This is a genomic window from Marinilactibacillus sp. GCM10026970, from assembly GCF_042660675.1.
GTDB lineage: Bacteria > Bacillota > Bacilli > Lactobacillales > Carnobacteriaceae_A > Marinilactibacillus.
The window spans coordinates 57,672-115,342 of the sequence record NZ_JBHSUL010000012.1; the positions used below are offsets into that span (position 1 = coordinate 57,672).

General features: G+C 37.3%; 54 protein-coding genes, 1 tRNA gene and 1 riboswitch (1 of these 56 only partly in view). Of the genes, 10 read left to right on the forward strand and 45 right to left on the reverse strand.

Annotation, left to right across the window (positions count from 1 at the left end; translation table 11 throughout):
* Positions 1 to 384, reverse strand: a complete 384-nt coding sequence (locus ACFP65_RS04580) for a VOC family protein (RefSeq protein ID WP_379916325.1) — start codon at positions 382 to 384, stop codon at positions 1 to 3.
* 104 nt (positions 385 to 488) lie between these two features.
* The gene (locus ACFP65_RS04585) at positions 489 to 869 is read right to left on the reverse strand and encodes a VOC family protein (protein ID WP_379916327.1); all 381 of its coding nucleotides are present in this window, start codon (positions 867 to 869) and stop codon (positions 489 to 491) included.
* Between the two features lie 145 nt (positions 870 to 1,014).
* On the opposite strand from ACFP65_RS04585, the gene ACFP65_RS04590 reads away from it, so the two are divergent.
* Together ACFP65_RS04590 and ACFP65_RS04595 are read left to right on the forward strand one after the other, a co-directional pair.
* Positions 1,015 to 1,152, forward strand: coding sequence for a hypothetical protein (locus tag ACFP65_RS04590; RefSeq protein ID WP_379916329.1), 138 nt, complete (start codon positions 1,015 to 1,017; stop codon positions 1,150 to 1,152).
* 112 nt (positions 1,153 to 1,264) lie between these two features.
* Positions 1,265 to 1,636, forward strand: coding sequence for an iron chaperone (locus tag ACFP65_RS04595; protein ID WP_379916331.1), 372 nt, complete (start codon positions 1,265 to 1,267; stop codon positions 1,634 to 1,636).
* A 70-nt stretch (positions 1,637 to 1,706) separates the two neighbouring features.
* Here ACFP65_RS04595 and ACFP65_RS04600 read toward each other — a convergent pair whose 3' ends face one another.
* The 6 genes from ACFP65_RS04600 to ACFP65_RS04625 form a co-directional block, all read right to left on the reverse strand.
* Positions 1,707 to 2,192 (reverse strand): GNAT family N-acetyltransferase, encoded by a 486-nt coding sequence (locus ACFP65_RS04600; protein ID WP_379916333.1) that lies wholly within the window; start codon positions 2,190 to 2,192, stop codon positions 1,707 to 1,709.
* A 137-nt stretch (positions 2,193 to 2,329) separates the two neighbouring features.
* A tRNA-Leu gene (locus tag ACFP65_RS04605) sits at positions 2,330 to 2,413 on the reverse strand.
* A gap of 60 nt (positions 2,414 to 2,473) precedes the next feature.
* Positions 2,474 to 2,947, reverse strand: a complete 474-nt coding sequence (locus ACFP65_RS04610) for a SprT family protein (RefSeq protein ID WP_379916335.1) — start codon at positions 2,945 to 2,947, stop codon at positions 2,474 to 2,476.
* 59 nt (positions 2,948 to 3,006) lie between these two features.
* The gene (locus ACFP65_RS04615) at positions 3,007 to 5,184 is read right to left on the reverse strand and encodes a Tex family protein (protein ID WP_417498544.1); all 2,178 of its coding nucleotides are present in this window, start codon (positions 5,182 to 5,184) and stop codon (positions 3,007 to 3,009) included.
* 151 nt (positions 5,185 to 5,335) lie between these two features.
* A complete protein-coding gene (locus ACFP65_RS04620) occupies positions 5,336 to 6,160 on the reverse strand; it encodes a metallophosphoesterase (protein WP_379916337.1) in 825 nt (274 codons plus the stop codon).
* A gap of 8 nt (positions 6,161 to 6,168) precedes the next feature.
* Positions 6,169 to 6,912: a metallophosphoesterase family protein gene (locus tag ACFP65_RS04625; protein ID WP_379916339.1), complete on the reverse strand. Its 744-nt coding sequence runs from the start codon at positions 6,910 to 6,912 to the stop codon at positions 6,169 to 6,171.
* Positions 6,913 to 7,162: 250 nt separating this feature from the next.
* On the opposite strand from ACFP65_RS04625, the gene ACFP65_RS04630 reads away from it, so the two are divergent.
* From ACFP65_RS04630 to ACFP65_RS04640, 3 genes are read left to right on the forward strand one after another with little or no spacing between them, the layout of a single operon-like run.
* Positions 7,163 to 8,026: an efflux RND transporter periplasmic adaptor subunit gene (locus ACFP65_RS04630; RefSeq protein ID WP_379916340.1), complete on the forward strand. Its 864-nt coding sequence runs from the start codon at positions 7,163 to 7,165 to the stop codon at positions 8,024 to 8,026.
* Between the two features lie 14 nt (positions 8,027 to 8,040).
* Positions 8,041 to 8,760: an ABC transporter ATP-binding protein gene (locus tag ACFP65_RS04635; protein ID WP_379916342.1), complete on the forward strand. Its 720-nt coding sequence runs from the start codon at positions 8,041 to 8,043 to the stop codon at positions 8,758 to 8,760.
* Complete coding sequence (locus ACFP65_RS04640) at positions 8,750 to 9,970, forward strand: ABC transporter permease (protein ID WP_379916344.1); 1,221 nt, start codon at positions 8,750 to 8,752, stop codon at positions 9,968 to 9,970. Before ACFP65_RS04635 ends, ACFP65_RS04640 begins: the two co-directional genes overlap by 11 nt.
* A gap of 64 nt (positions 9,971 to 10,034) precedes the next feature.
* Here the strand turns inward: ACFP65_RS04640 and ACFP65_RS04645 are convergent, their stop codons facing one another.
* The 4 genes from ACFP65_RS04645 to rsxC all read right to left on the reverse strand — a co-directional run bounded on the left by ACFP65_RS04645 (position 10,035) and on the right by rsxC (position 15,905).
* Complete coding sequence (locus ACFP65_RS04645) at positions 10,035 to 11,498, reverse strand: NCS2 family permease (protein ID WP_379916467.1); 1,464 nt, start codon at positions 11,496 to 11,498, stop codon at positions 10,035 to 10,037.
* 191 nt (positions 11,499 to 11,689) lie between these two features.
* Positions 11,690 to 11,787: riboswitch (purine riboswitch) on the reverse strand.
* A gap of 194 nt (positions 11,788 to 11,981) precedes the next feature.
* Entirely contained in the window at positions 11,982 to 13,352 is a 1,371-nt protein-coding gene (gor, locus tag ACFP65_RS04650) for a glutathione-disulfide reductase (RefSeq protein WP_379916346.1), read from the reverse strand.
* Between the two features lie 204 nt (positions 13,353 to 13,556).
* Positions 13,557 to 14,573, reverse strand: coding sequence for an RnfABCDGE type electron transport complex subunit D (locus ACFP65_RS04655; RefSeq protein ID WP_379916348.1), 1,017 nt, complete (start codon positions 14,571 to 14,573; stop codon positions 13,557 to 13,559).
* A 6-nt stretch (positions 14,574 to 14,579) separates the two neighbouring features.
* A complete protein-coding gene (rsxC, locus tag ACFP65_RS04660; protein WP_379916350.1) occupies positions 14,580 to 15,905 on the reverse strand; it encodes an electron transport complex subunit RsxC in 1,326 nt (441 codons plus the stop codon).
* A 276-nt stretch (positions 15,906 to 16,181) separates the two neighbouring features.
* Between rsxC and ACFP65_RS04665 the strand changes: the two genes are divergently transcribed.
* Positions 16,182 to 16,895: an MgtC/SapB family protein gene (locus ACFP65_RS04665; RefSeq protein WP_379916352.1), complete on the forward strand. Its 714-nt coding sequence runs from the start codon at positions 16,182 to 16,184 to the stop codon at positions 16,893 to 16,895.
* A gap of 83 nt (positions 16,896 to 16,978) precedes the next feature.
* Here the strand turns inward: ACFP65_RS04665 and ACFP65_RS04670 are convergent, their stop codons facing one another.
* The 3 genes from ACFP65_RS04670 to ACFP65_RS04680 all read right to left on the reverse strand — a co-directional run bounded on the left by ACFP65_RS04670 (position 16,979) and on the right by ACFP65_RS04680 (position 21,503).
* Positions 16,979 to 18,730, reverse strand: a complete 1,752-nt coding sequence (locus ACFP65_RS04670; RefSeq protein ID WP_379916354.1) for an ABC transporter ATP-binding protein — start codon at positions 18,728 to 18,730, stop codon at positions 16,979 to 16,981.
* A complete protein-coding gene (locus ACFP65_RS04675; protein ID WP_379916356.1) occupies positions 18,727 to 20,484 on the reverse strand; it encodes an ABC transporter ATP-binding protein in 1,758 nt (585 codons plus the stop codon). Before ACFP65_RS04675 ends, ACFP65_RS04670 begins: the two co-directional genes overlap by 4 nt.
* A 137-nt stretch (positions 20,485 to 20,621) precedes the next feature.
* On the reverse strand, positions 20,622 to 21,503 hold the full coding sequence (locus tag ACFP65_RS04680; RefSeq protein WP_379916359.1) for a LysR family transcriptional regulator: 882 nt from the start codon (positions 21,501 to 21,503) through the stop codon (positions 20,622 to 20,624).
* Between the two features lie 199 nt (positions 21,504 to 21,702).
* Here ACFP65_RS04680 and ACFP65_RS04685 point away from each other — a divergent pair, with 199 nt between their 5' ends.
* The gene (locus ACFP65_RS04685; RefSeq protein ID WP_379916361.1) at positions 21,703 to 21,957 is read left to right on the forward strand and encodes a hypothetical protein; all 255 of its coding nucleotides are present in this window, start codon (positions 21,703 to 21,705) and stop codon (positions 21,955 to 21,957) included.
* Between the two features lie 113 nt (positions 21,958 to 22,070).
* On the opposite strand, the gene ACFP65_RS04690 is transcribed toward ACFP65_RS04685, so the two are convergent.
* From ACFP65_RS04690 to ACFP65_RS04725, 8 genes are all read right to left on the reverse strand, one after another.
* The gene (locus ACFP65_RS04690; protein ID WP_379916363.1) at positions 22,071 to 22,706 is read right to left on the reverse strand and encodes a DUF2812 domain-containing protein; all 636 of its coding nucleotides are present in this window, start codon (positions 22,704 to 22,706) and stop codon (positions 22,071 to 22,073) included.
* Positions 22,706 to 23,026: a PadR family transcriptional regulator gene (locus tag ACFP65_RS04695; protein ID WP_379916365.1), complete on the reverse strand. Its 321-nt coding sequence runs from the start codon at positions 23,024 to 23,026 to the stop codon at positions 22,706 to 22,708. The genes ACFP65_RS04690 and ACFP65_RS04695 overlap by 1 nt, the downstream gene beginning before the upstream one ends.
* 177 nt (positions 23,027 to 23,203) lie before the next feature.
* Positions 23,204 to 24,175, reverse strand: coding sequence for a Gfo/Idh/MocA family protein (locus ACFP65_RS04700; protein WP_379916367.1), 972 nt, complete (start codon positions 24,173 to 24,175; stop codon positions 23,204 to 23,206).
* Between the two features lie 445 nt (positions 24,176 to 24,620).
* Positions 24,621 to 25,556: a DNA-binding protein WhiA gene (gene whiA, locus ACFP65_RS04705; protein WP_379916369.1), complete on the reverse strand. Its 936-nt coding sequence runs from the start codon at positions 25,554 to 25,556 to the stop codon at positions 24,621 to 24,623.
* 39 nt (positions 25,557 to 25,595) lie between these two features.
* Entirely contained in the window at positions 25,596 to 26,606 is a 1,011-nt protein-coding gene (locus tag ACFP65_RS04710) for a gluconeogenesis factor YvcK family protein (protein WP_379916469.1), read from the reverse strand.
* Entirely contained in the window at positions 26,606 to 27,493 is an 888-nt protein-coding gene (gene rapZ, locus ACFP65_RS04715; protein WP_379916371.1) for an RNase adapter RapZ, read from the reverse strand. Before rapZ ends, ACFP65_RS04710 begins: the two co-directional genes overlap by 1 nt.
* Before the next feature lie 180 nt (positions 27,494 to 27,673).
* A complete protein-coding gene (fghA, locus tag ACFP65_RS04720; RefSeq protein WP_379916373.1) occupies positions 27,674 to 28,507 on the reverse strand; it encodes an S-formylglutathione hydrolase in 834 nt (277 codons plus the stop codon).
* Positions 28,508 to 28,511: 4 nt separating this feature from the next.
* Positions 28,512 to 29,627: an S-(hydroxymethyl)glutathione dehydrogenase/class III alcohol dehydrogenase gene (locus ACFP65_RS04725; protein WP_379916375.1), complete on the reverse strand. Its 1,116-nt coding sequence runs from the start codon at positions 29,625 to 29,627 to the stop codon at positions 28,512 to 28,514.
* A 128-nt stretch (positions 29,628 to 29,755) separates the two neighbouring features.
* Here ACFP65_RS04725 and ACFP65_RS04730 point away from each other — a divergent pair, with 128 nt between their 5' ends.
* Positions 29,756 to 30,124 carry a winged helix-turn-helix transcriptional regulator gene (locus tag ACFP65_RS04730; RefSeq protein ID WP_379916377.1) on the forward strand — a complete coding sequence of 123 codons (369 nt, stop codon included), beginning with the start codon at positions 29,756 to 29,758 and terminating at the stop codon, positions 30,122 to 30,124.
* Positions 30,125 to 30,189: 65 nt separating this feature from the next.
* Here the strand turns inward: ACFP65_RS04730 and ACFP65_RS04735 are convergent, their stop codons facing one another.
* The 17 genes from ACFP65_RS04735 to ACFP65_RS04815 all read right to left on the reverse strand — a co-directional run bounded on the left by ACFP65_RS04735 (position 30,190) and on the right by ACFP65_RS04815 (position 49,436).
* Entirely contained in the window at positions 30,190 to 30,384 is a 195-nt protein-coding gene (locus ACFP65_RS04735) for a YgaP family membrane protein (RefSeq protein WP_379916379.1), read from the reverse strand.
* Between the two features lie 200 nt (positions 30,385 to 30,584).
* Positions 30,585 to 32,318 carry a phospho-sugar mutase gene (locus ACFP65_RS04740; RefSeq protein ID WP_379916381.1) on the reverse strand — a complete coding sequence of 578 codons (1,734 nt, stop codon included), beginning with the start codon at positions 32,316 to 32,318 and terminating at the stop codon, positions 30,585 to 30,587.
* 235 nt (positions 32,319 to 32,553) lie between these two features.
* Positions 32,554 to 33,507: a thioredoxin-disulfide reductase gene (gene trxB, locus ACFP65_RS04745; RefSeq protein WP_379916383.1), complete on the reverse strand. Its 954-nt coding sequence runs from the start codon at positions 33,505 to 33,507 to the stop codon at positions 32,554 to 32,556.
* Positions 33,508 to 33,594: 87 nt separating this feature from the next.
* The gene (locus tag ACFP65_RS04750; RefSeq protein WP_379916385.1) at positions 33,595 to 34,032 is read right to left on the reverse strand and encodes a tetratricopeptide repeat protein; all 438 of its coding nucleotides are present in this window, start codon (positions 34,030 to 34,032) and stop codon (positions 33,595 to 33,597) included.
* 209 nt (positions 34,033 to 34,241) lie between these two features.
* A complete protein-coding gene (gene galU / locus ACFP65_RS04755) occupies positions 34,242 to 35,180 on the reverse strand; it encodes a UTP--glucose-1-phosphate uridylyltransferase GalU (protein WP_379916387.1) in 939 nt (312 codons plus the stop codon).
* Between the two features lie 146 nt (positions 35,181 to 35,326).
* A complete protein-coding gene (locus ACFP65_RS04760; RefSeq protein ID WP_379916389.1) occupies positions 35,327 to 36,328 on the reverse strand; it encodes an NAD(P)H-dependent glycerol-3-phosphate dehydrogenase in 1,002 nt (333 codons plus the stop codon).
* Positions 36,325 to 37,017 carry an HAD-IA family hydrolase gene (locus ACFP65_RS04765; protein WP_379916391.1) on the reverse strand — a complete coding sequence of 231 codons (693 nt, stop codon included), beginning with the start codon at positions 37,015 to 37,017 and terminating at the stop codon, positions 36,325 to 36,327. Before ACFP65_RS04765 ends, ACFP65_RS04760 begins: the two co-directional genes overlap by 4 nt.
* A gap of 29 nt (positions 37,018 to 37,046) precedes the next feature.
* On the reverse strand, positions 37,047 to 37,919 hold the full coding sequence (gene lgt, locus ACFP65_RS04770) for a prolipoprotein diacylglyceryl transferase (RefSeq protein ID WP_379916393.1): 873 nt from the start codon (positions 37,917 to 37,919) through the stop codon (positions 37,047 to 37,049).
* Between the two features lie 18 nt (positions 37,920 to 37,937).
* A complete protein-coding gene (gene hprK / locus ACFP65_RS04775; protein ID WP_379916395.1) occupies positions 37,938 to 38,876 on the reverse strand; it encodes an HPr(Ser) kinase/phosphatase in 939 nt (312 codons plus the stop codon).
* 271 nt (positions 38,877 to 39,147) lie between these two features.
* Entirely contained in the window at positions 39,148 to 39,483 is a 336-nt protein-coding gene (locus ACFP65_RS04780) for a phage holin family protein (RefSeq protein WP_327757546.1), read from the reverse strand.
* Between the two features lie 2 nt (positions 39,484 to 39,485).
* Positions 39,486 to 39,791 (reverse strand): PspC domain-containing protein, encoded by a 306-nt coding sequence (locus tag ACFP65_RS04785; RefSeq protein ID WP_379916397.1) that lies wholly within the window; start codon positions 39,789 to 39,791, stop codon positions 39,486 to 39,488.
* Between the two features lie 30 nt (positions 39,792 to 39,821).
* Positions 39,822 to 41,570 (reverse strand): daptomycin-sensing surface protein LiaX, encoded by a 1,749-nt coding sequence (liaX, locus tag ACFP65_RS04790; RefSeq protein WP_379916399.1) that lies wholly within the window; start codon positions 41,568 to 41,570, stop codon positions 39,822 to 39,824.
* 242 nt (positions 41,571 to 41,812) lie between these two features.
* On the reverse strand, positions 41,813 to 44,671 hold the full coding sequence (uvrA, locus tag ACFP65_RS04795) for an excinuclease ABC subunit UvrA (RefSeq protein ID WP_379916401.1): 2,859 nt from the start codon (positions 44,669 to 44,671) through the stop codon (positions 41,813 to 41,815).
* Between the two features lie 156 nt (positions 44,672 to 44,827).
* The gene (locus tag ACFP65_RS04800; protein ID WP_379916403.1) at positions 44,828 to 45,487 is read right to left on the reverse strand and encodes an HD domain-containing protein; all 660 of its coding nucleotides are present in this window, start codon (positions 45,485 to 45,487) and stop codon (positions 44,828 to 44,830) included.
* Between the two features lie 170 nt (positions 45,488 to 45,657).
* A complete protein-coding gene (gene pnpS, locus ACFP65_RS04805; RefSeq protein WP_379916405.1) occupies positions 45,658 to 47,454 on the reverse strand; it encodes a two-component system histidine kinase PnpS in 1,797 nt (598 codons plus the stop codon).
* The gene (locus ACFP65_RS04810; RefSeq protein ID WP_379916407.1) at positions 47,451 to 48,161 is read right to left on the reverse strand and encodes a response regulator transcription factor; all 711 of its coding nucleotides are present in this window, start codon (positions 48,159 to 48,161) and stop codon (positions 47,451 to 47,453) included. The genes pnpS and ACFP65_RS04810 overlap by 4 nt, the downstream gene beginning before the upstream one ends.
* A gap of 72 nt (positions 48,162 to 48,233) precedes the next feature.
* The gene (locus tag ACFP65_RS04815) at positions 48,234 to 49,436 is read right to left on the reverse strand and encodes a PDZ domain-containing protein (RefSeq protein WP_379916409.1); all 1,203 of its coding nucleotides are present in this window, start codon (positions 49,434 to 49,436) and stop codon (positions 48,234 to 48,236) included.
* A 188-nt stretch (positions 49,437 to 49,624) separates the two neighbouring features.
* On the opposite strand from ACFP65_RS04815, the gene ACFP65_RS04820 reads away from it, so the two are divergent.
* Positions 49,625 to 50,002, forward strand: a complete 378-nt coding sequence (locus ACFP65_RS04820) for a CidA/LrgA family protein (RefSeq protein ID WP_379916411.1) — start codon at positions 49,625 to 49,627, stop codon at positions 50,000 to 50,002.
* The gene (locus tag ACFP65_RS04825) at positions 50,002 to 50,706 is read left to right on the forward strand and encodes an LrgB family protein (RefSeq protein WP_379916413.1); all 705 of its coding nucleotides are present in this window, start codon (positions 50,002 to 50,004) and stop codon (positions 50,704 to 50,706) included. The genes ACFP65_RS04820 and ACFP65_RS04825 overlap by 1 nt, the downstream gene beginning before the upstream one ends.
* A 131-nt stretch (positions 50,707 to 50,837) precedes the next feature.
* Here the strand turns inward: ACFP65_RS04825 and ACFP65_RS04830 are convergent, their stop codons facing one another.
* The 5 genes from ACFP65_RS04830 to secA form a co-directional block, all read right to left on the reverse strand.
* Positions 50,838 to 52,064, reverse strand: coding sequence for an NlpC/P60 family protein (locus ACFP65_RS04830; RefSeq protein WP_379916415.1), 1,227 nt, complete (start codon positions 52,062 to 52,064; stop codon positions 50,838 to 50,840).
* An 85-nt stretch (positions 52,065 to 52,149) separates the two neighbouring features.
* Positions 52,150 to 53,037, reverse strand: coding sequence for a permease-like cell division protein FtsX (ftsX, locus tag ACFP65_RS04835; protein ID WP_379916417.1), 888 nt, complete (start codon positions 53,035 to 53,037; stop codon positions 52,150 to 52,152).
* Complete coding sequence (ftsE, locus tag ACFP65_RS04840; protein ID WP_379916419.1) at positions 53,027 to 53,713, reverse strand: cell division ATP-binding protein FtsE; 687 nt, start codon at positions 53,711 to 53,713, stop codon at positions 53,027 to 53,029. Before ftsE ends, ftsX begins: the two co-directional genes overlap by 11 nt.
* Positions 53,714 to 54,147: 434 nt before the next feature.
* Positions 54,148 to 55,258, reverse strand: a protein-coding gene (gene prfB, locus ACFP65_RS04845; protein ID WP_379916421.1) for a peptide chain release factor 2 whose coding sequence is annotated in 2 segments (ribosomal slippage) — positions 54,148 to 55,185 and positions 55,187 to 55,258 — 1,110 coding nt in all. Because the reading frame shifts where the segments join, the coding sequence is not laid out codon by codon here.
* Positions 55,259 to 55,433: 175 nt separating this feature from the next.
* Positions 55,434 to 57,671, reverse strand: the 3' portion of a protein-coding gene (gene secA, locus ACFP65_RS04850; RefSeq protein ID WP_379916423.1) for a preprotein translocase subunit SecA. The gene runs 219 nt beyond the window's last position; only the last 2,238 of its 2,457 coding nucleotides appear in the window; its start codon lies off the right edge, out of view; it ends in the stop codon at positions 55,434 to 55,436.

Sequence of the window (57,671 nt, forward strand, 5' to 3'; positions counted from 1 at the left end):
TTATTTATCTTGAATAACTTCGATTTTGTAACCGTCTGGATCTTTAATGAAGAAGTAGTTAGCTGCTCCGTCGGATAATCCTTTTAAGCCAGTTACTTCGTAATCTGTTTTACTGTATTCTTCGTGTGTAGCTTGTAAATCGTCTACACTAATGGCAATGTGTCCATAACCATTTCCGATTTCGTAAGGTTCTTCTTGGTCATAATTATAAGTTAATTCTACTTCGTAAGTGTCTCCAGGTAAAGCCAGATAAACTAATGTAAATTTGTCATCTGGATAATCTAATTTTGTAGTGATTTCCATACCCAGTATATTTGTATAAAAATCAACTGATTTATCAAGATCTTTAACTCTAACACATGTGTGCAATGCTTTTTTAGCCAAGTTCATTCCTCCTATAGTTTAAGTGATACGTTTATTTTGCCTTATATTTCAAAATGGGTCAAGTGAATGAAAAGGCATCTACTGGTTACTCTTATCTAATCCCATTATCTTTCGTATAATTCTAGTGGTAAGTGATCAGGATCTTTAAAAAAGGTAAACCGTTTATTTGTAATAGGATCTACTCTAATTGGTTCAACTTCTACACCTTTGTTTTCAAGCCAGTTAACAGCTTTCTCAATGTCCTTAACCTCAAAACACAGATGCCTCAATCCTTGTGCTTCCGGTGTACTCGGTCTTTTAGGAGGATCAGGAAATGAAAACAACTCAATTTGAGCATCCCCGATTGTAAGATCCAACTTATATGAATGGCGTTCTTCTCTATAAACTTCATTGATGATTTCAAGTTCAAGAATTTCTGTGTAAAATTTCTTTGATTCTTCATAATTTGACGCGATAATAGCAGTATGATGAATACGTTCTAACATAGAAAGCTCCTTTAAGTTTTATTTTTAGTATACAATAAAAATTGGATTAAATGGTTCATTTGAATTGAATAAATTGTCTATTTGACGCATACTATAGATGTACATTTGGAGTGTTATTAGTATGGGACTTGGAAGGATGATCATAATGAATACAATCATTTTAATGACTTTAACAGGATTAATGACTCTTGTACCGACTGCGTTGCTTATGTCTACTCTAAATAGCCACACACCAGAAAAAGTGCGCGTTCGTGTAGATGACAATCAAGATTATTATAGATAAAAATCAAACGGCTCCTTTACTGGTAGCCGTTTTTTTGTTCACAGTAAATTTTTCTTTAACATATATTTATGGTATATATTTACTAAGACTATATAACTAAGGGGACGATTGTATGGAAACATTTGAAGATTATCTCAGTACAATTGACAATATCGAACAACGTGACAGAATGACAGAGATTTTAAGTAGACTACAAAAAACTTTTCCTGAACTGGTTCCTCGAATCGCTTGGAATCAGCCGAATTTTACTGATCATGGAACTTTTATTATGGGCTTCAGTATAGCAAAGCAGCACATCTCCATTGCCCCAGAGAAAAAAGCTATTCTGCAATTTGAAGCGGAAATAAAGCAGGACGGTTACGCAATGACAAAAGAACTCTTTAAAATAAAAAACAGCCAGGATATTGACTTCGAGTTACTTGAAAAAATCACCCAATACAATATAGAAGATAAAAAAAATTGCGAAACCTATTGGAGAAAATAAAGAAAAAGCAGAGTATCAGTTCATTCTGACTACTCTGCTTTTTCTTTATAAGTTGATAGATATGTAAAATCTATTTAGTTAAAGCCATTCTCAACATTGTTGAAGTATATTGGTCTCGCTCGCTATTGAATTCTTCAACAATATTAAATCCTTTTTTGAGATAAAAATTTTTCCCGATTTTGTTTTCTTTTTGTACATTTAAATAAAGCTTTCTCAGACCCTTTATATGATTTAATCCTTGATTCAGCAAAAGTGTTCCTGTCCCTCTATTTTGATATCTTGGATCGACATATATAGCCCCTAGCTCAACTTCTCCGGATTTTTTTGCGTTAGAATAATTAGCAAATCCAATAATTTCATTATTGTGTTCGGCTACAAATATTATAGAATGTTCTAAGCGTCTCTTCATGCTATCATCACTATATGCTGAATCCAGAAATTTTTCTTGACCTGCTAAAGGAATGATATCTTTATATGTAAACTTCCAGGTAAGTCTCGCTACACTCTGTACTTGTTTTGTATCTTCTAGTTTCATTTTACGAATGGCGGTATTCATATAAATCTCCTTTCAAAATACTTTATTTTTGAAAGTATATCATAAAAAATACGTATTCAGTAATGGTCTTTTGAACAAAACAAAAAAGGTGATTTCACTTTGGATATAGTGAAATCACCTTTTAAATTACTTAATTATGCACACGAGAAGACTCGAACTTCCACGGGGCATCGCCCCACCAGCCCCTCAAGCTGGCGCGTCTACCATTCCGCCACGTATGCTAAGTGATACAATCACTATCATAACAACGTTTTTGAAATGTGTCAATCTTATTTTTCAGTTCAGGTTCTATTTTGAATGGCTTCTTTCCCTAACAATTCGAGTCTTCCTCTACAATTAGAACAGACGTATTTTTCTACATTTACTCTTCTTTTACGGTAATACAGTTGCCCACAATCGGAGCACTGATATTTCCATAATTGCTCGATAGGCTTTCTTTCCTTTAAAGCGGGTGTGAATCTTAATCCACCCACTTCTTTTAATAAAGCTTTGAAATCTGCATCTTGGTGTCGGTGACCTTTCCCTTCTAAATGCAGATGGTAATGACAAAGCTCATGCTTAACGACCCCTTCAAAAATATCCATCCCCAACACTTCCAAAACGAGTGGATTAAAATCTAAGTTATGTGTATTGAGAAAATATCTTCCTCCGGTCGTCTTTAATCGTTTGTTGAAAACCGCTTTATGTTTAAAGGGTTTTGAAAAACTACTGAGCGATACTTTTTCAACAAATCCTTGTAAGGTTTTCTGATCCATAAAATACTCCTTATGCTAAAGAACGAGATGCATAGCGGCACCTCGTTCTCATCACACTTTTATTCTTTTCCGAGCATCGTTAATGCAATACGTCCTTTTTGCATATCCACTGAATCGATCCAGACCTTTACAATATCTCCAACAGCGACCGCTGCACTTGGATGTTTAATGAACTTTTTGCTTAGTTTTGAAATATGAACAAGTCCATCTTGTTTGACGCCGATATCTACAAATGCACCGAAGTCCACAACATTACGAACGGTTCCTTCAAGCTCCATTCCCGGCTTCAAGTCTTCCATTGTTAAGACATCTGTTCTGAGTAGCGGTGCTGGCATATCATCACGCATATCTCTTCCCGGGGCAACAAGGGCCTTCACTACGTCTTTTAGTGTTTCTGAACCTAGTCCTGTTGCTTCCAGTACTTTTTCTTCATCTAATAATTTTACACGCATACTCAACTCTTCTGACCCAATATCTGATTTCTTCAATCCAGCCATCTCAATAATCATTTTAGCTTCTTTATACGTTTCTGGGTGAATCCCTGTATGGTCAAGTGGTTCTTTTCCATCGGGAATTCTAAGGAATCCAACTGCTTGTTCATACGCTTTCGGTCCGAGTCGTTTAACTTTTTTAAGTTGTGCTCGACTTGTAAATTTGCCATTTTCTTCTCTAAACGTTACAACATTTTCAGCAGTTGTTTTGGTCAAACCGGCAATATGTTTCAGTAAAGCAGCACTGGCAGTATTAACGTTCACACCAACCTGGTTAACCACTGTTTCAATGACAAAGTCCAACTGTTCGGTTAACTTTTTCTGAGATACATCATGCTGATATTGACCAATACCAATGGATTTTGGATCGATTTTCACTAGTTCTGCTAACGGATCTTGAAGTCTTCTAGCAATACTGACGGCACTTCTTTCTTCAACTTGCAAGTCTGGAAACTCTCTTCTCGCTTCATCACTTGCAGAATAAACTGAAGCCCCGGCTTCATTTACAATAACATATGCGACTTTATGTGCTGATTCTTTCAGATTTTCCGCAACAAAGGTTTCTGATTCTCTACTTGCAGTTCCGTTACCAATGGCTACTGTATCTACACTGTATTCCTCAATCATTTTCTTGAATCGATTTGCGGCTTCTGCTCTTTTTTGTTGAGAAGCTGGTTTATGCGGATAAATAACGTCAATGGCCAATACTTTTCCAGTCGCATCGATCACTGCTAATTTACAGCCTGTCCGGTAAGCAGGATCTAATCCTAAAATTGTCTGATCTTTAAGTGGTGCTTGCAGCAATAGATTTCTCAGATTTTCTCCAAAGACTTCAATAGCTTGTTCTTCTGCTCTTTCAGAAAGGTCATTACGAATCTCTCTTTCAATCGCTGGTCCGATGAAGCGTTTGTAAGCTTCACTGATAGCTTCTTTTACTTTTTTTACAGCTGGAGTCAAGTGAACACTTTTGATTTCTTGTTTGATCATATAGTGTTCGATTCGGTCTTCGTCCACTTCAATGTTCACAGAAAGGACGCCTTCTTTTTCTCCTCTGTTCAATGCCAGAATACGGTGCGCAACAAGCGACTTGATTGTCTCTGAATATTCGTAATACATTTCATAGACCGCTTTTTCATCTGCTGTCTTGTCTTTGACAGTTGAAAGAACTGTCCCATTTTTACTTGTGTAGTCTCGAATCCATTCACGGTATTGAGGATTGTCAGAAATATATTCAGCAATAATTTCATGTGCTCCTGCTAAAACTTCTTCCACAGTCAATACTTCTTTTTCTTCATCAATATAATTTGCGGCTTCGTTTTCAAGTTCTGCGTCAGGGAAAGACAATAACCAATCTGCAAATGGTTGAAGCCCCTGCTCTTTCGCAATCGTTGCCTTTGTGCGACGTTTTTGTTTGAAGGGTCGGTACAAGTCTTCTACTTTTTGCATTTTTGTCGCTTTTTGAATGGCTTGCTCAAGCTCTGCTGTTAATTTGCCTTGCTCTTCAATAGAAGCAATCACGTCTAATTTTCTTTTTTCGATGTTTTTTAAATAAGTATGACGTTCTTCGATTTCTCTAATTTGTACTTCATCCAGTGATCCTGTTACTTCTTTTCTATAACGGGCAATAAAAGGAACCGTATTTCCGTCCTCTAATAAATCGAGCACCGAGTTGATTTGTTTTTTTGAATAGTCTGTTAATTCTTTGATTAGTAAATCCATTACTTGTTTATTTTCTGTTTCCACCAAGATATTCATCTCCAATGCATGTATTCAACTTTTCTATTTTATCACAAATTCGCTTGATCAAATACCCAAATTCAGTTCTCTCTCGTGGTGACCAAAAGATTAGCGACACAAAGAAAGGTAGAAACGAGCGACCTCGACTTCTACCTTTTTCTTATAGATTGATTACGACCAGTGTTTTTTCTAGCTGTGCTTTGAAATTTTTATTGCTCCAATGTCTCTTGTTGCCTAGACACGCAGAAATATAAGTCCGATCAGTATCTCGATAAGTCTTTCTAAAATGAACGTGCCCCATCAAACTATATTCAATATGGGGATACTTTTTATAAAGCGTTTCGTACGACTTGGCTCCTAAAAAAGCATTCGCATAATCGTAGATACGACTAGGCAAAGGGACAACAAATTCTGAATGTGTCGCTACATGCGTCATCAAAATAATTTTCCGATTACCAACGGATTCAATATCGCTTGTTAGTTGATTTAACATCTCTTTACTGACACTCTGATCGTCCTTGCCCCAGTCTACGTAATGCCGATCATTCCAGGAAGCAAATTTATATTTTTTCTTGTCGAATTGCTCGATTGAATACTTTTTATGATCTCCATAACCATAATCATACCATCCTGGTGAACCTACAATGGCCCATTCATCGTTAAGAATTTTAGGACTTCCCACTAGTGACTCTTTTTTTGAAGTAAAAAAAGAGTCAATTTGATTTGTATCTTTCACTTCATGTTCTTTTGACCAGTAATCGTGATTTCCTGGTGTGAAAAAGACTTGAATCTTAGTAGTTTCTTGAATATTTTCCAGAAATTTCTGGCTTTTTTCGTAGTGATTGGAAATATCCCCCGCAATTAACAAAATGTCCAATTCTTGATCTAAAATGATTTGTGTGACTAGTGATTCTGCAGTTTCACCTAGTTTTAGCGCTTTTTCATTGATATCTATATGCAGATCCGATATCATACCGATTTTCATGCTGTGCTTTATTCCTTTCGCAAATGGTTGCTATACGCATATCCTTTGTTTTCAATACTATATTGAGCAATTATACCTTCCTTGTCAATGACAATACCATGAAGGCTACCGCCATATACAACTCCTCCATCAATACCGATTTTCCCATCATCTGTTTCCCATATTGAGGTATCTGTTGGATCTTCGTTTAACATGGCTGTAACGGTATGCCCAAAAATAATCGTTTTTCCTGTCCTGTTTGGTTGATCATAAAATCCTTCTCGTATCCATACCATATCTCGATTACTCGTATTTCTCCAGTTACGAATCGTCAAATTAATCCCCGCATGTACAATAAGAAAGTTCTCCCATTCAAATTTAAGTGGCAAGGTTTCAATAAATGGTTTCAACCACGGCGCCTTCTCTTGAAGATTTTTCGCTAATTCAAAAGGCTCTTTTCCCTTTAGTTCTGTCTGTAAAAAAGAAGCAACGGTCACCATTCCTCCATTCATCGCATAGTTAGAACTGAACTCATTCGGGTTTTTCATAAAATTCAAAAGCATCTCTTCATGATTTCCTCTTAGACAAATGGCTTGCTCTTTTTCTATCAATTCTCTGACTTTTTCAAAACAGGCTTTTGGATTCTCACCACGGTCCCCCAAGTCTCCAACTAGTACCAGCTGTTCTTCTTCTTTGTTCCAGTGCTCTAGAAGTTGGTTGAACATGGTGATTTGTCCATGAATATCCCCGATTATAAATAATTTATCTTTCATATTACAATCCCCCTATTACTCTCATCCTGATGTCTGTGTAATTATCTTACCATACTAATGGATTTCCCTATACCTTTAGGCATTTTTCCGTTCGACATGCCTTAATGTAGTGAATTCAATTTTGTCTTGTTATTATAGATTGAATGAATATTCATACATCTTCAAGTTTTCTTCATAGAATTCGTTCATATCGAACGGTATAATCATTATATGAATAAAAATGTACGAACGAAGAGAGGAAGCAGTGTAAATGAATTGGAAAAAGTGGTTAGGTGCTATCGTATTGGTAGCCGTTATAGGGTTTATTGGATTTAGTATTTGGAATAGCTCACAAGATGAGCAAGCCCCTACCGTGAGAACAGCTGAAGTCGTAGAAGACTCGGTTAAAGAAGTTGTCGTATCAAATGGAACCATTGTCCCTTCTGAAACTCAGGAAGTTTTAGGTCAAGGGATCGTTTCGGAATTAAACGTAGCTGTTGGCGATGCTGTTGAAGAAGATGATACATTACTCACTTATCTAGACGGTACTGCTTATACTGCAAACTTTAATGGAACGATTACTGAAGTGAATGTCTCTGAAGAAGAACCAGACAACAATGTACAACAAGGACAAGCTTCTATCGTTTTAGCCGACTTGAATAATCTAGAAGTTATGATTCAATTATCTCGCTCAGATGCTAATTTAGTAGAAGTTGACCAACCAGTATTGTTGACTTATTCAAATGAAGACTATCAAGGAACAGTCTCACGTATTGATCCTGTAGCAACACAAGAACAATCTCAAGTTGGCTCTACCACATCGCTTGGTGCAGTGATAACATTTGATGACCAGCCTGAAGGATTGATTGCTGGATTTGAAATTGATGCTGATATTACGGTTGCTTCTGCTGACCAAGCTTTAATCGTTCCTATTGAGGCTTTGAACTATGATGAAAACAATCAGCCTTTCGTCTATACGGTTGTAGATCAGACAGCTCAAAGAGTCGAAATTGAGACGGGTATTCAATCAAATACCACTATTGAAGTAACAAATGGTTTATCCGAAGGAGACCAAGTCATTTTATCTCCAGGAGACGACGTTACTCAAGACACGCAAGTAGAATTAGAAGATTAATAGGAGGTATTCTCGTGATCGAGATCAAAGATATCGAAAAGATTTACCGAATGGGCGGGGAAACTTTAAAAGCACTAGATAAAGTTTCTTTATCTATTCAAGAAGGAGAATTCACCTCTATAATGGGTCCTAGTGGCTCGGGAAAATCTACCTTAATGAACATACTTGGATTACTAGATCAATTTGATAGTGGCACCTATCTTTTGAATGGAACAGATGTATCTGGAATTTCAGATAACGAACGGGCCCATATTCGAAACAAAGAAATCGGATTTGTCTTTCAGTCCTTTAATTTGATGACTCGAATGAGTGTGCTGGAAAATGTCATGCTCCCGCTTGTGTACGCGAAGGTTCCAAGAAAAGAACGAAGAGAACGAGCGATTGAAGCGTTAGAAAAAGTTGGTTTAAGTAATCGTATCAACCATCTTACAAATGAGATATCTGGTGGTCAAAAGCAACGTGTTGCGATTGCTAGAGCCATTGTAAATAATCCTTCAGTGTTGATGGCAGATGAGCCTACAGGCAATTTGGATTCTAAAACAACTGAAGATATTATGAAAATTTTTCAGGACCTTAACGATGAAGGTACAACGATTGTTATGGTTACTCACGAGCCTGAAATGGCTGAGTATACTAAACGGACTATCCACTTCAGAGATGGTGTACTTCAAAAAAATGAATACCTAACGCCTAAACGTTTGAAACAAACGGAGGTGGACAAACATGTTCTTTAAAGAAAACTTAAAAATGGCACTGGATAGTATTTTTGCTAATAAAATGCGTTCTTTTCTGACCATGCTTGGAATTATTATCGGAATAGCTTCTGTTATTGCTATACTCGCAGTAGGAAATGGAGCTGCTAGTGAAATCACCGGTACTTTTAGTGATTTAGGTGCGACAACAATTCAACTGAGTGCGAGTGATTCTGAGCAAAGTGGCGAAGCGTTATCCAACGAGGATTTATCGGTACTGAAAGATTCTATAGAAGATATCCGCTATATTTCTCCAAACGAACAGACTCAAGGAACCATATCTTCTGACGATGAATCCAGACAGGCAGTTATTTCATATGGTACGCCCGATCTTCAATATCTTAGTCAGACAATGAATTCTGATCTGGTTGATGGTCGTTACTTTAACCAAAACGATTATGATGAATCAGCGGACGTTGTTGTAATTGATGAAGATGCAGCAGAAGCTTTATTTGGACGTACAAATGTCGTTGGAGAAACTTTGCGCGTAACGACAGCTCAGGTGCCACTTAATTTAAGAATCATCGGGATTGTAGAAGGAAGATTTGGAGATATACAAGGTGCATTCGATACAAGTGAACTCCCCTTGTTTATCGCGATGCCAAATTCTACAATCGGAAACGCCATTCCTCAGTTTGCAGGTATTAGTTCTGCTATTATCGAAGTTGGTGCGACTGAACAAATCGAACCTGTTTCCAACCAGATCGTTCGCTTGCTTGAACTTAGAAACAATGCCGTAGGAGAAAATAAGTATAACGCGACAAACTTTTTACAAGCACTCGATCAAGTGGATAATGTGCTTGGACTATTCATCAACTTTATAGCGGCAGTTGCCGGGATTGCCTTACTAGTAGGCGGTATCGGAGTCATGAATATCATGCTCGTATCTGTTACTGAAAGGACTCGAGAAATCGGTACTCGAAAAGCGCTTGGTGCAACAACCAATACGATTCTAACTCAATTTTTAATGGAGTCGATTATTTTGAGTTTGATTGGTGGATTAATTGGATTGACTTTAGGTATCTTATTATCCAATATCATTGCCGGGTTCCTTGATATCATTCCAAATATTACACTTGGAAGTGTCGTACTCGTACTAGTCTTTTCTACAGCTGTTGGCGTTTTCTTTGGTATATACCCTGCAAGAAAAGCTGCAAAACTAGATCCAATCGAAGCTTTACGTTACGAATAAAAATATAAAAAAGCTTACGCTAGACAATCTGTATTGTCAGCATAAGCTTTTTTGCGTTCATATTTTAAATATTTGCCATGACGATAAAGTTAATGATAAATAATGCAGCTGTTACCCAGATCACTGGATGTACGAGCTTCGCTTTCCCTTTGACTACTTTAGTGATGATATAGAAAACAAATCCTGCTGCGATGCCATAAGAAATACTATAGGCAAATCCCATAAAGATTGATGCGAAAAACGCGGGTACTGCTTCTTCTAAATCGTTCCAGTTAATTTCTCCAAACGCTGACATCATCATAATCCCTACTACAATCAATGCTGGTGCAGTTGCTGCTCCAGGTACAATTGCAATTACTGGGGAAAATACTGCCGCTAGCAAGAACATGATTCCTGTGGCTACACTTGTCAGACCTGTACGACCTCCAGCTCCGATTCCTGCTGTACTTTCTACGAATGTCGTTACATTTGAGGTACCAAAGATCGATCCAGCAGTTGTTGCGATAGCATCTGCAAACAACGCTTTTTCTAATTTTGTATTGATCCCTTTACCTTCATCCATTGCTTTTTCGTCATCTAGAGTGAAGATGCCTGTTTTACGACCTGTACCGATAAAGGTTCCGATTGTGTCGAAAATATCCGTCAGTGTAAATGCAAATACGGTAATAAATACGAGTGCATAGCGAGATGGATCAGCTAGAAGAGAGCCAAAACCTTCTGAACCAAATGCTGCTCCAAACGTGATTCCAAGGTCAGAGAAAGCTGCTCCTATTGAATTTGAAGGATTTGTCAAACCAGACAAATCTGTCACTCCCATTGGAATACCAATCAAAGTTGTTCCGATAATTCCGATTAAAATCGCACCTTTAACGTTTGCAATCAACAAGATAATCGTCAAGACTAATCCAATCAAACCTAACAATACATGTGGAGATGTAAATGCTGTAAGGTCAGGAATAATCCCACCACCAGTTACGATTGTATTTAACCCACCTTGATACGTTTCTCTAGCAGCGTCAAATGTCTCGTTATTAGCAGAAATGACATCTGGAGCTTCAGATGTAAACTCTAGGAAGTCCGCATTTTTTAGTCCGATGTAGGCAATAAATACCCCAATTCCCCCACCAATAGCATGTTGTAAAGTTTCTGGTATAGCATGGATAATCATTTTACGAATACTTGTCATCGTGATGATGATATTTACAATCCCACAGATAAAGACCATTGCTAAGGCTTCTTGCCATGAGAAACCTAGTGCAAATACAACTGTGTAAGTAAAGAACGCGTTCAAACCCATACCTGGTGCCTGCGCATAAGGTACTTTGGCATATAATCCCATTATTAATGTACCAATCGCTGCAGAAATAACCGTTGCAAGAAACACAGCTTGAGATGGCATTCCTGTTAATGATAAAATCTGCGGATTTACAAAAACGATATATGACATCGCGAAGAAAGTCGTAACCCCTGCTGCGATTTCACGCCCTACATTTGTATTATTTTCTTTCAGTTGAAAGTATTTTTCCAACACTGATATAACCCTCTTTCAAGATAGATACTTCGATTATCGAAGCTCTTGTATAACTTCTCTTAATTTTCAGCTTTCTACGGAATCATCTCTTTCTACTTTTTCAGTACCATTAAGTTGTATAAGAGCATATAAAAAAGGATGAGAATACTCATCCCTAAAAACTAATCGATCAATGAGAAATGAACGACTCCATTATCTCTAGATCTAATAGTCAATCTTTTAAGGTGATTGGTAGAAACGTTAGCCCGTATCGCTAAACTATATTAGATGATTTATACAAATTCATTTTCAATTATAATAGGCATCTATTAAAAAAGCAACCTTATACTAGAACAATGACCATTATATTCTTATTAAAGTTCGTGTTTATCGGTTTTTCAACGTTTATTTATCTATTAAAGTTCAGCTAAACGGTTTGAATCTGAACATGTAAAAGCTTTCAAAATAAAAAGAGAACCCATACAAAGGTTCTCTTGAAACTTATCTCATCGTAACAAACTCTTCCGCTGCTGTTGGATGGATGGCTACTGTATCATCAAAATCAGCTTTTGTAGCACCCATCTTAATTGCTACCGCAAATCCTTGTAGCATCTCATCCATCCCTCGGCCAATACCGTGAAGGCCAATAATTTGTTCATCTTTCCCTAAACAAACCAATTTCATATAAGATTTTTGTTTGTTTTTGGTAATCGAACTGTGCATAGAGGTAAACTTAGATGTATACACTTTTATGGCATTGTCCCCATATTCATCTTTTGCCTGTTCTTCTGTCATGCCTACCGTTCCAATTGGAGGATGTGTGAAAAACACTGTCGGAATGGTATTATAGTCCAGATATAAATCCTTTTTCCCGTTAAATAATCTTTCTGAAAGACGTCTTCCAGCTGCGATGGCTACAGGTGTCAACTCTACTCTTCCTGTTACATCACCTACTGCATAGATGTGCTCGGCAGTGGTATTTTGATACTGATCCGTTTCAATATAACCACCCGGATAAAGATTAACCTTCGTCACATCAAGATTCAGATTTTCTGTATTTGGTGTTCTTCCTGTTGCCCAAAGAATGAGGTCCGTTTCGTGTGTGGATTCATCTTCAAAATACATCGTATAAGAACCATCTTGGTTTTCTTTAACTTCTTTAACCGATTTATTCGTATGAACATGTTTACCTTCTGCTTCAGCTAATTCAGTAAAGCCCTCGCAGATAATAGAATCAAATCCATAAAGTGGCATCGGCTTACGAATAAATAAATGCGTGTCCGCTTTGAAACCATGGAATATTCCGCTCATTTCTACTCCGATATAACCACCGCCAACGACTGCCACTCTTTTAGGTAATTCGTTTAAGTCAAACACATCATCTGAAACAATCCCAAATTCACCACCAGGGATACTCGGTCGTTTAGGTTTTCCTCCAGTTGCCAGCAAGATATGATCCGCCGTATACTGTTCTCCGTTTACTTCTACAGTATGCTCATCGACAAATTTTGCATATCCTTTAATCAGTTCAACACCGTTACTGTCTAATCCTTTTTTGTAAGCTGTATGCAAGTATTGGATAAAGGTTCTTCTATTTTCAGCCATTCGTTTGAAATTTAGCTTTGGAGTTTCGCTTAACTCCACTCCATAGTCTGCAGCATATAAGTCTAGTTCTTCCATCATTTCAGATACGTGCCACATGATTTTTTTAGGAACGCAACCTAGATTTACACAAGTTCCACCGAGATCATTGGCTTCAATCAAGCCTACTTTTGCTCCATGCATTCCGGCACGATTAGCGGATGCAATACCGCCACTACCGCCGCCGATTACTAAATAATCATAATGATTTTCTTTGTTTGTCTTTGTCATTTTTCTCATCCTAACTTATACAGTATTCACTTACTTATTGTACAATGAATCTTTGTTCTTACCTAGTATCTTTTCCTTAAAGAGTATCTTTCTATCAATGAACCGTTCAGTTCCTATTCAATGTGTAATTGATTTGTTCTAACATTATTATAAAAGCATCTCTTTCTCAGCTTAGTGCTGCAAAGAGATGCTTTTGATTTCGAATTATCTATTTAACTCGCCTTGACGATCGTATTTCGTAGCTGGACGTGTTTTGTGCCCATAAATTCTAGGCATTAATTTTCCATCAATAAAAGGAGCGAGGAAGTTCATAATTAAAATGGCAAACCCTACTCCGCCAGGATAATTGAAAACGATTCTGAAGAATGCTGTTAGCACACCGCATCCAATCGCAAAAACAGTTTTCCCCGCTGGCGTCAATGAGCCTGAACTATAATCTGTAGCCATATAAGTCGCTGCGAAAAAAAGCGTTCCAGTGAGTGCATGTGTCATCATAAAGTCGAAATTAAATGCACTCCAGAATCCCATAATCACTACAGTGGTCAATATATATAATATCGGAATTTTAGGATGAATAACTCTTCTAAAAATTAAGTACAACATACCAATCAGTATAGCCAATTTAGATGTTTCACCAACGTTTCCTCCAAGGTTAATGCCCAAAAACAGTTCCCATAGTTCAGGTACCTGTTCTGAAACAGTCTGAGCACGATTCCCAATAAATTCAAGAGGGGTCGCACCAGCGACAGCATCTACTCCCCAAGCACTTGGTAAAACCCAGTTTGTTATCCATGGTGAGAAAAAAGCTTTCAGCATAACTCGAGCTGCAACAGCTGGATTAAAGTAATTTTTACCAATTCCGCCGTTGAGTTGTTTTACAATTACAATGGCAAATACTGACCCCAATACAACCGTCCAAAGTGGCGCTGTCACAGGCAAGCTCAATCCTACCAGCATACCCGTAACGCCTGCACTCAAGTCATTAATTTTGACTTGCTGGTAACGAATTCTTTGATAAGCGTATTCACTTAACACTGCCGACCCAATACCTACAGCTACCATTAAAAGAACTTGCAGTCCAAAGAAAAAAGTAGCAGCAATCATAGGTGGTATAAGTGCAATCATCACTTGTCCCATTATCCACGCTGATGTGCGTTTAGAGCGAACATGCGGTGAAGGTCCTACTTGAAGTTTCCCTTGAACGTCCATTGTTTGCGCCATAACTGTCTACCCCGCTTCCTGTTCTTTGATTGCAGCTTTAGCAGCACGAATATTATCTAACAGTGGAATTTTTGATGGACAAATAAATGAGCAGTTCCCACATTCAATACAATCCATCGCACCTAGTTCTTTTGCTTTCTGCAGATTTCCTCGATCAAATGCATCACTGATCAATATAGGCTGTAAACTGACCGGACAAACATTCAGACATTCTGAACACATGATACAATCTTTTTCTTCACCTTCATCTGCTTCTGCTGGAGTTAGAACTGTGATTGCTGTCGTACCTTTGATGATCGAAATGCCTAAATCAGATACAGGTTTCCCCATCATAGGTCCTCCAGACAAAACTTTTCCTGGTACTTCAGAAAAACCTCCGCAGTCTTCAATCAAGGAATCCATTGGCGTACCGATTTTCACAAGTAGATTCTTTGGTTCTTTGATTGGCGTACCTGAAACGGAAACGACTCTTTGAGTTAGTGGTTCGCCATATTCGCATGCTCGGTAACAAGCGCGAAGTGTAGAGGTATTCATGACCACACAACGAACTTCCGCTGGTAATCCACCTGGAGGCACTTCTCTACCTGTCATCGTTTGTATCAAGTTCTTTTCTGACCCTTGTGGATACATGGTTTTTAAAGGCTGAACAATTACGTCGCGGTAATTTTTTGTCGCTTCTTCCATTGCTTTTAATGCATTTGGTTTATTGTCCTCGATCCCTATGTAAACTTTTTTAAGTTTAGGGAACAACTTTCTAATGACATTGATTCCGCTAACGATTTCATCAGAATATTCAACCATCACTCGATTGTCTGAAGTTGAATAAGGCTCACACTCCGCACCATTAATAATCAAAGTATCAATTGTCATTCCTGGTGGCGGACTCAATTTTACTGCCGTTGGAAAGGTTGCTCCACCCATTCCTACGATTCCTGCTTTACGAACCGTTTCAATAATTTCATCATCTGTCATATCCATTGATCTACCTGGTTCCACGATCGGTTCATCTTTTGTATACTCGAAGTCATTTTTAATAATCACTGAATCGATGTCTCCACCTGTTGAAGGTCTCTTTTCAACTGCAATCACTTCTCCTGATACAGAAGAATAAATATTGGCAGAAATAAATCCCCCAGCTTCAGCAATCATTTGACCCACTTTAACTTTATCGCCAACTTCCACAATCGGTTTAGCAGGTGCTCCGATGTGCATAGATACTGGAAAAATCAAGACTTTAGGAACGGTCGCGTCTACAATTGGGAGTTTCCTGGTTCTGTCTTTTTTCTCTTCAGGATGTGATCCACCCTGTTTTCTCATAAAAGAAAACTGCATTTCGATCTTCCTCTCTATTTGATGATTTTCAAGTCAATGTTGTCTTAGTTTTAGTCTAACTTCTTGATAAATAAGAATCTTTTCTAGAATAGTATGATTATTTCATTTTAATAATTATAATTTAAATAGTCTTAATTTAATTATACAGAATTCCTTAATAATATAAAAGCATTTTCATTTATGGTTTTAGATATCGTTTATAGTTAACTTTGTAGCCTATATTTAGTATGATAGAGCTATTATAAAGGACGATTTGGGCTGAGGAGGTTGATCGTTATGGTATTTACAAATATGGAATTGCTATTGAGACTCTTAATCGCTGCTTCTTTAGGTGGAATCATTGGGTATGAACGAGAATTAAAAGGACGCGATGCGGGGATACGTACCCATACACTCGTTAGTTTAGGCGCTGCCATTATTACACTAACCCAATTAGAAGCTAGTCAATGGGTCATAGAATTTGCTAGAGATAACACAGACCTCGCACCAATTGTCACAACCGATATTACTCGACTGACAGCACAAATTGTTAATGGGATTGGATTTTTAGGTGCTGGTACGATTATTGTGAGCAAACGAAGCGTTACTGGCCTAACAACAGCTGCTTCTATCTGGGCGGTGGCTAGTTTAGGAATTTCCGCGGGTATGGGTTATTACTTTATGGCCATTTCCAGCACTCTGATTATGTTACTCGTTTTAAGAACTGTCAAAAGTGTATTTAAGATTGAACGGACAAAACAATTAGAAATTCGCTATGTAAATAGAGAGCAAACATTAAGTTACTTGGAAACGTGTTTCAAAGAACATCATATCAGCGTTGTTTCGACTGATCATTCCATAACATATCACGATGATGGCACGTCTGTTTGCCGAGATTTATATACACTTCATCTCCCGATAAATTTTAATATGATGAAATTCATTGCTATCCTTGGGGAAAATAAGAATATCTTTGAAATCAATACGATTAAAACAACCTTGGATAATTAATCTTGAACAATCAAATTTATTTATTTAAATATATCGATACAAAAAGAGCGAAACCTGGGAATTCAGATTTCGCTCTTCTTGTTTTATTTAAATTGTGATTCATGTAGTCTATAGTAATAGCCTTTTTCTTTCATTAGCTCATCATGATTTCCGACTTCTACTACACTCCCTTTATCCATAACTAAGATAACATCTGCTTCTCGAATAGTTGAAAGTCTATGAGCAATGACAAAACTTGTTCTTCCATCCATCATTTTCAAGAAAGCTGTTTGAATTCTAATCTCAGTCAGTGTATCTACAGAACTCGTTGCTTCATCCAAAATCAGCATCGGTGGATCTGCTAGCATAACTCTTGCAATAGTTAGTAATTGCTGCTGACCAGTCGAAAGAGAAATGCCTTTGTTCCCTAATTTCGTATCATAGCCTTTAGGGAGACGTTCGATAAAGGAATGCGCATAAGCAGATTTGGCCGCTTCAATAATCTCTTCGTCCGTAGCATTTGGTTTACCGTAGCGAATGTTTTCTTTCACGGTTCCGTTGAACAGCCAAGTATCTTGAAGAACCATACCAAAGCTCGTTCTCAAGCTATCACGAGTATACTTCGTACTATCTACACCATCAATTTCAATCGTTCCTTTATCTAATTCGTAAAAACGCATAAGAAGGTTGATCAACGTCGATTTCCCTGCTCCGGTTTGTCCTACGATGGCAACCGTTTCTCCAGGTTCAACTGAAATCGTTAAATATTCAATCAAGGTTGTCTTAGGATCATAAGAGAATGAAACATCTTTGAAATCTACTTTACCCTGAGGTTTATCTAAAACAATCGCATCTGACTCATCTTGTCTTTCAACAGGCGTATCAATGATCTTAAAGATTCTACTTAGTCCTGCTATAGCTGTTTGAACTTGCGTCATAATACCTGAAATTTCAATAAACGGTTTTGAAAATTGAGAAGAATAAATGACGAAACTTGAAATCGTACCGATTGTCACAGACCCAGTTCCATTAATCACCAGTACCCCACCAACAACACCAATCAACAAATACGCTACATGATCGATAAAACGACTTGCAGGGTTGGTTACAGAAGAAGTGAACTGTGCTTTTTGGCCCCAGTTATATAGGTCCAAATTCATCCCTTGGAACGTCTTTTCCATTTCAGCTTCATAACTAAAAGCTTTAACGACTTTCTGTCCTGTAATCATTTCAGAAGCATATCCAGATAAATCCCCTAGAATATTTTGCTGTTTCGTGAAATACTTCTGAGAATATTTCGCTACTAACCATCCTACCAAGAAGAATAGGGGTGTAATAAGCACAATGACTAGGGTTAGGATTGGGCTTAGATATAACATAAAGCCTAATGAAGCTAAAATGATAATAACACCCGTAAACAAATTACTTAAAATCAGTACCAAAGCTTCTGATAAACTTTCCAAGTCATTTGTGAAACGACTAACGACGTTCCCATGGCTTGTACGGTCAAAAAAACTTAAGGGAAGCTGATTCAGTTTGTAGAATGTATCGATCCGTAAATCTCTAACAATTTTAAATGAAACTTGATTAGATAAGACTCTTACTAGCCACTGAGATAATACGGTCACTAGATAAGCGACGCCTAACCAGATTAATACACGATATAAAGCACTGAACTCTACTTCTCCTGCGCCTACAAGTGTATCAATACTAAGTCCAATCAAATAAGTCGACGCTACCGTTCCGACTCCTGAAACAATCCCGAAGACTAAAGCAACAATCGCGATAACCTTATAATTTTTCAAATACACCATTAATCTTTTTAAGTCTGAAGGATGAATTTTTTTCTTTTTCATATTTTTTCTTCCTCCTCCAATATTGTCGACGACGGGTCTGTTTGAGATTTATAGATTTCTTTATAGGTATCAGAACTTTCAAGTAAGGATTCGTGTGTTCCGCTACCCTCTAATTGACCATTGTTCATTACAAGAATCTGGTCAGCTGATTGAATCGAGCTAATTCTCTGAGAAACAATAATGATAGTTGCGTCTTTAATGCCTTTCAGACTTTCACGTAAGTTATAATCTGTTTCATAATCTAATGCACTTAATGAATCATCTAGGATAACGATTTTGGGTTTAGAAACCAATGCTCTGGCAATCGTCAGTCTTTGCTGCTGTCCACCAGAAAAGTTTTTACCATTTTCTGATACAGGTGACTCCAAGCCGTTTGGCATCCCTTTTACAAAATCTTCCATTTGAGCAATCCGCAATGCATCATATAATTCTTCATCAGTTGCGTCTCTCTTACCCCATCTAAGGTTTTCAGCAATGGTACCACTGAATAAGGTGTTTCTTTGAGGTACAAAACCTATCAGATTTCTGAGTTCCTTTAACTGGAAGTGTGTAACATTTTCATCGTAGACAGAAATTTTTCCTTTTGTTGCATCGTAGAAACGTGGAATCAAATTGATTAGTGTACTCTTACCACTACCTGTAGGACCTGTAATTCCAAGAACTTTCCCAATGGGTACAGAAAAATCAATATCTGAAAGTGCATCAGCTGCATCTTCATCATAATCAAACGACACATGGTCAAATCTGATTGCTGTCTGAGGTTTATCTTGAACGTCTTCTAAAGTATAGGTTCCAGTAGAATTTTCGATAGTAACCGTCGCATCCAGTACTTCATTGATTCTTGAAGCGGATGCCTGTGATTTTGTAAAAATCACGACTAAGTTTGCTACAACAATCAAAGCTAGAAGCATTTGATTCATGTAATTGATTAAAGCTAAAACTTCACCTTGGAACAAAGCGCCATTATTTGTCTGAATCGCTCCGATGTATAGAATAACCATAATCCCGATATTCATAACAAAGGTTGTCGCCGGTGTCATTAAAGCAGACAAATTATTTACAAGAATATTGGCTTTAGATAATTGCTCACTGTTTTCAGTTGAACGTTTCGCTTCATATCGTCTTCTGGCGAACGAACGAATCACTCGTACACCACTCATATTTTCACTAACAGTCTGAGCCATTTGATCCAACTTCGATTGTACTTTTTTATACAAAGGCACAGTGATCCACATAATAATTCCTAAAATAACAGCAAAAATAGGCAGCAGTACTGTAAACACCAACGCCAATCTCGGACTGATATAAACTGCCATAATAATCGATCCTACACTTAAGAACGGTGCTCTAATGACTAGACGGATCAACATTGCCAGAGCTAGTTGAAGCTGGTTGACATCATTTGTCACTCGTGTAATCAATGTTGAAGATCCAAAGTCATCAATTTCCTTGTGAGAGAATGTATTGATTTTTTTAATCATTACTTCTCGTAGTTCTGTACCAAAACTTTGCGAAGCGATTGATGAAGAATATTGACAGGCCATAGCAAAGGCGAATCCAACTACAGAAAGTATGAGCATTAGTCCACCCACTCTAATTACGTAATCTGTATCTCCAGCATTAATCCCTTTATCAATCAGTCTTGCTAATAAAATAGGCAGAAATAATTCAAATACTGCTTCCAATAATTTAGCTATCGCGCCCAAGTATGCATACATCTGGTTCTTTTTGGCGTATTTAAGTAATCTTATCAAGATAAATTGAGCCCCTTTTTTTAGTTTCCGTTCTTTCTCACTCTTTTGAGTGTAAACTAGTTCACTTATACGAACAAATACATTATAAATCTGTAAGTATACCTATAACAGTATACTAACCTAGATTCTATACTAATTTATATGGATTCGATAGATTTTGCAAATGATTCGATAAATTCCAGTACAAGAGGTATATGCTGACGATCACTTTTCCAAACGACTGCCATTTGAGTTTGAAGCTCTTTGTCATCAATTTCTTTGTACGTCATTTCTAATTTGTCTTGAGCAGTTAAAGCGGATAAGGGAACAATGCCGATACCAAAACCAGATTTTGTCCAGTTTAATGTCGTTCTTGCATCGTCATTTCTACATTTAATCGAAGGCGTGATTTGTTCTTTTTCAAAAGCATCATGAATTAATTGTTCAAATCGTCTGTAGATGATTAATGGTTGATCATATAATTCAATGAGTTCGATTAAATTTTTGTGTTTCCCGTGGTGCTGTCCTTCTGGGAAAACAGCTACAATCGGCTCGGACTTTGCATATCGGATTTCTAACCCACTCTTTTTAAATGGTGTTCTAACAATTCCAACATCAATCACACCTTTTTCAAGCATCTCGATTACTTCATAACTATTACCTTCATGGATATCGAATTGAATATTTGGATATCGACTAGCAAAGGATAAGATAGACTGGTCTGGAATGACGGTACTAGATGAAGATATGGTTCCGATTGATAATGTTCCTACATTTCCTTTTTTAAATAGTTCCATTTCTCGATTCGTAGCGGTTGTCAGAGAAAAAATTTGTTCAGCTCTTTGCTTCAGTAATTCTCCTGCTGGCGTCAAGGTGATTTTTCTTGAACCTCTTTTCATTAATTGTACTCCGAGGTCTTCTTCAAGTAAGCGAAGCTGATAACTTAACGGCGGCTGTGCTATATGAAGTTTCTTTGCCGCGGCTGTGATCTGGCCTTCTTCTACTATCGTAAGAAAATATTCTAATTGTTTCAAATTCATGGACCCATCTCATTTCTTTAGGATTGACTGTAGATTATTCAAAGCACATCTGTTGAGTAAACCTTCAACCATTATAACGAAACTATTGAATTGAGCACAACCATTGTCTTTTAAATCTACTAACACAATCTTATTAGTTTAATTTTATACAGATTATGTATAAAATAAACGTAACCATAGTTGAAAGGAGGAGTTTACTATGTCTACTGATAAAGCACCTTTCCCTTTGATTAATACTGTTCAATCCGGTCTTGGTACGATGGATTTTGAAGTCAAAAACGGCGAAGTTGAGTCTGTTCAAAAAATCGTTATTGAAGAAGAAAATGTTGTGTTCTATGTACTACCTAATGACATTTTCCTTTACTCACATCCTTTATCTACAGGAAGAGAATGGCATTCAAATGGCGCAATCTCTTTAAACGAAGAAGATAAATTGGTTATTGAGCTCGTTTAACAGTCTACCTATAGAATACTTTTAAAGCAGTCGAGATGTTTTTATCTCGACTGCTTTTTTATTATATATCTAACCTGAGAACTCTCAGAATTAATTATTTTTTTCTGTTCCTATTAAGGTTTTTTAGAGTCGAATATCCGACAATCCTTCCATTGTTCCCGCGACTTTATATATAAATATCCATTTACGATTAACGCTAAAGGAAAGAAATACCACATAAATCCTCTAGCAAGTGCGAAAGGTGTTTCGAATAAAAAGGAAAACCAGAACGATACCCCTTCTTGTTGCCATAATCCGGGTGTGTAATATAATGATTTAGGATTTAGACTAGCTTCAATATTTGATGAATCAAATAGTACAATTGACGTGAAGAGTAATGTTATAAATGAATAAGAAAGATACTGCATTGTTCTTTTATATCTTAAGGCTTTAGACTGTTGATCCGAAAAAATATCCAATTCACCTTCAAGGTCATCTTTTGTCTCGTCCTTTTTAAAATATTGCTTTCCAGATGATTTTGTTCCTGACAAGTGAATCCAACCACTATCTTCAAATAAAGCAATGTAGTCTAAGAAATCTTCTCTGCGGTTAAACGTTCGATAATCTATTCTATAAATAGTTTCGAGAGTCCTTTCTTTCTTAAAGTTATAACCAAGTTTCTTTTTTTGAAATGCATAACCTTTTGTACTCATTTCTCTTAGCCAATTCTCTTCTTTAGTAAGATCTATAAATATATTATATTTAATCATTATTCTACCTCCTTAGCAATAGCCTCCGTTATTTTGACCATATGTATCATTCTATTAAAATCAGCCTCTAGAAGTTCTTTCCCTTTTTTAGTAATCACGTAGGTTTTTCTTCTTTTATCTTCGCTTACAGTTGGTGCAATTAATTTTGATTTGAGCAAATTATCTAACGCACCGTAAAGCGTACCGGCTGCCATTTTCACTTGACCTTCACTCAGTTCTTCTATCTTTTGCATAATCAAATATCCATGGGCAGGTTTCCATAACGTTAGTAAAATATAATAGACCGTTTCTGTTAATGGTAAATTTGAGTTTCGTTTCATATCGCATCCCCTTTTATACAGTTAAACTATATAGTTACAGTGTATACAGTCATACTATATAAGTCAATATTTTTTTATAAATCGTTAATAATATAGAAAATAGCAATAAAATCTCAAAAAAAGTACTCATCTCAATAGAAAGAGATCAGTACTTTTTAGTATTAGTATACTTCTTTATTAATCCTCCATTTCTTGTGGGTATACCAGTCCCATTTGATTGCGACATTCGTCTAGCAATCCCATGACTTCAATGGTGCTTTTAGCAGAGATGTAACTTCCTTCTTTTTTTCCAGAACGAATTTCTTGGGCAACGTTTGAAAACTGTTTTCCATATAGCAAGTCTTCACTCGCCTGAAATTTTTTCTCTCCCTCATCTGTTTCCAAAACGGCTTCTTTTGCCATATGAAATTGAGGAACTTCTATTGATCCTTTTGTTCCTTGTATATTGAAAAAATGTCCGCCGTTTTCTTTCATTGAAACCTTCATATTCACTTCGAAATTCGGATAACGGAATACGATATCTTCTTTATAATCTACCTCGTGCATTTCACCTTCACATTGAATCGATTCAGGTAATCCAAAAAGCTCGTAGCTATATCTGATATTGTATACGCCTAAATCCATTAATGCACCACCCAGCATCGAAGGTGTTGTTAGTCTTGGATTATCTGTGTATTTCAGTAATGCGACTTCAAATGCACTATCAGCTGAGACAACTTCCCCTATTGCTCCAGAATGGATCCATTCTTTCACTTTTAGAGCAGTCTCGTTGTGCCAAGTCCACATCGCTTCTGATACGTAAACATCTTGTTCTTCAGCGTGATTGAAGACATCTTTAGCTTCTTGTTCATTGATCGTAAAAGGCTTCTCGCACAGAACGGCTTTCCCATTTTTAATGGCTAACTCTGTGTAGTGCCCATGCTGGTCTCCGTTCACATTGACGTAAACGCCTTCAACTTCTGGCGCATTAATCGCTTCTTCAGCTGTATCATATACTTTTCCGCCAAATTCTTCTACAAATGTATCTGCTTTCGATCTTGTTCTATTCCATACAGAAACAATCTGATTGTCTTCTGTTTGAACAAGTTCTTTTGCTGTACCTTGAGCGATTCCGCCACAACCAATATAAGCCCATCCAAATTTCTTCATCTAAGTATCCTCCGTTTTATCATCGTTGGTCAATTTATGTGATTGTTCATCATAAACCTGCTCTTATGAGTTTTGATGCAACCGCATATATTAGTCCATAGGTTATTTTAATACATCTCTATCATAACATAACGCTAGCGTCAAAAGTAAACGTATTCATTTCAGTTTTATTTGATGTCTACGTCGACTTTTCCTTGAAAAGTTTATTTGAGTAGATTCTTGTCTCTAAAAGTGAAACAAAAAAAGCAGAAACACTTTTGAATTAGCGTTTCTGCTCTATATAACCTCACCAGAGGGAATCGAACCCCCAGCTTGAGAACCGGAATCTCAGGTGTTATCCATTACACCATGGTGAGTGATGACTCAATTAACTAGTTTACTTTAAAATTACCTTTAAAACAAGGTGGAATCCCGAGAAATTCTTTTCAGGATCCCTCTTTTTCAATTAGGCTGAATACTCTTTTAGTTCTTCTGCCATTTTGTTTAATTTTCTAAGACGATGATTGACCCCAGATTTGGATACGCCACCGTTAGGTACTAGCTCTCCGAGCTCTTTCAGACTAACATCTGGATACTCTACTCTAAGCAAAGCAATTTCTTGAAGTTTATCTGGAATAGAATCCAGTCCAACCATTTTGTCGATCAGCTTGATATTCTCAATCTGCTTTCCTGCTGCATCAATCGTCTTGTTCATATTTGCATTCTCACAGTTTACAAGACGATTAACAGAATTTCTCATGTCTCTGACAATTCGTACATCTTCAAATTTGAACATACTTCCTGTCGCGCCAATGAGAGAAAGGAAATTCGCGATTTTTTCTGACTCTTTCAAGTAAACGATATGGCCATTTCTTCTTTCATGTGTACGACCATTTAATTCAAATTCTTTCATCATATTACAAATATCTTCGTTATGTTCTTCATAGCTAGAGTGGATTTCTAGATGATATCGACTGGTTCCTGGACTATTCACAGATCCTCCTGCTAAAAAGGCACCTCTCAAATAAGATTTCGCTTTTTGTCTATTTTTCATGATTTCTTCAGGAACATGACCATGATAGAGCATCCCATCCATAATACCTAGTTCAGATAAAATTAATTTACTTCCACTTTTCAATCGAACAATATAGACATTATTCTTCTTTAACTTCATTTTTTTACGAACCAACAATTCGGATTCAACATCAAAGTTATCTTTGATCAATGAATAGATGCGTCTAGCAATCGCTGCATTCTCTGTCTGCACGTTCAATAAGAATTCTTGATTCACTATACTTAATGTTCCGTTCATTCGAATCAATGCGGCAAGTTCTGCCTTAGCATGCTCCGGATGAACTTCCAGCATTGTCAGTTCCTTTTTTACTTCTGCTGCAAATGACACGTTCTCTCTTCCTCTCTTGCCAACTTCCATCAAATTTGTTTAAAAGTTCAGAAAAGCTCTTTGAGAATTAAAAGCTGTTCTAAAGATTTCTTCTGCGACTTTTTCACCATTATGATAAACGCCTTTGTTTCTATACTCCAAAAAATCATCCGAAATAATAATCGGAACTTCCTTTTGCATGCTCTTGAAATCATGCTCCACTTGAAGTAAATTTTCTGTGGATTGAATGTCTTCAACATATTCGTCGGGCACTTTGCCAATATTTGCTAAAGCAATATCTACAAATTTTTTCCCCAAATGTTTATGCAATACTTGAATGTGTTCTGCATCAGAAAGATTTTCCGTTTCTCCAAGTTGGGTCATAATATTACAAATATAAACCACTTTGGCTTCTGTATTCATAACCGCTTCTCCAAGATCTGGAATCATCAAATTAGGTAGGATACTCGTAAACAAACTTCCAGGTCCTAAAACGACCATATCCGCATCCATAATTGCAGAGACTACTTTACGGCTTGCCATAATTGGATGTGCTTCTCCTACACAAGAAAGCGCCACGTAATCAATCATTTTACCTTCTTTAGCAATTTTTGATTCTCCTTTTTCAGTAGAACCATCCACATATCTTGCATTCAGAATTAATGGTTCTTCTGCCGCTGGATATACATGCCCTTTTACCTGCATCATTTTAGCAAGCAACTGAATGGCTTCATAAATATTGCCTTTCATGTCTGCTGTTGCAGAAATAATTAAATTTCCAATTGAATGACCTGCGAGTGTTTCATCATCTGTTTTAAAGCGGTATTGGAATATTTCTTTAAACGTTTCTGGGATTTCAGACAAAGCGATCAGGACGTTTCTTAAATCGCCTGGTGGAACAGCATTAATGCTCTCACGCAATGCTCCACTACTTCCTCCATCATCCGCTACAGTCACAACAGCTGTAACATCAGCCTCTTTTTCTTTTAAACTTTTTAAAACGACTGGCAGTCCTGTTCCCCCACCAATCACAACGATTTTTGGTCGTCTTTTTTTCTGTTTTGAATTCATCATGATCGAACGGTAGACTCCTTTGTCTTATCTTTATCCCGGTGAGTGATGTTGACCAGATACCCATCAGCCTGGATTTTATGTCCGAGCCTTTCAGCAAGTGCAACTGAACGGTGTTTCCCACCTGTACAACCTATTGCGATCGTGACACTACTCTTTCCTTCTCTTTTATAACCAGGAAGCGCATAGTCTAGTAATTCAGCAAACTTCTTGTAGAAAGGTTCTGTTTCAGGTTGTTGCATCACATAGTCATAGACTTTTTTATCTAATCCTGTTTGTGGTCGTAGTTCTTCGATATAGTGCGGGTTCGGTAGAAAACGGACGTCCATCACTACATCCGCATCAATTGGAAGTCCGTATTTAAAACCGAACGAAACCATTTCAACTCTAAACATTTCTTTTTCTTTTGTTTTAAAATTACTAATTAATTCTTCTCTTAGTTGTCGCGGCGTTAAATCTGATGTATCAATGACAACTTGCGCCCGTGTTTTAATATCTTCAAGTAATTGACGTTCTTTTCTAATTCCATCAATCGTTCGTCCACTTGTTGCTAAAGGATGTGATCGACGCGTTTCTTTGTATCGAGAAACCAGTTCTTTCTCTGTCGCTTCCAAGTATAGAATTCGAGTCGTAATATGCGGACTATTTTCTACTTTGAAGATCATTTCTTTCATTTGATCAAAAAAGTCTCTCATTCTCAGATCCATAACTAGAGCGATTTTTGAAAATTGCCCAGACTCTCTGACAAGATCCCAGAATGTTGGAAGTAAATTCGGCGGCATATTATCTACACAGTAATAGCCCATATCTTCAAAACTTTGCATTGCTACCGTCTTACCTGCGCCACTCATCCCCGTAATGACTACGAGTTCGATATTTTCTGCCACTTGCCAGCACTCCCTTTTGTTTGTTCCTTTTTATCAACAAATTAAAATGACTCATTCCATTTATTATAACATTCCGGGTGTGTCATGTATACAGTCTAGCAAAATTATTCTAAAAAGGGTAAAAAAGAAGCCGATAGCATACTAAAATATATGCCATCTGCTTCTTTAGATACTGAATAGTTATCTATTCAATTCATTTATATGAAATTGGATATGCTTTTTGATAAATGTCGCAATCGTAAAATAACTGTGATCATGCCCGGGCTCCGCTTGATACTGAACAGTTTTACCTTCCGCAGCTTTCAAAAAAATGTCTTCTTTTAACTGTTCTTCGTAAAACTGATCATTCGTCCCTTGAGTGACAAAAACAGGAGGTGCTTGCTCAACTTGTTTAATTAGATAAGTTGCATCCCATTCTTTCCAAGACGCTTTATCTGTCCCGAGATACGCTGAGAAGGCTTCTTTGCCCCAAGGCACCTCACTGGGTGTCAAAATCGGTGCAAAGGCCGATATCGCTTTAAACCGCTGTGGTTCTTTTAACCCTAGTACCAACGCACCATGACCGCCCATCGAGTGTCCCATGATACTTTCTTTTCCAGAAAAATCAGGAATTAACTGATGTACGATTTCTGGCAATTCTTCTGTAAGATAAGAATACATCTGATAATGTTTTGCCCATGGTTCTTGTGTCGCATTAAGATAAAACCCAGCACCTTTACCTAAATCGTACCGATCTTCATCTGGAACGTCTTCCCCTCTTGGAGAAGTATCTGGAATAACGACTGCCACTTCTTGATCAGATGCAGCCTTTTGGAAGCCGCTTTTCTGGCTGAAGTTGTCATCTGTACAGGTTAGTCCAGATAACCACCAGATCAATGAGGTAGGCTGTTTTTCAGAAGCTTCAGGCAAATACAAGCTGAATACCATATCACAGTCTAGAACTGTAGAATAATGGCTGTATTTGCGTTGTTCACCTTTAAAGACTTTATGTGTTTCAAGCAGTTCGATAGTCATTCAATCACTCTCCATATGTCAGAATTGTACGGATAGATTCTCCTTTGTGCAGTAACTCAAAAGCTTCATTGATTTCACTGAATTTTAGGTGGTGGGTAATAAATGAATCCAGATCAATGTCTCCATTCATATAATCATCAACCATACCTGGTAATTCAGAACGTCCTTTAACACCACCAAAGGCAGAACCTTTCCAGACTCTTCCAGTTACAAGTTGGAATGGTCTAGTATGAATTTCTTGACCAGCACCGGCAACTCCAATAATGATGCTTTCACCCCAGCCTTTGTGGCAAGCTTCTAGTGCAGATTTCATCACTTCTACATTACCGATACATTCAAAGCTGTAATCCACACCACCGTCCGTCATTTCAACAATCACTTCTTGAATTGGTCTATCATAATCTGATGGATTGATGAAATCTGTTGCACCCATTTCTTGTGCCAGCGGCCATTTATCCGGATTCATATCGATTGCAATGATGCGCTTGGCATTGGCTTTTTTAAGTCCCTGAATAACGGCAAGACCGATAGCTCCCAAACCAAATACAGCTGTTACGGCATCTTCTTCTACTTGTGCAGTTTTTTCTACAGCACCAATGCCCGTTGTGACCCCACAACCGAATAAACAAACCTTGTCTAATGGTGCTTGCTCGTCAACTTTCACTAAATTAATTTCATTAACGACTGTGTATTCACTAAAGGTACTCGTTCCCATATAATGATAAACAGGTTCTCCATTATATGAAAAACGCGTTGTACCATCCGGCATCAAACCTTTTCCTTGAGTTTCACGTACGGCTCCACACAAATTTGTTTTACCTGAAAGACAGAATTTACATTCGCCACATTCAGGTGTGTAAAGTGGAATAACGTGGTCCCCTGGTTTTACAGAAGTGACATTTTCTCCTACAGAAACAACTTCTCCGGCACCCTCATGTCCAAGTACTGAAGGGAAAATCCCTTCTGGATCTTGTCCAGACAGTGTGAAAGCATCTGTATGGCAAACGGATGTGTAAAGAATTTTGACCATAACCTCATTTGCTTTTGGTTCTTCAACATCTAATTCTACAATTTTAAGTGGTTCTCCTGGACCGAACGCTACGGCTGCTTTGCTTTTCATAGTGAATACCCTCTTTCTCTCTATTTCTTTTATATCGTTCTGTCTAATTGTATTGTATAATACAGTCAATGTGAATACTGACATTTTTGTCACTACAAAAATGTCTTGAGTAGAAAGGATGCAATCACATGATAGAATTTAAAAATAAATCATTTCACACTAGTAAAGACCTCGCTTTGTCGGTTGTAGGCGGTAGATGGAAAATTAGTCTGATCTGGGCACTTTTGAACCATCCTTCCTTACGGTTAAGTGAACTCCAGAAAACATTTCCTGACATCAACCAGCGAATGCTGATCCGCCAATTACGGGAACTAGAAGAAGACCAAATTATTTACCGGACCATCTACCCTGTAGTTCCACCAAAAGTCGATTATACACTGACTGATATCGGACGTTCTCTAGAACCCGTAGTATCCGCCATCTGCTCTTGGGGAGAGGATTATGCTGATTTCCTTGAAGCAAATTTTCCTACAACTGAAAAACCAGACAGACCCTAAATCAGCGGTTTCTGCCTGGTTTTTTTCATACTCTTTACCTTTATTAAGATAAAGAGTTCAAATGATTATTTACCATCATAGGTACTTCTACCCATTGCTTGATACATACTACACTTTTGAGTTTTACCTGATGCAAGCAATCCAATACCAATGACTCCTAATACTTTCCCAATACCTTTTGTGAAAATCAAGTTAGGGACTAGCGCTGCTCCAAATACGATGCGGGCAATACTTTCCATTTCTCCAACATTCTTGTCCATAAGCTCACTTCCTTTCATTCTTATAAGGCTATAGGTTAATTATAAAAGACTTGTGGTTATTCCAAAAGAAATACCCCTTAAGTCGTTCCCCTTTATTTAAATTTAATCCCTTGTAAATTAAATAAACTGACTTTATTCGACCAAAAAAACCTAGCGTACCCTGAGATTTAACAGAGTACGCTAGGGCTTATGTTGTAAGTTTACTGATCCGCTACAATTGATTGAATCGCTTTTTCAAATGATTCAATTTTCTCTTCAACGGCTACTCCTGAATCGTCGAAGGCAGCGATATAGAACTTGATTTTTGGTTCTGTACCTGACGGACGCGCTGCAATCCAGCTAGAATCGACTAAGCGATATTTCAACACATCTGCTGAAGGCATATCGATTGTCTCTACTTCTCCATCACAGTTTGTACGTTTACTCGTTTTAAAATCTTCGATTTCTTGGATCTTGATTTTTCCAAAGCTAGTTGGAGAATCATTTCTCAATGAATCCATCAAATCATTGATTTTTTGAGCACCTTGAATACCATCCATTGTAATTGAAATGGTTTTTTCTTTATAGTGTCCATGCTCGTGATAAAGATCTTGAAGTGCATCAAAACAGCTATATCCAAGCTCTTTATGGTATGCAGCCATTTCAGCACATAAAACAAGAGCTTGCATGGCATCTTTATCTCGTACGAATGGTTGAATAAGATAACCGTAACTTTCCTCAAAACCAAACATAAATGTACTAGACTGATCATTTTCAAAATGCTTGATTTTTTCAGCGATAAATTTGAATCCTGTTAGGACATCAATCGTTCTTACACCATTTTTTTCAGCAATGGCTTTAGGCAAATCGCTTGATACGATTGATTTCAAAATCACACTATTTTTAGGTAAAATCCCTGTTTTACGGTGTGCTTTCAATATATAATCTAGCATTAAGCTGGCAATTTGGTTACCAGAAAGGACTTCATACTGTCCTTTTGCTGTTCTAACGGCCATTCCCAAACGGTCTGCATCTGGGTCAGTTGCGATTAGAAGGTCTGCATCTACTTCACAACCTAATTCAATCGCCATTTCAAAAGCTGCTGGATCTTCAGGGTTTGGTGATTTAACCGTTGAAAACTCAGGATCTGGTTCGGCTTGTGCTGGAACTAAGTGCACATTTCGGAATCCCGCTTGTTTTAATGATTTTTCCCCAATCATCTTTCCTGTACCATGAAGTGGCGTGAAAACGATCGTTAGATCTTTCGCGACTCTTTCAATCAAATTAGGATCAATCGTTACGGTCTTCATAGCTTCTAAGTATGCTTTATCAACATTATCTCCTATGATTTCCAGTAATCCTGAATTTGCGATTTCTTGTTCATCTGCTACTTCAATAGATAAAACATCTTCTACACTTCTAACAAGCGAGGTCAGTGCATCTGCTTCTTTAGGCGGTAATTGTCCACCGTCTTCTCCGTAAACTTTATATCCATTATATTCAGGAGGATTGTGACTAGCAGTGATCATAATTCCGGCAGCAGCTTGAAGATGACGAACAGCAAATGAAAGCTCAGGTGTTGGACGAAGACTTTCGAATACGTAAGCCTTGATTCCATGAGCCCCTAATGTTTTTGCTGATTCAAACGCGAATTCTCTAGACATATGACGTGAATCGTATGCAATCGCAACGCCACGTTTTTTAGCCTCTTCACCTTGCTCTTTTTCAATAAACAATGCTAAACCTTCAGTCGCTTGACGAACAGTATAAATGTTCATCCGATTAATCCCTGCACCGATGATCCCTCTCATACCTGCTGTACCAAACTCCAGTGGTGCGTAGAAAGCATCCTCTAGTTTCGATTCGTCCTGTTTATTTTTTTCTAAATCTTTCAGTACATCGGAATCTAAATCAGCATAGTTTTTCCAAGTAGTATAAGTCTCCTGCCAGCTCATTTTTAAAACCTCTCTTTTTAGTCATTTTTATTTTTATATTGATATAATTGTACCATTTTTGTTTATATTATGCATGATATTGACATAAAAGGCTTTCATAACAACTTTCATTATACTAGTTTGTATCGTATTTAACAATACAAAAAAAGTACAGAACTAGCATGCGCGACTGTCGTCGACCACTATTTCTGTACTTTTAGTCTGTTTAATCGTTAATGTTTAAAATGCATGTGATTTATGCGTGTGTTTTTTCTAGTTGTTCTTTCAATTCCTCAACATATTGGTACGCAGCGTTTCCGGCAATAGATCCATCCCCAACTGCTGTAGCCACTTGGCGTAAGACTGTTTTACGGACGTCTCCAATAGCGAAAATACCTGGTACTTTTGATTCCATCTTTTCATCTGTTTCAATCCATCCCTCTTCATCTGTAATACCCAATGAACGGAATTGATCAGAGTTAGGTAAGATCCCAATATAGATAAACGTACCTTCTGCTTCAAGAGTAGAAACTTCTCCAGTTTTAAGATTGCGAATACGGACCCCACTTACAGCTTGGTCCCCTTCGATTTCTTCAATAACTGAGTCCCACACAAAGTCCACTTTTTCATTTTTAAATGCTCTATCTTGCAAGATTTTTTGAGCACGAAGAGTATCTCTTCTGTGAACGATTGTTACTTTGCTGGCAAACTGAGTCAAGTAAGTGCCTTCTTCAACCGCTGAATCTCCTCCACCGGCAACGACAACATGTTTCCCTTTAAAGAATGCTCCATCACAGACCGCGCAGTATGATACACCTCTACCGTTGAATTCTGCTTCTCCAGTTACACCAAGCTTTTTATGCTCAGCACCTGTAGCCAAAATAATAGAACGTGTGCGGAAAGTCTTGCTTGAAGTAACGATTTCTTTGTATTCTTTGCCATCAATAATTTCCTGAACATCTCCATAAGCGTATTCAGCACCAAATTGCTGAGCACCCTCATACATTTTAGTCGATAAATCAGGTCCTAAGATACTACTGAACCCAGAATAATTTTCAATTTCAGCCGTATTGTTCATCTGGCCGCCTGGTAATCCACGATCTAACATTAAGGTTGATAAATTTGAACGTGAAGCATAAAGTCCTGCAGTCAATCCTCCTGGACCAGCGCCGATAACAATAACATCATATATTTTTTCAATAATTTCCATTAGAGTGCCCCTCCCACTTGTTCCTGTACTTATTATAGTGGAAATCAATTCTTTTATTCCACTATAAAAACTTACTTTTAGTAAGTTTTAATCTTTATGATTCTTTTCTGTCAATTGTTGTTCAATCATTTTTTTCATTTCATCTGCTTCAGCAGAATAGGTTCCATTTTGCCTAGAAGTTCTGTAAACATCCAGCATAGCTTCAGCAGTTTTGTAGTCATTTAGATGGATATAATTGGTTGCTTGAAAAAAGTATACATCATAATACTTTTCAGATTCTTTTTCTAAAACCTCATTGAGTACTGCGATAGATTCATCGAATCTGAAAGAATGCTGGTAAATCAATGTTAATTGAATTTTACCGAAAATTCTTTCATCTTTATTTTCCGCAAGACTGAGTCCAGTCTTAAAATGCTTTTCAGCTTTCTTTAAATCTTTTTTTTCATATGCGATCATTGCCCGTCCATAATAGGTTCTGGCATTGGGAATCAGTGAAATAATCTGATGGTCATCCGCTTGTTTCATATAGCACACTCCCCTCGTCAACAATCAATACAACTCTTTCAATGGTATAACTTTTACCACTGATTGTAAATAGTTGAGTTTGAAAATGTCTTACTGACGTATTTTAGATATGGATAGTATATCAAATCTCCGTCTTTTTTTATCCCTCAATTTGATTTCGTATAAAAAACATTGCCTACTTCATTGAGCAGACAATGTTTCATTTGAAATTATTTTGCTTTTTTATCTTCTAATTCATGTGACTCAGCGTCCATCTTGGTTTCTCCGCCACCGTTTTCTAACTCTTTTGCTAGTTCAACGATATAGTTTTTCAAGTTGTCTTTAACTTGTGGATGTGTCAAACCATATTGAATCGTTGTTTTCAAGAACCCGAATTTATCACCGACATCAAAACGGTCACCTTTAAATTCTTTAGCAAAAACACGTTGTGTCTTGTTCAGTGCATCAATGGCATCTGTTAATTGGATTTCTCCACCAACACCCGGCTCTTGTTTTTCAAGTAAATCAAAGATCTGTGGTGTTAATAGGTAACGACCAATAATTGCTAGATCACTTGGTGCATCCTCTGGTTGAGGTTTCTCTACAAATTTACGAACATTATAAAGACCTTCTTCAGCTTCTGCTTCAGGATCAATGATTCCGTAACTAGAAGTCTCTTCGTGTGGCACACGCATAACAGCAATATTAGATGCATGTGTTTTTTCGTAGCCTTCAATAAGTTGCTTAGTCAAAGGCACTTCATCAGCCATTACGTCGTCTCCTAACATAACTACGAAAGGCTCATCACCAACAAAAGCTTTTGCTTGAAGAACCGCATGTCCTAATCCCAAAGGATAAGATTGTCTAGCGAAATACAAGTTTAACCCTGTTGTTTCTTCAACTAGTTTCAGCAATTCATGTTTTCCTTTAGCTTTAAGGCTTTCTTCAAGTTCAGGGTTAGAATCGAAGTGATCTTCGATTGGACGTTTAAGCTTTCCAGTGATAATCAAAATATCTTCAATTCCTGAAGCAATTGCTTCTTCAACGATAAATTGAATCGTTGGTTTGTCTACAATTGGAATCATTTCCTTTGGCATTGCTTTAGTAGCTGGAAGAAAACGTGTTCCATATCCTGCTGCTGGAATGATCGCTTTTCTGACTTTTTTCATTTCTTTCTTCTCCTTTTCCATTCTGTTCTCCTTCATATAGCATAATTATGTAGAAAGGCTTTCGCCCTTCTCCTACATTTAGATCATTTAGATCATTTAAATTCAGTATTTTTTGACTATTTTGCGCTTCGTTAAGGTCTCAGAGTTTATTCTGATTTTCCTTCTCGCTGCATTAAATTCAGTATAACATATTTTACTTCTGCGTTACCATAAACTACTTTATAGATGGCTTCTGTGATTGGCATATCGATCTTATACTCTTGAGCAAGTTCATAGGCAGCTTTTGTAGTAGAAATTCCTTCAACGACCATACCCATTTCATTTAAAATCGTCTCTACTTGCTGTCCTTTTCCAAGTAAATTTCCAGCCCTCCAGTTTCTGGAGTGTGGACTTGTACAAGTTACAATCAAATCACCGACACCGCTAAGTCCCATGAAGGTCAAAGGTTCAGCTCCCATAGCGACACCTAATCTGGTGATTTCTGCAAGCCCTCTTGTGACCAATGCGGACTTAGCGTTATCTCCAAAACCCATTCCTGCAATTGCTCCGGCTCCTACAGCTATGATGTTTTTTAGTGCCGCACCAATTTCAACACCTATTATATCTCGGTTTGTATACACTCTGAAATAGTCGTTTAAAAATAAGGCTTGAACCGTTTTTGCGCTCTGTTCGTCTTCACATGCTGCTGTTATTGTCGTTAAATCTTCTGACATAACTTCTTCAGCATGACTTGGTCCGGATAGAGCAACGACTGCCCTTCTATTTACAAAAGAAATCTCTTCTTCCAGTATGGTAGAAATTCTTTTGTGAGATGCTTGTTCCAGTCCTTTTGATGCATGAACGATGAGCTTTGGACTACTGATAAAGTTATTGACTTGTTTAGCCAAGTCTCTGATCGCCTTTGTTGGCACAACAAAAACGATCACGTCTGCTGCTTCTACTACCAACTTAAGATCTGTTGTTGCTCTTAAATTCTCAGGTAACGTTGAACCTGGAAGGTAAGACTGATTCGTATGATATTCGTTTATTTCATCAACTTGAGTTTGATTACGACTCCAAAGGTTTACTTGATGTCCATTTTCTAAAAGAACTTTGGATAAAGCTGTCCCCCATGATCCAGCTCCCAAAACAGCTACTTTTGTGTTCACTGTTTAGGCGCCCCCTCTAACTCATTAGTCGTATCCAGTTGCTCTTTTGAGCTCCCTAAAATCAATTCTGTTAATTCTGACATACTCTTCACACTATAAGTGGGATTATACGGTGCAATTTCTGCGGTGGTCTTTTGAGACCATTCCACAAATACACTTGGAATCCCTGCATTTGTGGCAGCTTCAATATCATGATTATTATCGCCAATCATAATAGCTTGATTATGATGAACATTTAATGCTGCAAGAGCTCTATAAACGGGTTCAGGATTTGGCTTAAAACACGTGTAGGAGTCTGATCCAATAACGATATCAAACAAGCCTTGTAGACCTAAAACTTCAATACCCCTTTCAATCATATCATTGCGTTTAGTTGATACAATTGCTAATTTTACACCGCTTTTCTTCAACTGTTTCAATTCCTCAAAGACTCCATCAAATAAAGAAATCATACCATCGTGCAAGTCAGAATTAAGCATGCGGTAACGATGAATGATTTCTTCTGCTCGGTCGGGAATTAATGTCCCATAAACCTCTGTAAGGGACGGTCCATTGAATTGTCGAACCGAATCAAGTGTATATTCTCCTGGAAAAAGTTCTTCCAAAATCGTCAGGTGAGTACGGTTGATCAACTCATTCGAGTTGGCCAACGTGCCATCGAAATCAAATAATGCTGCTGTATATTCCAAATGGATCTCCTTTCTAAGCTACAATCTTTTTATTTTTTTAATTCAGATTTTTTCTTTTTTTCTGCAAATGTTCTTTCAGGTAGCATGCCTTCTGTGTAATAAGGTGGTGTTGGATACACATAGAATCTTCTGTAAAGAATCAGTGATACCGCCACGACGAGTAAGACACCAGAAAGGACTTGAGAGACACGTAATGGTCCGATATACAAACTATCTGTCCGCATACCTTCTATCCAAATGCGACCCAGACTATACCAAGCTACATATCCTAGTGCAGTTTCACCTCTTCTGAGAATTCCATCTTTACTACGGACAACCATTAAGATGATAAAACCAGCTAGGTTCCATAACGATTCATATAGGAAGGTTGGATGGTAATACGTACCTTGTATGTTCATTTGTTCAATAATAAAATTGGGTAACATCAATCGTTCTAGAAACGACCGCGCAACTTCTCCACCATGAGCTTCTTGGTTCACAAAATTTCCCCAACGACCAATTGCTTGAGCAATCATAACGTGAGGCGCAAGCACATCTAGTAAAAGCCAGACAGCTATATCTTTCTTTTTGGTATACCAGACGAGCGTTGCAAATCCTGCTAATAATCCCCCGTAGATCGCGATACCGCCTTCCCATATATAGAAGATACGAATAGGGTCCTGGAGGTAAACATCCAGCTCAAAGAGCACATAGTATAGCCGTGCACCAATCAGACCAGCTGGAATGATTCGAAAAGCCAAATCAACTATAAAGTCTTCTTCGATTCCTCTTTTCTCACCTTCTTTGATACTCAACCAAACGGCAACAAACATACCGAATACAATAATGATTCCATACCAAGCCACCCTTAATGGTCCAAACTGAAAAGCAATTGGATCAATCGCTCCTAAACTAACACTCATATTATTGAATCCTCCATATTAAATATCTTGCGAATTTTTCTTAATCAACTGTCCTAAATTACGTTCAAATGTTTCGGTTGCATCGTATCCCATTTGTTTCGCTCTGATATTCATTGCAGCGATCTCAATAATGATTGATAGATTTCGACCAATACGAACTGGAATAGATAACTTAGGTACATCCACGTTAAAGAACCTCATATTTTCAAGGTTATTTCCTAGTCTATCGTACTGACGGTTGCGATCCCAATGCTCTAAATTCATAACCAAATCAACGGTCTTGCTCGAACGGATTGATCCAACCCCAAATAAATTCACGACATCAATGACTCCGATTCCTCGAATTTCAATTAGATTACGCAGGATTTCAGGTGGCTCACCAATAATACGGTTCTCATCCATCATGTAAAGTTCCACACGGTCGTCAGCAACTAAGCGATGCCCTCGCTGAACCAGTTCCAAAGCGGTCTCTGATTTTCCGATTCCAGAATCTCCAATAATTAATACACCCATACCGTAGATATCTACTAATACGCCGTGTTGAGAAATTCTTTCTGCCAGTCGTTCTTCCAAAAAGTTTGTAACATTAGAAGAAAGTCTGGTTGTGGGTCTAGTAGAGACTAGAACAGGAATCCCCTTTTCTGAAGCCGCCTTGATCAGTTCTTTTGGTGGCTCCTGATTTCTCGAAACTAAAAATGCTGGAGTATCTCCTTGACACATTCTTTTCATGATAATATAGCGTTCGTCACTTGTCATACGCTCAACAAAAGACAATTCTGTTCTACCTAATAACTGTATTCTATTTTGAGGATAAAAGCTAAAATATCCCGTAAGTTCCAGTGCCGGTCTAGATAAATCACTAATCGTGATTTTTCGTTCAAGGTTCTCTTCTCCGACAACGACATGAATATCACTCATTGCTTCAACTAGTTGTTTTATTGTAACTGTGTTCGCCATGTTAAGCTCCTTTACTCAGATTGAATGCTTATACTAAAAAACGTTTTGCATTGAACCATGATTTTATAAGATTTATACACTTTTATATCGAGTCAAATTCCACTTATAAAATGAATAAGCACTTACATCATATCACAATTGATGTATGGTTTATAGTGAATAAATCAAGAGAACGATACATAATCATGCAATAAAAAAACCTTCAGAATCAGCTAACGAACTGACTCTGAAGGCTACACATAATTTATTTTAATGCTCAAAGCTAGGCATTTTACTCATACCCGCTACTGAAAAATGCATTTAATGCAGATACGACCAAAGCAACAATCAGTGACATACCGAAAGAACTAAATTCGAATCCACTCACCAATGATGCAGTAAACCAGAGCATTAAACCATTAATCACGAAGTAAAAAAGTCCTAGCGTCAAAAAAGTGATCGGAAGGGATAGAATCACTAGAACAGGTTTAACGAATAAATTTAATCCAGCAAAAACTACAGCTGCAATTAAAGCCGTTTCCCAAGTCGCAATTCTAAATCCATCCAGAAATCCAGCTAACGCTAGAAATATAATCGTGTTAGCAAGAATTTTTTGCCACCATTTCATAATTAAAAGTCACTCCAGTCATCCTCGTCCACTTTTTCAGCTTCTTTTCTCTGTGACGGTTTAACGCCAGAAAACGGATTAGGACGATCGTTAAATGTGTGGTAAGTTCCTGATTTTTTAGAACTTTTACCATCAGGCATTAGCAAAGCAGCAAACAGATATAACGGAACCGTTAAACCTACTCCCGCAAAAGTTGCGACAACTACGATGACGCGTAAGAGTACTGGGTCAACATTAAAATATTCTCCTACGCCGCCCAAGACTCCGAAAATAACCGAATTATCTTTAGATTTTCTTAAATTTCCCATTGTACTGAACCACCTTTAATTTGATTAAATTTATGCTCTGTCTGTATCTTTCAAAAGAATATTTCCAGAAGTTGTCTGAGCTGTCAGTTGAAGTGCTTTTCCTTGTCTGATTCGATTGAATTTAAGTTTGGTATCTTGTTTTGACTGTACATCAATATCAGATAATCTTGATTTCACTACTCCAAAGACTGTTTTTGCTTCGCCTTCGATATCTAGCTCTTTTGGAATAGCGATTTTAACACTTCCGTTCACAGAACTCGCTTTGATTCGAGTCATTTCCTTGTTGTTCAACGTCAATTTAACTTCTCCGTTAGTAGTAGATACGTCCGCACTTAACGGTGCTCCATTAAATACGATTGAACCACTAACTGTACTGACAAGGAAATCTCTAATATCAGAGTCTTGAACTTGAACCGTCCCGTTTGTTCCTTTAACTTCTAACATTACCGCATTCGTATCTTTGAATGTCATATTTCCATTCGTAGATTTTACAAACACATCTTTACCTTTAAAAGATTTAAATTGAACATCTCCATTTAACAATTTGATAGAAGTGTAATCATAAACACGTTTAGGTAAAGAAATTGTGACGATTGCTTCTATACGTTTGTTCGGAACGTGGAAGACAAATTTATCTTCGTCCAGTTCAATTTGACTACGTTCTTCGAAAGCTTCTAATGGAGTTTCTTCATCTATTTTACCATAAAGTTTAACTTTTGCAGAAACCTTGATTGTGTCATCTGAGCTTGTTTTAAGTTTAAGCTTACCGTTTGCTAATTTAAAGTCTAGAATGCTTGCTGTAGTATTTTCAAATGTCCACTCGTGTTCAAAATTAGTAGAAGCTAGTTTAGGCACTCTGATATTAATATCTTTCCAGTCAAAATTTTCAAGAGCTGAATTAAATGACCCTTTTACAGACTTCGCAGTATCGCTCTTCATTGTCGAAGAAACAGACTCACGAATAAATTTACCCAATTCTTTTCCACTTATTTCAAGTTGCTTTCCAGCTTTATTAAGAGTTTCAGATGCTTCGTCTTTCCAGTTTTCTGGAATTTCAATTCTTTCAGAAACTTGTTTGGCCTTATTGGTCCACTGTTTCATTTTAGTGGCATGAAGTTGTTTCATAACCGAAATTTTTTGTTTCTGTACGTTCTCGAACGTGCCTTCTAATTCGCTGATTTCTTCTCTTAGCGTATGCATTCTTTCAGCTGTTCCCGGCTCTTGTCTTTCATCTAATTCCGTTAATGCGTCATGTTTAGATTGGATATCAGCTTTTAATTCTGCTACAGCCTCTGTATTGTCTAATTCATCGATTTTTTGAATCAATGATAGTTCTTTTTCTAAGTTCTTTAAGTCCGTTTCGATTTCTGAACGTTCTTGACTCTTTCTTTCTTTTGAACCTTCTTGCAAGTGATAAAGCTCTGCTTTTTTATTGTCTAATGTTCTTTTTGTTTCTGACAAAGTATTGTTTACTTGATCCAGTTCAACAGAATACTGATTGATTTCAGTTGCTAAGCTTTCTAGCTCTTTTTCCAACTCAACATTGCGTTCTGCTTTTTCAACTTCTTCTGAATCTTCTGTTTCTTGATCATCCGCAGAAACAAATTCTGTTTCTTCTTCCCCATCCATTGTTTCATTAAATGAATCACTTTGATCAAATTCTTTGTACTCACTTTTCTTGTTTTCTTTTTTAACTAAAGACTCTAGTAAATCTAAACCTTCTTGAGTTGAGATGACACCACTTTTAACTAATTCTAAAATTCGTTCTCTCTCTTGCATGTTTTTTCCTCCCATTCGATTCTTCACTACTTTGTCGTCAATTGGTTATTACAGTATTTTTAACTTTCTGTTAACTACAATTAGAATAGAGGCTTTCTTCTACCCGTATCTATAGTATGCAACAGATCGAAAAAAAAGTCATAGGACTTACGACTGATATTTGAAGGTTAATTTATTTAATCAAATCATACCAAGCGAAGCAAAAAACCTCCAAAGGATACCCTCTGAAGGTTTTAAATAACTTAGTTTTTACTTTTGAGCTTTTCTTTACGGGTGGTTTCTTTATCGAGTACTTCTTTAAGGTAATATCCTGTATAACTTTCTTTTACTTCTGCTAACTCTTCTGGTGTACCTGTTGCAAGAATCGTACCGCCACCGGCTCCGCCTTCAGGCCCAAGATCAATCACATAATCTGCTACTTTAATGACATCCAGATTGTGTTCAATGACTAAAACAGTGTTCCCCGCTTCTACAAGTCGATCTAGTACGACAATCAATCTAGAAATATCATCTGCGTGAAGACCTGTTGTCGGCTCATCTAAAATATAGAAGTTATGACCACTTTGTCTCTTATGCAACTCACTAGCTAGTTTCATTCTCTGAGCTTCTCCACCAGACAGGGTTGTTGCTGGCTGTCCAAGTGTCATATAGCCCAGACCGACATCAATAATCGTTTGCATTTTTCTTGAAATCTTCGGTACATTCTCGAAGAATTCTGCTGCTTCTTCAATATTCATTTCAAGCACTTCTGCAATACTTTTACCTTTGTACTTAACTTCTAATGTCTCTGAGTTGTATCTCGTTCCATGACAAACTTCACAAGGTACGTATACATCAGGAAGGAAGTGCATCTCAATCTTCAAGATACCATCCCCTCTACAAGCTTCACAGCGTCCACCTTTTACGTTAAAACTAAAGCGACCTTTTTTGTAGCCGCGCATCTTCGCTTCATTTGTTTTGGCAAATAAATCTCTGATGTCATCAAAAACACTTGTATACGTTGCCGGATTACTTCTAGGTGTCCGTCCAATAGGGCTCTGGTCGATATTAATAATTTTTTCAATATCTTCGTATCCACTGATACTTGTGTGCAAGCCCGGTTTGACTTTGGAACGTCCGACTTCTCTAGATAAAGCTTTTCTTAAAATACCATTTACCAGAGAACTTTTGCCTGATCCTGATACTCCAGTCACAGCAGTAAATCGTCCAAGCGGAAAGGTAACATCCACATTTTTTAAGTTGTTTTCTTTAGCGCCTTTAATCACGACCGCTCCTAAATCTTCTGAACGACGTGTTTCAGGAACAGCAATAAATTTCTCTCCAGACAAATAAGCACCCGTTAACGAGTCTTTGTTATTCTCAATCTCTTCAGGCGTTCCACTTGCAACGATGTTTCCACCGTGTTCTCCTGCGCCAGGACCAATATCGATTAAGTGGTCTGCCGCACGCATCGTGTCCTCATCATGTTCAACAACAATTAGTGTGTTTCCTAAATCACGCATATTTTTAAGTGAATCAATCAGGCGATTATTGTCTCTTTGGTGTAATCCTATTGAAGGTTCATCAAGGATATATAACACCCCAGAAAGATTTGACCCAATTTGCGTTGCTAGTCGTATACGCTGAGCCTCTCCACCAGATAAAGTTCCCGCTTTACGACTAAGTGTAAGATAATCTAACCCAACATTCTTCAAAAATCTTAAGCGATCAAGAATTTCTTTTTGAATAGGCAAAGCAATCGTAGTATTACGAGAAGATAAATCCATTTTATCGAAGAATTTATGTGCCTCTTCAATAGAAAACCCACTAACCTCACCAATATCTTTTCCAAGTACTTTTACAGATAAAGCTTCTCTATTCAACCTTTTCCCTTTACAAACTGGACATTCCAGTTCGGTCATATATTGAAGCATCTGATTTCTAGTGAAATCACTGTTCGTTTCTTTATATCTTCTGGCAACATTCGGCAAGATCCCTTCAAAGGGAATCATAGTGTCTCTGACACTACCGAAGTCATTTTTGTAATGGAAATGGAATTTTTTATCTTTAGATCCATTTAACACAATATCTCTGTCTGCTTCAGGCATTTCCTCGAATGGAATATCCGTTTTGATTCCAAAGTGCTCACAAGCTTGTGAGAGCATCTGCGGATAGTAATTTGAGCTAATTGGATTCCAAGGTATAATCGCACCATCATCTATAGATAAAGACTGATCCGGTATAACCAAATCCATATCAACTTCTAAATTTGTTCCAAGTCCGTCACAGGCAGAACAAGCTCCAAAGGGCGCGTTAAATGAAAAGAGTCTAGGTTCAACTTTTGGTAGTGTAAACCCACACTTCGGACAAGCATAGTGTTCACTGAATAACTCTTCTCTATCTCCGATAAAATCAGCGATCACAAAGCCTTCTGCTAATCCTAAAGCAGATTCCACTGACTCAAATAGACGTGAGCGTATACCTTCTTTGATTACGATTCTATCTACTACAACTTCAATTGTGTGTTTCTTGTTTTTTTCAAGTTCGATATCGTCTCCAATATCCATCATTTCTCCATTGACTCTTAAACGAACAAATCCTTGAGACTTAATTTTGTCGAGCGCTTTTTTATGCTGACCTTTTTTCCCTTTGATGATAGGTGCTAAAATTTGAATCTTTGTTTTTTCAGGACTATCCATAATCTGATCAACCATTTGTTCTACAGACTGGCTTGAGATTTCTGTACCATCATTTGGACAAAACGGTGTTCCAATACGCGCATACATCAATCTCATGTAATCGTTAATTTCTGTAGCTGTACCAACTGTCGATCTAGGATTGTTACTCGTTGTTTTTTGATCAATAGAAATAGCTGGACTCAATCCATCAATACTATCAACGTCTGGTTTATCCATTTGCCCAAGAAACTGTCTCGCGTAGGCTGAAAGAGATTCTACGTATCTACGCTGACCTTCAGCATACAGCGTATCGAACGCTAGGGAACTTTTTCCCGAACCAGATAGACCTGTCATGACAACAAATTTATCACGTGGTATCGTTACATCGATGTCTTTGAGATTGTGTGAGCGTGCACCACGAACTACAATTTTATCGTTACTCATTTATCAAATCATTCCCTCTACTAAAGTCTAGCCTGCTTCAACGAATTTCTGAATCGGGCTTATGCGGTTATTTATACTTTGATGATTCACAAAACGAAGAGGCAAGCGGATTGCTCCCTTACCTCTTCTTTCTAGTCCATTATAGCACATATGTTCTCAATTAGCGAATGTTTGTTCCGTATTTCGCTCTTTTAGGATCTTACTCGTTCTTCGTTCTAATTCCGCCTGATTTGTGAATTCGCCACTGATCAAATCGGGTAAAATTTCCTTAAGCAGGTACTGTACACTATCTAATTCTTTGAACTCAAGGATAGTAACTAGAGATTCTTCGTAAATCTCTGTAAATAAGGATTCAGGATTTCCTTTTTGAATCTCTCCAAAAGACTCATATAATAAATCGACTTTATCGGCTACGGATAAGATTTTGCCTTCTAAAGAATCATCTTTGCCTTCTTTGAATCGATTGCGATAAACTTCTTGAAATTCTTCCGGAATCTCTTGATCAATAAAATGATGTGCCATTGTTTCTTCTACTGTGCCCAATCTTTCTCTTAAATCAGGATCAGCATATTTAACAGGTGTTTTAATATCTCCAATGAAAATTTCTGTATAGTCATGATTTAGTGCTTTTTCATAAAGTGAACGCCAGTCTACTTCTTTTCCAGCTTTTTCCTCTACAGTTCCGAGGAATTGAGCAATTTTAGTCACTTTGAAAGAGTGTGCTGCAACAGAATGCTCTTCATATTTGAATTTTCCTGGACAACGATTAATTTTTTCCAAATCACTTAAACTTTTAAAATACTCATGCATTCCCATTTGATCATCTCTCTTTCCTTATTTTGTACTTTTCAGAATAAATTTTCACTATATTATCAGTTAAGATCATAAAATGCAACTTCTTATTTATTGTAATATGCTTTAATCCTATAAAGCAATTATCACGATTCAACAAAAAACCAGCCCTTATGAATAGGCTGGTTTTCCTTCTAATGTTTTTGACTTGATAGATTTTTGAATATAATCGGTAAATAAACTTCAAACGTTGTCCCTTTTCCTACCTCACTGACTAATTCTATATGTCCGTTCAAATTCTCAACAAGGTATTTTACGATTGATAATCCAAGCCCAGTTCCACCAGCATTCCTGCTACGGGCTTTATCGACTCTGTAAAATCTCTCGAAGATTCTTGATTGTTCTTGCTGTGGAATACCAATACCATTGTCTCGAATTTTAATGACCGCTTCCTGATTCAGATAAGTCATTTCTACTTCTACTTTTCCTTTTTCAGGCGTATAAGACACTGCATTCCCTACAAGATTCAATATAATTTGTTTTAACTGATCATGATCCACTTCTAAAGAAACAGTTTCATGATCTATTATAGAAAGTTCCATTTCTTTTAATTCTGCTTTTTGCTGCAAAATTTGAAAAACTTCTTTTACGACTGATTTAGCTTCAATGGGTTCAACATTCATTCTTACTTGTTTTTGCTCCAGTTTAGATAACTGTAAAATGTCTTGCACCATTAAGTCTAGTCTACTGCTTTCTTTCAACATAATCTCCAAAAACTCAACGAGGACTTCTCGGTCTTCTAGCGCTCCATCCAGTAAAGTTTCACTAAATCCTTTTAAAGCCGTTATAGGTGTTCTCAATTCATGAGAAGCATTTGCTACAAAGTCGGTTCGAACTTTCTCGAGTCTTCTAATTTCTGTTATATCATATAATAGTACAATAAAATTGGTCGTTCCTTGAATACGTCCAGGTATTGGGACAATATTGGTATCCACAATTCTTTCATCTTGCAGAAACAAAGAGATTTCTCGATTTTGAAGTTCATTTTTATCAAAAGCCGATTCAATCAATTGATTTAGTCCATAACTTTTAAAGACTTCCAAGTAGCTATGACCTATTTTTCCGTAAAGATTTTCGCCTAATATTTCATTCATAATCGGATTGACCATGATAATTTCTCTATTCTCATTCAAGACCATAACGCCGATGACTAGATGGTTGATTAATTCGCGCATCCGTTTATCATTTTGCTTGATTTCCTGCATTTGTGACTCCAGATTGCCGGCAAGATCATTGATTGTTTCTCCAAGATCATCAATTTCATGATAAGAAGTCGACCGATAACGCGTACCGTATTTCTGGTGAGACAATTTATTAGTTATCTGTTTAATCTCTTCAATAGGATCGCCGATTCTTCTAGTCCAGTAGTAAGTGAACAGTACTGTAAGTAAAAGTGAAGTTGCTATAAAAACCAGTAAGAATCGAATTAACTCATCTGTAACACCTGTCATTTCTTCTACTCGTTTTGATAATCTTAAAATCCCTACAGTTTCTCCATCCGTACTTAGTAAAGGAGCTGCAGTATAGTATCTTAAGTCTTCTGTGCTTGTACTAACACGGTCATACGTACTTATACCGTCACCATTTAAAATCGATTGAATCTCTGGTCGATCCAAATGATTTTCGACCGTGTCTTGATCAGCATGCGAATCATAAATGACATTTCCTGAAAGATCTACAAGTGTAATTCTTTCAGAGACAGCTTCTGCTGCTTTTTCCAGTCCTGTTATCAGTTCATCTAGATCTTGTTCTGAATCAACCGTATCATTTAATTGACTCTGAAGCGTTACAAGTTGTGCCTTTAGATCTTCACCTTGTTGTTCAAGACCTTGTTGCACAAACACATTCGAAGAGATATAGAAGAAAATAATAGAAAAAACACCAAACATCGCAAGGAAAAAGAGAAGAATTCTTCCTCTTAGCTGTTTCATTTAGGTTCCTCAAGTTTATAACCAAATCCTCTTGCTGTCTTGATATATTGAGGGTTCTTTGTATCTTCTTCTATTTTTTCTCTTAAATGACTGATATGAACATCTACAATTCTGGTTTCACCTGCGAAATCATAATCCCATATTGCATTCAACAACTGTTCTCTACTCAAAATCCGATTCTGTCGTCTTGCCATATAAAGAAGTAAATCAAATTCTTTAGGCGTGCATTCAATCGCCTCTCCCTTTAAGCGGACTTCATACTGTTCAGGGAAGATTTCGACGTCTTTAAGAATAATGGATTTTTCAGGCTCGTTTTGAGCCTCTGTTTCAACTTCACTGACTTTCTCATATCTTCTGAAAATAGCCTTCATACGTGCAAGGACTTCTCTTGGACTGAAAGGTTTTGTCATGTAATCGTCTGCTCCAATTTCAAGACCAATGATTTTATCGATCTCAGAATCTTTTGCAGTCAACATGATAATCGGTGTATCTACTTTTTCTTGTCTAAGTCCCTTACAGATATCGATTCCATCTTTAGAAGGTAACATTAAATCTAGAATAATTAGGTCATATGAACCTGTACTCGCCATCTCATATCCTTCTTCTCCATCCAAGGATGCTGTAACCTGATAACCTTCTTTTTCTAAATTATACGATAACAATTTGACGATCGACTGTTCATCTTCGACAATTAAAACTCTTTTCATAGTTTACAATCCCAATCCTTTCGTATAAAACTAGTTTGATCAATAGAAGGTAGACCTTCTATTCTGAGCTAATTATTTAACAAGTTTAATTTCTTCAAGCGTAATTAATCCAAGATCATGTGGATCATCTTCATAAATAGCTGTTTCTGATAGAACGATTTCATTATCGATTCTGTTCACTTTCAAGTGACAATAAGCACGATTTAAGAATAACGATTCATTTAAATCTTCTATTGTGTGAAGCTGTCGCTCGTTACATTCTAATAGTGCATCTCCAATACCCACGCCCATCTTTTCAGCGGGGCTTCCCGGTCTGATTGCGATGACTCTCAAACCTTGTTCAGCTGGACCAAAGCGGAAACTCCACTTCTGCTCACGCTTACGGTGACGATACAGTACAAAAACTCCACCTATCATCAGTACGAGTAATCCAAAAATCGCAAATTCTTTTAACCAGAATGTTAAAGCGAATAAAACCATTCCCGCTACTGACAATCCAAGAAAATCTTTTAATAGACGTTCTTTGGCTTCTTTAGGTATTTGAGCCTGAACCGTATATCTTAGTCCCATTAAAACTGGCAGTAAGAAAAAGGAATAGGTCTGATTACCTATAGAAAAGACTGGCCACCAGTCAAAGAAAGGTCTAAATCCTTCTCCTGGAATAACGAGTAATAAAGGTACGAGCCAAAAAGGCGTCATACGGTATTTGGCAACTAGTTTCCCTCGTTTTGTTGCTAAAAATCTAGGGATAAATTTAGACATATTTCCTGCCTGGAGAACCAGTACAGTGCTTAGTAATAATAATAATGCAATAATAAAGCTTACTTGAGTCAATTCGAACGCTACTGGTAATCCTTGATTGAGTGGGCTGTACCAGTTTTCAGGCATGGAGAAAAATTGATCTGTAGTAACTCCAAAATAAGTTAAGGCCAAGAGCACCAAGCTGGTGACTGAAAAAGTGAATATAGGATGAATAAATCGGTAACCTAATCCCAAGGATAAGATCGTAACGATCTGGTAAAGTATGATCCAGTCAAGTGTAACAGGCATCCCTGCAAACACCGTTAACGCCGATAACAGGAGCCCAGGAAGAAGTCCCCATACTAAAAATCGTTTAATTTCAAAGTTATCTTTATAGATTGTCGCTCGTAGTTGCTTACGGTCGTAACTAATTCTTCTACTTTTTGCTAATAGAACTAATGCTACACCAACTAAAAATAGTGGCTGAATAAAAAATAGTCCAAAAGCGAGTAGCAAACTTTGCAATATATTCATTTAATTTACACCTTTCTTATTTTTCTTTCACTATTATTTTAACACATCTTATGAAAAAGTTATGCATTGGTTTGAATTTATCAGACGATTTCATCTTTAGTCTGTAAAGGTCTTTTTGATCAGATTTCTCTATGCTATACTGTTTAGATTAAGTATCTTCGAACAAGTTTATTCAAGGAGTGATTTGTATGAAACTATTGCAACAGTTGGGTTGGATTTTATTTTATTCTGTGCTTGGTGAACTCCTCTCATACCTTATGCCTTTTGCTGTTCCGGGAAGCGTAATTGGTATGATTTTATTATTTTTATCTCTACATTTTGGCTTACTGAAAATGGAAAAAGTAGAAACTGTAGGTACCTGGTTAACGCAAAATATGGCCATTCTATTTGTGCCGGCTGCAGTGGGTTTAATGATTCACTTTGAATTGATTGCTTCTATTTGGTGGCAGATTGCAATCATTTCTTTGATTTCAACTTCAGCTGTCATGATTGTTGTTGGAAAAACCATTGAACTATCAAAAAAACGAAGACACTCTCGTAGACCAAAAGAAACTGAGGAAATTTAATGAAAGAAATACTTACAAATACCCCTATGTTCGGTCTATTGTTGACCATAATGGCTTACGCTATAGGGCATCATCTACACAATCGTTGGCCTTATCCTATCTTTACACCGTTAATATTTTCTATTATTACAATTATTAGTTTACTGATTCTGTTCGATATAGAATACGAGACATTTTTAATCGGTGGAGAATTTATTCATACACTGATTACGCCTGCTACAGTTTCATTAGCGATTATACTAGAAAAAAATTTCCGCTATTTGAAGAAGCATTATCCTTCTATCTTGTTGGGCGTCGGCATCGGTACGATTGCGCATACACTTGTCATCATATTCTTTATGATTTTATTCAAATTTGATCAGCAAGTTTTTGCTTCTTTTTTCTCGAAAAGCATCACCACTGCTATTGCGATTAGTGTTTCAGACTCTCTGGGTGGGATAGAATCCTTAACCATTACGCTGGTTATCGTAACTGGAACTTTAGGCTCGGTGCTCGGACCGCTACTTTTCAAGCTTACTCATATTACAGACCCAATTGCTCAAGGTGTTGCGCTCGGAAGCGGTGCCCACGCTATGGGCACATCTAAAGCTATTGAACTAGGAGATGTTCATGGCGCAATGTCAGGTCTTTCCATCATCCTGACAGGTATTGCTTACGTCTTACTGGCACCTTTAACCAATTATATCTATCATCTTTCGTTTTGATTTTTAGACAAGTTTTTACCAAATGTGATTCAATTAAAAGAAAAAGGTTAGTCCGAATACAGTTCTGTTAACTGTATCTGGACTAACCTTTTTTGTATTTTAAATTAGTACTATCGTAAATTTCTGTTTAATTAAGGACGTCCAAATCCAGCCACATAGTTAGACCAGTATCCTGAAGTAAAGGAAGCAACTGCAACACCTGTAGATGTTTGCGCTCCGATAAAGCTTCCGCCACCTAAATAAATTCCAACGTGATCAATAGATCCACCTTGATTAAAGAAAATCAAATCGCCTGGTTGTGCTTGAGATTGAGAAATTCTTGTAGTTGCGCTGTATTGTCCAGCAGCTGTTCTTGTAATACTACGTCCTGCTTGACGGAAAACATACTGTACAAATCCCGAACAATCAAATCCTGCTGGCGTACCGCCACCAAATGAATAACGTACACCTTTAAGTCCGTGAGCAATCCCAGTAATAGATCCACCGTTTGAAGGAGCTGGTACATTTGCTTCAGGCGCTTTTGCCGGTTCTGGAGTTGTTTCAGACACTTGATTTGAATCACTTGAAGAAGTACTAACGACTTCTTCAGCGTCAGCTGTTTCAGTTTCTGTTGTATTAGAAACAGCAATGGTCGTTGTTTCAGCAGCAGCTGCTCTAGCAGCTTGTAACTCTTGTACTAATGCTTCAGCAGCTTTTTGCTCAGCAAGGAAAGCTTCTTTTTCTTCTACAACATCAGACTTTTCAGCTGCGATAGAAGCAACTAAACGTTCTTGGTTTGCTTGTTCTTCTTCAAGCTCAGCTTTTTGACTTTCCATTTTTGCTGCTCTTAATGTTTGCTCTTCTTGTTGTGCTAAGGTTTCTTTTTCTTTAGAAACCACTTCTTCTTTGTCAGTTATTTGTTGCTGGATCAAATTTTGGTTTGCTGAAACGATTGTATTTACAACGTCTAGTCTTCCAATAATATCTCCTAATGATTCAGATTCCATTAAAAAGTTCAAGACTGATTTAGAATCTCCTGTTACCTGAACAGCTCTTGCTTGCTCTTCTAATTTCACTTCGCGATCAGCAATAACTGTGTTCAATGTATCGATTTCTTCTTTTAACCGAGTCAAAGTCGTATTCGTTTCTTCCATTTCGCCCATAAGCGTGTTTAATGAGGCTTCTTGCTCAGAAATTTTAGAAGCGACAGCTTCTAATTCTTTTTCAGCTTCGTTTTGGTCTTTAGAAAGGTCTTCTAATTTTTGATTAAACTCAGATTCACTTTCTGGTGAAGCGAATACTGGCATAGCTGGTGTTACAAGATAAGTAAGTCCTAAAGATGCTACTAAAGTTAATTTCAAGATTGATTTCTTATTCAAGTTATTTTCCTCTTTCTATTATGTTTTTTTTAACACTATGTAGTACGAGTGAACGAGAAAAATGACTTTCTCGTTCACTATGATTTTAAACTTTCAAGAATTTTCTAATAGATAAAGCTGATCCTAAACTTCCGATGATGATTCCGATTCCAAGTAGCAAAGCTACAAGTAAAATCAGGAATGGGTTAGGTTCTAACAAGGAATAATAGGTTCCTTGCAATGCATTCATTAAAGTATCGTACCCTTGAAGATAGACATAAGATATAATTCCTACTGGAATTAGTGATCCAAATAATCCAATCAATGCTCCTTCGATTAAGAAAGGCCATCTGATAAACCAGTTTGAAGCACCAACTAGTTTCATAATCTCGATTTCTGTTCTTCTCGAGAAAATCGTAATTCTGATTGTGTTTGCAATAAGGAATACCGCTGTAAAGATCAATGCGATAATTACAATTGCTCCAACATTTCTCACAACACTTGTTACTTCAAACAAACGATCTGCATCTGATCCTCCATAGTTTACGTCAGCAACATAATCAAGTGTTTCTGCTTCTTGCGCAACTTCTGAGGTTTGTTCTGGAGTATTTGTATTGACTACAAAGACATCATACAAAGGGTTATTGTCCCCATCGAATAGTCCAAAGGCATCTCCGTAACTTCCGATAACATTATTTAATTCAGTATCTCTACTAGAGAATTCTACAGATTCAACATTATTTAATCCTTCAAGACTCGCTCGTAGATTATCTCTATCTGCTTCTTCAGCTGCAAGGTCGACGTGAACTCTTATACTGACATCATTTTCAATATCTGAAACGATTTTGTTTACGTTCATCAACATTGCGATAAAACTTCCTACTAGAAGTAAGGTTACCGCTACTGCACTGACCGCTGCCAATGTCATCCAACCATTACGTACAATGCTTCTTAGTGATTCTACAATATGACGCTTGATTGTTCTAAATTTCATATCCGTATTCCCCTTCCTCTTGATCTCGGGCAATACGTCCGTTTTCAACTGCTAAAACCCTGTGTCTCACACGATTCACGATTTCACTATTATGAGTTGCCATGATAACTGTTGTACCTTGATTATTAATTTCTTCTAGTAATTCCATAATGCCCCAAGCTGTTTCAGGATCCAAATTACCTGTCGGCTCGTCAGCAATCAGTACGCGCGGCATGTTTGCAATTGCTCTAGCAATCGCAATTCTTTGCTGCTCACCACCGGATAGCTCATTCGGGAACATTCTAACTTTGTGTTTCAATCCAACTAACTCAAGAACTTCTAGTACGCGTTTTTGAATTTGTTTGGGATTTTTTTCTAGTACTTGCATTGCATATGCAACATTCTCGTATACTGTCAATCTTGGTAATAGTTTGAAATCTTGGAAAACTACACCAACGTGTCTTCTCAAATGGGGAACTTTTTTAGGTTTCAAAGTAGCAAGATCAAATTCGCCTACTTTAACTGTTCCTTTGGTTGGAACTTCTTCTCTATAAATCATTTTAATGAAAGTAGATTTACCTGCTCCACTTGGACCAACAACGTAAACGAACTCTCCTTGCTCAATACGAACGTCCAACCCATTAATAGCTGTGATACCATTTGAGTATTTCTTGTAAACATTAGACATTTCTATCATTATATACTCACCTATCTATTTTGTTTTAAAGTCATCGAAACCTGGTAGGCATGTTGAGACTCCTTTGCGAAACCCTTAAGATTTCTCAAGCCTTTCCTAGTATATCATTGGTTGAAAAGAAGTCTGTTTTAATCCAATTACAATCATATTTCAAAAAGTCATACTTCTTGAGTTAACGACTCAAAAAAGAAACTAATACCCTACTTAAAGTTCTCTTAAAACCACTTTTAGATAAATTTACGGCATAAAACAGTAAAAACTCTCCACTTTCATTCTTAAAACGTATTTAAAATGGTCATTATTGAAAAAACTAATGTTACAGTTGTGTTAAAATCCTCCTCTCAAAAGTATGTCTAAAATTTGACACTTCTCGGTTTCGTAATAAATGTAAAAAGACATTACAGCTTAAAAACTCACTGTAATGCCCTTTTAAATTATTCAGCTGTATTAATTAAAGAACGTAAATAGGCTTCGATGAAACGGTCAAGGTCCCCATCCATTACAACATCTATGTTTCCAGTTTCCTCATTCGTTCTATGATCTTTTACCATAGAATATGGATGGAAAACATAGGATCGAATTTGAGATCCCCAGCCAATTTCTTTTTGCTCGCCTCTTATAGCGGCCATTTCTTGTGCTTTTTCATCAAGTTGTTTTTGATATAACTTCGCTTTCAGCATCTTCATTGCGGTTTCTTTGTTTGCTAGTTGAGAACGCCCCGCTTGACTGGCTGCTACCAATCCGGTTTCTTTATGTGTCAACCTTACGGCTGATTCTGTTTTGTTGATGTGTTGTCCACCTGCACCACTTGCTCGATACGTGTCTACACGAATATCATCTGGGTTGATTTCAATATCGATGTCATCATCTATTTCAGGCGACACTTCTATAGAAACAAAAGACGTATGTCGACGACCACTTGAATCAAAAGGAGAAATACGAACTAAACGATGAACACCTTTTTCTGCTTTCAAAAGCCCGTATGCATGCAACCCTTTTATGAGTATCGTAACACTTTTGATACCAGCTTCTTCTCCATCTTGATAATCTAGTATTTCATAAGAAAAGCCTCTTTTGTCAATCCATCTTGTATACATTCTATAAAGCATCTCGCCCCAGTCCTGAGACTCTGTACCACCTGCACCTGGATGAATTTCTAAAATAGCATTATTATTATCGTATGGTTCGCTGAGTAGCATTTCAAGTTCAAACTGCTCGATTTCTTTTTCAAGAGACTCTACACCTTGTTCAAGTTCAGCTCGCAGACCTGCATCGCTTTCTTCTTCAAGCATCTCCATCATCATTTTGTACTCTTCAACTTGTTCTTCCATAGAACGAAATGCATTATAGGTACTTTTGACTGTATTCGCTTCATCAATAACTTTTTGAGCGGCTTGTTGGTTATTCCAAAATGATGGATCTGACATCTGTTCATCGTATTCTGCAATGTCGACTTCCATTGTCTCTAAGTCAAAGAGACCCCCTGAAGTCAGAAACTTTCTGACTTGCGGCTTGAATTGAATTTCTAATATCACTGATTTCCATTGTTATAGCCTCCTAGATTTATGGTAGAAAAATCCCTCTTGCAAAAAATAAGTCCTCAGGAAATCACAATAAATCCTTATAAAGATTCTTGCCTGAACGAGCATTTACTAAAATGTAAACTTTCGCTGACTCATTGAATTGTAAGAGGGCTGTTTCTTTTTACGAAAAGAGGAAATTAGCCTAATCTCGTATGTGTCTCTTCATCGTGTGAGAAAACGGCTTCTTTCGCTTTCCCGCGATCTGCTTTCCCTTTAGCTGTTGTTTGTTCACGCTGCAAGTTCTGACGGATTTGAGATTTCATCAATAGACGAGTTACTTCATAATCTATTTCACCAATCATGTCTTCAAACAAAGTGAAACCTTCTTGCTGGTATTCAGTTAGTGGATTGAATTGTCCATATGAACGAAGTCCGATACCTTGTCGTAACTGATCCATTTGGTCAATATGGTCTGTCCATTTACGGTCTACTACTCTTAAGATAACCACTTTTTCAAACTCAAGAACTTGTTCTTTACCATTTAATTGAGCGGTTTTCTCTTCGTAATTTTTACGAGAAAGTTCGATTAGTATCGTTTCAATTTCTTTTGCTGATTTCCCTTTTAAATCATCTTCAGATAATTCTTCAGGGTGTACAAGTACGGTATGCGCAAACTCAATAATATGCGAAAGATTCCACTTAGTACGGTCTTCTTCTTGTGTATTTAACTGAACGTAACGTTCAATTGTACGACGAATCATTGGTACCGTTACATAATTCAATGTATCATTTTCTAAAATCACTTCAAGTCTTTGATTGTAAATGACTTCACGTTGTTCACGCATAACATCATCGTATTTCAAGACGTTTCTACGTGTATCGTAGTTATTCCCCTCAACACGTTTCTGTGCGGATTCAACTTGTCTACTAATCATGCGACTTTGAATGACTGCGTCGTCTTCAGAAATTTTGAGTTGTTCTAGAACCATACGAATACGTTCTGAACCAAATCGTTTCATTAAATCATCTTCAAGTGATAGATAAAATTGAGAAACACCAGGATCTCCCTGACGACCAGCACGTCCACGTAATTGATTATCGATACGTCTTGATTCATGACGTTCCGTACCAATAACGGCTAAACCACCCATTTCTTTGACTCCGGGTCCAAGTTTGATATCTGTACCACGTCCAGCCATATTGGTTGCGATTGTTACAGCACCAGGTTGTCCAGCATTTACAACGATTTCCGCTTCTCTGAAATGGTTTTTAGCATTCAATACTTCGTGTGGCACGCCTTCTTTAGTCAATAAACGGCTAATTCGTTCAGATGTTTCAACCGCTACAGTACCGACTAAAATTGGTTGTCCTTTTTGATGACGTTCTTTGATGTCTTGTGCAACAGCATTAAACTTACTTTCAAGTGTTGGATAAAGTAAATCATCGCGGTCATCACGAATCAATTCACGGTTAGTCGGTATAGCGATAACGTTCATATTGTAAATCTCGCGGAATTCTTCTTCTTCTGTTTTAGCCGTACCTGTCATACCAGATAATTTTTTGTACATACGGAAGTAGTTTTGGAAAGTAATGGTTGCCATAGTCTTGGATTCTTTTTGAATCTCAACTCCTTCTTTAGCTTCAATGGCTTGATGAAGACCGTCAGAATAACGACGACCATCCATAATTCGTCCAGTAAACTGATCTACGATCTTAACTTCGCCGTCGTCAACAACATAGTCAATATCCAGTAACATAATAAAGTTTGCTCGCAAAGCTTGATCCAAGTGATGAATCAAGGACTGGTTCTCTAAATCGTATAGATTTTTTACTCGGAATGTTTTTTCAGCTTTTTCTATACCATCTTCTGTAAGAGAAATGGATTTAGACTGAAGATCGATTGTATAATCTTTTTCTTCTTTTAGACCTTTAACAAAAAAGTCTGTACGTGTATAAAAAGAAGTTGAGCGATTAGCTTGACCAGAAATAATCAAAGGTGTTCTCGCCTCATCCACTAAAATTGAATCGACCTCATCTAAAATGGCAAAATTCAATGGACGCTGTGCCATTTGCTCTTTGTATACGACCATATTATCTCTCAGATAATCGAAGCCAAGTTCGTTATTTGTAGAATACGTGATATCACAAAGATACGCTTCTCTTTTTTCATTCGGATTTTTTCCGTTTAAGTTCAATCCAACCGTTAGACCCATCCAACGATATAACTCACCCATTTCTTCTGCATCACGCGTAGCAAGGTAGTCATTTACTGTAACGACATGGACACCTTCCCCTGAAATAGCATTCAGATAAACCGGCATAGTAGCCGTTAAGGTTTTTCCCTCACCAGTTTTCATTTCAGAGATATTTCCTTCATGAAGGGCTATCCCCCCCATTAATTGAACACGGAAAGGAAATAATCCAAGTACTCGTTT

Excerpts from the sequence above, each read along its gene's own strand:
- ACFP65_RS04710 (WP_379916469.1), bottom strand. The coding sequence starts at position 26,606 with ATGAATTCAAAACAGAAAAAAAGACGACCAAAAATCGTTGTGATTGGT.
- ACFP65_RS04725 (WP_379916375.1), bottom strand. The coding sequence starts at position 29,627 with ATGAAAAGCAAAGCAGCCGTAGCGTTCGGTCCAGGAGAACCACTTAAA.
- ACFP65_RS04825 (WP_379916413.1), top strand. The coding sequence starts at position 50,002 with ATGAAAGAAATACTTACAAATACCCCTATGTTCGGTCTATTGTTGACC.
- ACFP65_RS04590 (WP_379916329.1), top strand. The coding sequence starts at position 1,015 with ATGAATACAATCATTTTAATGACTTTAACAGGATTAATGACTCTTGTA.
- ACFP65_RS04680 (WP_379916359.1), bottom strand. The coding sequence starts at position 21,503 with ATGAATTTGAAACAATTAGAATATTTTCTTACGATAGTAGAAGAAGGC.
- ACFP65_RS04655 (WP_379916348.1), bottom strand. The coding sequence starts at position 14,573 with ATGGCGCAAACAATGGACGTTCAAGGGAAACTTCAAGTAGGACCTTCA.
- ACFP65_RS04730 (WP_379916377.1), top strand. The coding sequence starts at position 29,756 with ATGATAGAATTTAAAAATAAATCATTTCACACTAGTAAAGACCTCGCT.
- ACFP65_RS04820 (WP_379916411.1), top strand. The coding sequence starts at position 49,625 with ATGAAACTATTGCAACAGTTGGGTTGGATTTTATTTTATTCTGTGCTT.
- ACFP65_RS04700 (WP_379916367.1), bottom strand. The coding sequence starts at position 24,175 with ATGAAGAAATTTGGATGGGCTTATATTGGTTGTGGCGGAATCGCTCAA.
- ACFP65_RS04810 (WP_379916407.1), bottom strand. The coding sequence starts at position 48,161 with ATGAAAAGAGTTTTAATTGTCGAAGATGAACAGTCGATCGTCAAATTG.
- ACFP65_RS04750 (WP_379916385.1), bottom strand. The coding sequence starts at position 34,032 with ATGAAACAAGCGGATGACCATCAGATTATTTCACTGATTCCCAATGCC.
- ACFP65_RS04610 (WP_379916335.1), bottom strand. The coding sequence starts at position 2,947 with ATGGATCAGAAAACCTTACAAGGATTTGTTGAAAAAGTATCGCTCAGT.
- lgt (WP_379916393.1), bottom strand. The coding sequence starts at position 37,919 with ATGAGTGTTAGTTTAGGAGCGATTGATCCAATTGCTTTTCAGTTTGGA.
- ACFP65_RS04585 (WP_379916327.1), bottom strand. The coding sequence starts at position 869 with ATGTTAGAACGTATTCATCATACTGCTATTATCGCGTCAAATTATGAA.
- ACFP65_RS04630 (WP_379916340.1), top strand. The coding sequence starts at position 7,163 with ATGAATTGGAAAAAGTGGTTAGGTGCTATCGTATTGGTAGCCGTTATA.
- galU (WP_379916387.1), bottom strand. The coding sequence starts at position 35,180 with ATGAAAAAAGTCAGAAAAGCGATCATTCCAGCAGCAGGATATGGAACA.
- ACFP65_RS04670 (WP_379916354.1), bottom strand. The coding sequence starts at position 18,730 with ATGAAAAAGAAAAAAATTCATCCTTCAGACTTAAAAAGATTAATGGTG.
- ACFP65_RS04620 (WP_379916337.1), bottom strand. The coding sequence starts at position 6,160 with ATGAAAATCGGTATGATATCGGATCTGCATATAGATATCAATGAAAAA.
- ACFP65_RS04780 (WP_327757546.1), bottom strand. The coding sequence starts at position 39,483 with ATGAAATGGTGGCAAAAAATTCTTGCTAACACGATTATATTTCTAGCG.
- ACFP65_RS04690 (WP_379916363.1), bottom strand. The coding sequence starts at position 22,706 with ATGATTAAATATAATATATTTATAGATCTTACTAAAGAAGAGAATTGG.
- ACFP65_RS04740 (WP_379916381.1), bottom strand. The coding sequence starts at position 32,318 with ATGAGCTGGCAGGAGACTTATACTACTTGGAAAAACTATGCTGATTTA.
- ACFP65_RS04800 (WP_379916403.1), bottom strand. The coding sequence starts at position 45,487 with ATGGGAATGCATGAGTATTTTAAAAGTTTAAGTGATTTGGAAAAAATT.
- ACFP65_RS04665 (WP_379916352.1), top strand. The coding sequence starts at position 16,182 with ATGGTATTTACAAATATGGAATTGCTATTGAGACTCTTAATCGCTGCT.
- ACFP65_RS04595 (WP_379916331.1), top strand. The coding sequence starts at position 1,265 with ATGGAAACATTTGAAGATTATCTCAGTACAATTGACAATATCGAACAA.
- gor (WP_379916346.1), bottom strand. The coding sequence starts at position 13,352 with ATGACAAAGACAAACAAAGAAAATCATTATGATTATTTAGTAATCGGC.
- trxB (WP_379916383.1), bottom strand. The coding sequence starts at position 33,507 with ATGGAAATTATTGAAAAAATATATGATGTTATTGTTATCGGCGCTGGT.
- ACFP65_RS04695 (WP_379916365.1), bottom strand. The coding sequence starts at position 23,026 with ATGAAACGAAACTCAAATTTACCATTAACAGAAACGGTCTATTATATT.
- pnpS (WP_379916405.1), bottom strand. The coding sequence starts at position 47,454 with ATGAAACAGCTAAGAGGAAGAATTCTTCTCTTTTTCCTTGCGATGTTT.
- ACFP65_RS04785 (WP_379916397.1), bottom strand. The coding sequence starts at position 39,791 with ATGGGAAATTTAAGAAAATCTAAAGATAATTCGGTTATTTTCGGAGTC.
- ACFP65_RS04815 (WP_379916409.1), bottom strand. The coding sequence starts at position 49,436 with ATGAATATATTGCAAAGTTTGCTACTCGCTTTTGGACTATTTTTTATT.
- ACFP65_RS04735 (WP_379916379.1), bottom strand. The coding sequence starts at position 30,384 with ATGGACAAGAATGTTGGAGAAATGGAAAGTATTGCCCGCATCGTATTT.
- rsxC (WP_379916350.1), bottom strand. The coding sequence starts at position 15,905 with ATGCAGTTTTCTTTTATGAGAAAACAGGGTGGATCACATCCTGAAGAG.
- liaX (WP_379916399.1), bottom strand. The coding sequence starts at position 41,570 with ATGCAAGAGAGAGAACGAATTTTAGAATTAGTTAAAAGTGGTGTCATC.
- ftsX (WP_379916417.1), bottom strand. The coding sequence starts at position 53,037 with ATGAAATTTAGAACAATCAAGCGTCATATTGTAGAATCACTAAGAAGC.
- ACFP65_RS04600 (WP_379916333.1), bottom strand. The coding sequence starts at position 2,192 with ATGAATACCGCCATTCGTAAAATGAAACTAGAAGATACAAAACAAGTA.
- ftsE (WP_379916419.1), bottom strand. The coding sequence starts at position 53,713 with ATGATAGAAATGTCTAATGTTTACAAGAAATACTCAAATGGTATCACA.
- hprK (WP_379916395.1), bottom strand. The coding sequence starts at position 38,876 with ATGGCGAACACAGTTACAATAAAACAACTAGTTGAAGCAATGAGTGAT.
- ACFP65_RS04685 (WP_379916361.1), top strand. The coding sequence starts at position 21,703 with ATGTCTACTGATAAAGCACCTTTCCCTTTGATTAATACTGTTCAATCC.
- ACFP65_RS04625 (WP_379916339.1), bottom strand. The coding sequence starts at position 6,912 with ATGAAAGATAAATTATTTATAATCGGGGATATTCATGGACAAATCACC.
- uvrA (WP_379916401.1), bottom strand. The coding sequence starts at position 44,671 with ATGAGTAACGATAAAATTGTAGTTCGTGGTGCACGCTCACACAATCTC.
- ACFP65_RS04640 (WP_379916344.1), top strand. The coding sequence starts at position 8,750 with ATGTTCTTTAAAGAAAACTTAAAAATGGCACTGGATAGTATTTTTGCT.
- fghA (WP_379916373.1), bottom strand. The coding sequence starts at position 28,507 with ATGACTATCGAACTGCTTGAAACACATAAAGTCTTTAAAGGTGAACAA.